This window comes from Desulfitobacterium sp. (assembly GCF_982384815.1).
The window spans coordinates 1-50,522 of sequence record NZ_CEVWNY010000010.1; the positions used below are offsets into that span (position 1 = coordinate 1).

Below are 50,522 nucleotides of genomic sequence, written 5' to 3' on the forward strand. Positions count from 1 at the left end.
TAACCCCCTAAAATTTGAATTGAAACACTAAGATTTCAATTCAATTCTAATTGATTATGTAAAGTTATAATGTAAGAAAAACCTAATCTGAAAGACTTTTAGGGTTGAACTTTACATAACGAAATACTTTGCATAATTGCCTTTATGTAAAGCTTTCCATAAAGGCAAATCCTATCTAGCCTGTGCACTCGGCATGGAAGCCTGCAAACACTATTACACCACGAAGTATATACGGCTTCCCGAGTTACTGGCTGAGCTAGCGATTGCTAAAGGTGAGGGTGTGTTCAAAAAGGTAATTCATCAATATGCAAAATATCGGCTTCTCATCATTGACGAATGGCTACTTGTCAAATTGACCGAAAACGAAGCCAGGGACTTACTGGAGATCATCCATGCCCGTCATAAAAAAGCATCCACAATATTTTGTTCCCAGTTTGCACCGGTGGGATGGTTTAATAAGATTGAAGAAACCACTTTAGCGGACGCTATCCTTGACCGGATTGTTCATGATTCCTATACCATAGAGATTCAGTATGTGGATAAGGAACATGACAAATCCATGCGGGAAGTGTATGGAATCAAAAATGTGGAATAGCACAAACTTCTTTACCATGTGGCTGAAAATTATCCTACCGTACACAGCAAGGATCCTTCGGCAAGCTCCCTCCCTTGGCTGCGCCAAGTACGGGACTTTGCTACCAATTTGTTAGGGTAGGTTTTGGGGGATTTTTCTAGTGGTATTGAATGCTGGCTCAGTAAGCGGAAATAGCGGCTTTTGCAAACCGTAATATTCACAAGTCCTAAGGTTCTGTCCCGGAACCATTGAAACCATCTGTCCGGAATGGTTGGAACCAACCTTCCGGACAGGGTGGAACTTTAAGCCGTAATATTCAGTGTGGGAACTAAACTAGGCATACAGAGCAATAAAACCGGCGGTGTTCCTATTGATAGGCATCTTCATATCCAAGCCGAGTATGGAGAAAATTACTATATAGCACCTGGAGGGGACAGTATCCTTGAGTCTAGTTCTCCTAATTATCCAATGGTTTATCATATCTAATGTTATCAGGGTCTGACAAATCCAGCCCCTTTTTCAACTTATTTTTGACTAAATGGGAGTTAGTAAAAATGAAAAAAATGAGTTTAATTTTATGTATAGCTATTTTGTTCTTGATGTCTGGATGTACAAGTAAAAATTCACCAGAAGTAACTATTGATGAAATACTCAATAACGACGGATATTATATTTCAGAAGTCCAATGGCTGAATAATGAAGAGATACTATTAGGAACCGGAAGAGCCGAAACTAACAATGATGATGAAAACAGTATACCCACACATAAGCTGTATGCATTTGATGTAGCGACTAAGAGCGGAAATCTGTTATATGAGGGCTATGAAAATAATTATTACATGGACGGCAATACTCTGACACTTGTTGATGATAATAAAATGTATGTTTATAACGCCGAATACTGCTTGGAATTTAACGACCGAAAAATGGTAAGGAATTATAACTTAAAAGAAAAGTTTGGTAAAGTCTTCGGCGAAAACATGTATGAAGAGACAAGTCTTAATATAAATAAAGATGGTGTGGGTTCTCTGCTCTATAATGGGGATATTATAACTTTTTCATTAGATGACATAGAAAATTACGAAATTTTTATACCTCAGACTAGCGAGCTGGTTGATGCTGAGAAAGTTACGGAGCTGGTAAATGATGGCTTGCTGGATGATTATAAAGAAATCCCGAAGACTTATTATTACCTACCTTTATGGTCTCCTGACGGGAAATGGATTTTGTATAACGAAAGAGATATTTTGGAAGGGCATGACAGCACGGTTATTATGTATAACACAACTGATAACGAGAAGAAGACATTTGACTTCAAATATATGGATTATTACCTGTGGGCTGATACCTCGGATTATGTAGTTGCTTGCACTTGGCCAACTTATGCACAAAAACCGGAAATTAAAGTATATAATCTTAGCACCGATGAATGCAAATCTTTTGTATTAGACGAACCAATAGATAATATCAGCTTTCAAAGAATAAATGTTTTAGATGTAAAAGGCAGTAAAATCTTATTATCCTGTCTTGAAAAAGGAGAAAGTCCGCTCCTTATATTAGACTTTGTAACTGAAGAGAAAAAGTGGGTAACAGAAGCAGATTATGAAATCTTAAATGCAGTTATTTCTCCTAATAAAGATAAAATATTTTGCTATAGTAGAAATCATGGTGTAGAAATATTTGATATCGAGTAGCTTCCTCCGGAACCTTCCCCGGGGTCTGACCCCCTCATAATTAGGCACAGAATAGCAAGGGGAATGTTTGTGAGAAAGGATACAGGGGTGGAGATTATTGTATCCTTGATGAAATCGAGGTTTCCCTGGATGATGCCAATGTCAGCCGCTTTGCCCAATACATCCACCGCCTGTCAGACTCCACTCAGTTCCTGGTCATTTCTCATCGCAAAGGTACCATGGAAGCAGCCGATGTGCTGTAGTGCAATCAAAGGCTGGAATGTATCCGGGCCTGATGGTGGCTCTTGGGTCGAAACGGAAAAGATTCCGCCTGGTACCCTATATCAGAAATTTTCCATCTATATCAAATATTTGTTGCAAAAAGCGGCCTTGGTTGTCTTTATTTATGAAGAAAAATCGAAGGGGGGATAGGTAATATTTAATCAAAGTAGCACTACTTTAATCAAAATGAAGGAGGTGATTTTGATCAACTTATCCAGGATTTGAAAGACGGCTACGCCAAAATACTAAGCGATAACATCAAGTATGCCAATGACCCTAGAATTCAAGAGAGTGAATTTGAACGAAGTTCTTCTCCGGGAGATTATTACGTATCATACAGTAAAAGCAATGCGGTGTATTATGCCAGATTGTATTCAGATAATAATGGAAACAGTACGAGCAACTATAATAATGCGCAGTTCCTCCCTTATGATGGAAATAATTATCAGAATTTTGTTTCTCAATGCATATGGTAATGGTTTTGGCGAAAGATTTAAATGGAACAATGAATTTTTAAATGGAACAGTGGTGATCGGAATGAAAATTTCACAAAAAACTATCGTCAAGCTCCTTTTGCTGCTCACCATAGGTTTGGGAATCGCCTTGGCAATCCAGATTAGCGAAAAAAATGAACTGGCTTCCCAGCTGAGCCGGACGACCGCCGAATTGGGACAAAGAGATGAAGAGCTAAAAACAGCAAAAGAACAATATCAGGATGCACGGGGAAAGCTGTATCAAACGGCAACCGTATGTGATATCTATGACAGCTTTTTTGTGAACTTTGCCAAAAACTGGGGAATAGAACTCCCGCTGTATGAGTATGACCCAAAGGATCAGGAAATTGTGAACAAAGCCGAGGCTTATATCCAAACCCAGATAAACCCTGAACAGGAGTTGATTTTTAAAATAGGGCCCGTTACTCAGAAGGAAAACGGGGACTATATTGTAAAATTTATCACCTATAAAAAACTCGGATTGGATTTGAATTCAAGCAAAGGTAGTGCTAATCTGGATGAGAACTTAGCGAAGCTTACAGGGGGCGTTCCCCCTACGACGCTAAAAGGTTATAGTCTTAAATATAGTGATGGTCATTTTGAGTACTGGGGGTAGCATAAAAAAGTATCTTATGTGGTCTTAGCTGGTTTATCCTTAGATTAATGCTCTGGAGCTCCTTTCGGAACCTCCCCCGAGGTCTGCCCCCTCATAACACAGAATAGCAAGGGTAATGTTTGTGAAAAAGGATACAGGGGTGGTGATCATTGTCCAGCCCCTTCTGCATCCTTGATGAAATCGGGGCTTTCTTGGATGATGCCAATGTCAGCCGCTTTGCCCAATATATTCACCGCCTGTCTTTAATTGATACTTTTCTGCATATAAATTTTGATCATAGGGGGCTCTCCGTCCGGGACACTTCTCTCTGGGGCAAAGCTGACAATTCTCGTAACTTCCTTCCTTAGAAAAACGGAAACCGGATACTGTTTTAATAGGGTTCATGAGGAAGCTTTCTTTCAGTTCCACCCCGATTAAGCCTTTGGTATCGCCTAAAAGTTGGAATAAAGGTGCTTGTTCTTTGAGCGGCCAATCTTCAAGAGAACCGGGATTCATATTGACGGCATGGCCTAAATTATATTCTTCCGCAATTTTGGCAAAAAATCGCACCCGGGCGGAACGCATAACTGCTTCCATAATCCCATCGGCACAATAGGTTTCAAACATATGGTTAAAGGTTTTTGCCCATTCTTCAAGTTCTTCTCCACAAGTGATAACATAAGGGACTACTTTAAAGGGTTCTTCCAGGTTGACCCGTAATACTCTGCTGGTGAACTTAATTCCGTCCACGATGACAAAATCGTCTCCCTTGGATTCTATATAGGCTAATCGATAGGCAGCCTTGGGTTTGCCGATTGCCAGAGCTTGCTCAATCATGTTTTCTACATCCTCGACATAAGGTTTGTCCGGCTTGATATGTAAATGTGTAAAAAGCCAATCCCGATCGATAGTAAAAGGAATAGCCGTCATTACATTCGTATTCATTTAATGCCCTCCTCAATTTAAAATAATTACTTTGATTATGGCATAACAGGAATTTTCTCACAATGATAACTACTATGCCATTTTTTATGTCCAAAAGGGGAAGTATATACCCCCTGATGGTTTTTGTTCCTTAAATTCATGGTATAATCTGTAATAAGAATGTTCTTGGAATGGCCCACATCGGTTTTATGGGCTGATTTCCAAGTGCGATAATTTTAATGTAAGAAAGGAGGGTATTCATGCCTAATAACAAAAAGATAATAGTTGCTTTTTTAATCCTGATCTTGATGGGACTTGTCCCTTTTTTTATTTGGCAATCCGATCAGGCTCAAGTAGCCGATCCTCGCTTTCCTCAATATAGTAAAGGGGATTTAAGAGATGCAGAAAAGGTTATTCGGGATGCATTTTTTTGTGAAAATGAACATAATCTGGAGAAATTAAGAGAATTGTATTCTTCGAAATATGCTGACTCTGATTTCAGATTGTTTAATTTAGCCGGCATTAAATTATTGGAACTAGAATTATGTGATCAACAAAAAAACTATCCACTTAATCCCACATTAAATATAGAAAGAGAAAATATGATTCTGTATAGGGTTAGATACTATGTTGAATTCAAGGATCAGTCGATAGAACCCAGAGACAGTGGAGAATATGAAATAAACTATTTTTTAATCAGAGAAAATAATGAGGGAAATTGGAGAATAGAGGGTGCCGGAGTATAAAGTCAAAGAAAATACAGATACATTGGTGGCAAAAAAACAGCCACTAGGGCTGCTTAAGGTTGCATTTTAGATTCGTTAATGCCGAGAGCGTCTTTAATTGACGTTTGAAGAAGCTGCGAGAAATTTAGACCTGCTTCTTCCCCAGCATCCCGTAACCATTTAGGTAAAGTGCAATTCTTAGTTACGGATTTATTCTTAGCTTCATTGCGATAAGGAGGTAAATATACCTCTATAAAGACAATGCGATCACCAGCATCATACAAGGTAATATCTTCCGGAGCAGAAGGAATAGGGAGAGGCAGATCTTGTTCTTCTTTTTCTATGGCTAGATTGGCAAGCATTTCTTTAGCTCTTCGGATACCATCGGTTATATCAAGACTTAAGATGGCGGTGCCGGGGAAATCAGGAAAATACATGCCAAGGCCTTCATCGTCAGCTTTTTCGACAACAACGGGATAAATCAAATGATTAGCCAAAGTTATCAACTCCTTAGGAAATTTTATCTTTATTTAGTCGCTTACATCAGAGATTAGAATTTAACTCCTGATGAGCGTTCGATACTATTAAGTGTTCCTTTCGGGATGATCTGACCGCTATGATGGTAGCTTATATCTGCATATTTGGTCGGGTCATCTTTATGTATGTATCGTTGGTGACTTGTACCTTTGCCATGGTTCGGGGATTTGATAAAGCCTTCTTCTTTTAGTTTTTCAAGAACTTTTCTCACAGTAATTTGTTTCCCCAACCGAATGACCTCCTTTCTAACACTAGAATAATACGCGTTATATATGCGTGTCAATAGCAGCGTGAAAAATAATGCTTAGGGGTGTATTTAATGAAAAGCAATTCTATAGGATTGCTACATTTCAGAAATATTTTTGTATTTTACCTTATTGCCTTTCTTTTAGATATATTCCCCGACGTTTCCCCAATGATAATTGTAGCGATGATTTTAGCCCTACTTCAACTCGTTATTTATTTAATATATATGATTTTAACAAAGGGTAGAAAAACAAATATTTATATACCGATCGTTATGGCGGTTTGTTTAGGTGGCCATGGATTACTCGGAAGTGTCAAAGCTAATGAATTAATTACTCTACCCCTATACACCTTCACTTTAATAACGTGTACTATATTTTCAGTAATAATAATACGAGTTTTTGATCGATTATTTTCTAACAAGCAATAATTAACTTTAAGCTTTTTGCTAACCAATTTTATAGCTTAGTCTTAGGGGTCGTGCGAAAAGTCCAATCTTTTTTGATTAAGTAGAGAGGAGTAGAGGGGTAATATTATGGATAGTAATGAGTGCGGAAAGGAAAAGCATGAAAAAATATTTGTGAATGTAAATCGACAAAAGATGAATGTTTTTAGTACAATATTCAGCTTCTTTTTTGTTTGGAAAGTGTATTGGTGGGTGTTTAATTTAATCTCTCCACAGGACACCATTATTGATATATTTGCGATATTTGGTGTCATTATTATTGTAATTCCTGGCACTGTAATCCTGAGAGTAAAGCTGGTAGATTTTTTGAAAAAATAGAAAAAAGGTCATAATGCCAAACCTCCAGGACATATATTATTAGAAAGGTGATGTCCCGGAGGTGAGGAGGGTGCTTTCCCCGAGCCTGGAAGATTATTTGGAGGAAATCTATCGTTTTTCCTTGGAAAATAACGTGGTAAGAGTAACAGATATCAGCAAGAAACTGAGTGTATCTCTACCCTCAGTGTCCAAGGCACTGCAAAAGCTAAACAGCCAAGGCTATATCAATTATCAACGTTATGGCGAAATTGTCCTAACAGACCAGGGGCGCCAAAAAGGAAATTACTTAGTGGAGAGAAACAAGATGCTCCAGGAGTTTCTGGTATTGATTCAGAGTCAATGTGATATTCCTGCTGAGACAGAAGCCATAGAGCACTATATATCAGATTCTACGATACAGTCCTTACACCGGCTGGTTACTTTTTTTAAGCAAAATCCAACCTGTTATGAAGCTTTCGTCCGCTTTGAGTATGATTAATGTCTCCCTACCGTTATTGCCTTCATAGTATGCTTTATTGTAGCCCAAGTCGTATATGGGCTAGGATTAGTATAAAGCAAGACAAAAACCATAACAGCAGCAAGGAAGGTATCATTCCAGATAATATAATGATACCTTCCTTGAATTCGTGGATTCAGTTTGAGAGCCTGACTATATTGTGATACAATAGCGTCAAAGGTGTGCCTACATAAGGAGGAAGTCCAGTTGGCTGGTTTTTTTGCTAAGTTAAAGGAAGGGTTGACTAAAACCCGTGATCAATTTGTTACTAAGGTTGAAGAGATTTTAACGGGAAGACGTAAAATTGACGAAGAGCTATATGAAGAACTTGAGGAGGTTTTGATTCGTTCCGATGTAGGGGTCAATACTTCTCTGGAGTTGGTTGAAGGATTACGCAAAGAAGTTAAGAAAAGAAAACTGCAGGAAGCAGTAGAGCTCAAGGTCGTTCTCAAGGAACTTATCGCAGAATTACTGGGAAACGAAGAACCTATGAACTTTGCCCAACAGGGGCCCAGTATCGTCTTAGTGGTGGGGGTTAACGGTGTAGGAAAAACTACAACCATCGGTAAATTAGCACACTATTACCAGCATGATGGTAAGAAGGTGATTCTGGCGGCCGGGGATACTTTTCGGGCTGCTGCTATCGACCAACTGGAGGTTTGGGGCCGGCGAGCCGGGGTGGAAGTAATTAAGCAAAGAGAAGGTGCAGATCCTGCAGCCGTAGCTTACGATGCCCTCCAGGCTGCTAAATCCCGCAATGCCGATCTGGTCATAATGGATACGGCCGGTCGACTCCACAATAAAGTTAATTTGATGGAAGAGCTGCGTAAGGTCAAACGGGTGATCGAACGTGAAGTCCCCGGTGCTCCGCACGAAGTTCTTCTTGTCTTGGATGCCACAACCGGCCAGAACGCTCTCCAACAAGCTAAGCTTTTTCAAGAAGTGGCGGGCGTTACAGGCATTGTTCTCACGAAACTTGATGGAACTGCCAAGGGAGGAGTGGTTTTAGGAATTCAAGGAGAGATCAAAATTCCGGTAAAATGGATTGGTGTAGGGGAAGGAATGGAGGATTTACGTCCTTTTAACCCTCAAGACTTTGCCGAGGCCCTTTTTGCCCTTTCGGAAGAAGGAGAGGAAAAATCTGAATAGCTATGCCCTGATCGGAGGAACAGGATTAGAAAATATTACCTTGCTGGATGTTCACTCGGAAATCATTGACACACCTTATGGAATCGTTACGGTGGATATTGGCAGTTTTGAAGAGCGGGACCTGTCGGTTGTTTTCATGAGTCGTCATGGCAAAGGGCATACTGTTCCGCCCCATTTAGTTAATTATCGAGCCAATATTTGGGCTCTAAAGGAATTAGGTGTACGTAAAATCATGGCAACCGCAGCCGTAGGATCGCTTTCCTCGCGGTTGAAGCTTGGAGACCTGGTGCTCTTTGATCAATTCTTGGATTTTACCAAAAGTCGTCCCCAGACCTTTTACGAGGGCGGTGGAAGTGGGGTACTCCATGTGGATATGACAGAGCCCTATTGTAAGTCGGTCCGGCGTGTAATCGGCAAAGCCGGAGAATCCCTTGGTGTTGCCTTAAAGGACAGTGCTACATATGTATGTACAGAGGGGCCGCGTTTTGAGACCCCCGCAGAAATTAAAATGTACCAGATTCTCGGTGGAGAATGTGTAGGAATGACCAGTGTTCCCGAGGTTGTTTTAGCTAAGGAATTAGGGATGTGTTACGCTTCCATTGGCATGGTTACCAATGAGGCTGCAGGGATCGCTGATCATCCGTTGACCCATGGAGAGGTTATCGAAAGTATGCAAACTATGGGTAGAACAGTGGCCCGGTTAATTCAAGAAACGTTTAGGATTCTACGCCCCGAACAGGATTGTCGGTGTCAGTTAGGTAATGCTGAGGTCGGTAAGTTTTAGAAAGGCGGTACCAATGTGAAAGCATTAGAATGGATGGGGGATTCCCTAAAAATATTGGATCAAACCCGTTTGCCTGCTGAGGTAAGCTACCGAATCGCTACTAATTACGAGGAAGTGGCTGAAGCTATTGAGAAGATGGAGGTTCGAGGGGCTCCGGCTATCGGTGCGGCGGCGGCCTATGGATACGCTTTAGGGGCGATGCAATACACGGGTGAGCTGGAAGGTTTGCATAGTCACATGGAAAGTGTTAAGAATCGTTTGGCTGGGACCAGACCGACAGCTGTTAACCTTTTTTGGGCATTGCGCCGCATGGAAGACCGTTTGCGGGACCAACACGAAGTGCAAGACCTGTCGGAAGTCCGTCAAGCACTGGTAAAAGAGGCTGAAAGCATTGCGGAAGATGATCGGCGTGTGAATCGTTTAATCGGTGAACAGGGTAACGCTGTGGTTCCTGAACAGGCTAATATCCTCACTCATTGCAATGCGGGTGCTTTGGCTACTGTAGAGTATGGAACAGCTCTCGGGGTGGTTAGAGCTGCGCATCAAATCGGGAAGAAGGTTCATGTTTACGCAGGGGAGACTCGTCCTTTTTTACAAGGTGCACGTTTAACTGCCTTTGAATTAATGAATGATAAAATACCTGTAACTTTAATTGCCGATAATATGGCCGGTTTTTTGATGCAGCAGGGGAAGATCGATTTAGTTATCGTGGGAGCGGACCGCATCGCCGCCAATGGAGATACGGCCAATAAAATTGGCACTTATTCCTTGGCGGTACTGGCCCAAGCTCATGGGATTCCCTTTTATGTCGCTGCCCCGACTTCCACTATTGATTTGAAAGTGCCCGGTGGACAAGATATCCCCATTGAGGAAAGGAATCCTAAAGAAGTGAGAGAGGTTTTTGGGGTTCAAATCGCTCCTGCGGCAGTACCTGTCTATAATCCGGCCTTTGACGTGACCCCGTCCAAACTAATTACTGGGATTATTACGGAAAAAGGCATCGTAACCTCTCCTTACTCCGTGAATCTTTTGAAAATGATGGTGCGTTCCTGATGCTCAAAAAGGAGATCCTTGAAGTTGGCAGGAGAATTGCTCAGAGCGGGATGGTGGCCGGCACTTGGGGCAACATCTCCGCTTGGGATGCAACTCGCAATGGTTATTGGATTACACCCAGTGGAATGGACTATTTTTCTTTACAAGAAGAGGATTTAGTTTTGCTGGGCATAGATAACAATGCTTTAGAAGGAAGGCGTAAACCTTCTTCGGAGTTGCTCTTGCACGCCGAGATCTATAAACAGCGGCCGGATGTTAAAGGAATTGTTCATACCCATTCGGTTTTTGCTACGGCTCATGCCGTATCCCGAGTTCCCTTGCCGGGAATTGTTGAGGATTTAGTGATGATCGTGGGCGGGCAAGTAGATGTTGCCGAGTATCGTTTGCCAGGCACTCTTGAGCTGGCTTTGGAAGCGGCGGCGACCTTGCAAACCAAAAATGCCGTACTGCTTGCCAACCATGGTTTGGTCGGGGTAGGAGTTTCGCTCGCCGAGGCGTTTAAAGTGTGCCAAGTAGTAGAAAAAAGTGCACAGATTCATATTATGTCCCGTCTTTTGGGCTCTCCTGTCTTATTAAGCCAAGAAGACGTGGCGATGATGCGTGATACCTATCTCCATAGTTATGGGCAAAAAAGTAAAAGCTAAGACCTCCAATATTTGGGGGTCTATATGCTTTAAAAAGACAAAGGAGTTGATGACGGTGGCTAAAAAAACACTTATTCGTGCTATGGTTTTACCTATGACCGGACCGGAGGATTTTTACCCGGAAGGGGAAATCGCTATTGAGAATGATCGCCTTCTTTTCGTTGGGGAGAAGGGCGCGGCACCGGAAAGTTTTGTTCCGGACCGGATTATCGACTTGCCTGAAGATGTGGTTATGCCGGGATTAATTAATACCCATACTCATGCCGCAATGACCATGCTGAGAGGCTATGCCGATGATCTACCCTTAATGCCTTGGCTCCAGACGAAGGTTTGGCCTTTTGAGGATAAGATGACTGATGAGGATATTTACTGGGCGACTTTACTGGCTTTAGGGGAAATGATTAAGTCCGGGACTACTACTATGCTGGATATGTATGCTTCAATGAACTATGTAGCGGAAGCAGTTTTAGCGGCCGGAACTCGCGGAGTACTGGCTCGCGGCTTGATCGGTAATGCTCCCAATGGTGAGAAGGCTTTGGCGGAGAATATCGAGCTGATCAATAAATACCACGGAGCCGGTAATGGACGGCTGCAGGTGATGTTTGGCCCCCACGCTCCTTTTACCTGTTCAGGCGAGTATCTCCAACGGGTCAAGAGGGAAGCGGACCGTCTTGGGGTGGGTATTCACATCCATGTGGCGGAAACGGAAGATGAGATAAAGATAATTCACGAGCAATATGGCAAGACCCCGGTGGAATGGTTGGATGAATTAGGGCTATTCGGCGGGCAGGTAGTGGCTGCTCATTGTGTTCATCTCACGGAAAATGACCGGAAGATACTTGCGGAAAGAAAAGTCTCCGTAGCTCATAATCCCGAGAGTAATATGAAATTAAACAGTGGCACGGCTCCTATTCCGGAGCTCCGCGCTCTAGGGGTAACTGTCGGATTGGGTACCGATGGGGCTTCCAGCAATAATAACCTGGATATGTTCGGAGAAATGCGCTCGGCGGCTTTCCAGCAAAAGTTGGTAAAAGGCTCCACAGCCTTACCGGCTTATGAAGTTCTGCAGATGGCCACCGTTGATGGCGCGAAAGTCTTAGGACTTCAGGATGTAGGAATGCTTGTTCCTGGTTATAAAGCGGATCTAATTACGATTGATTTTGATCAGCCTCATTTTTACCCTAGATTCTCCGTTCCTGCACACTTGGTTTACGTTGCCCATGCCGGTGATGTGCGAACAGTCATGGTGGATGGGGAAATATTGATGGAAGAGCGCCAATTAAAAACTATCGACATCAAAAAGGTCTGCCAAGAGGTGGAAAAACGGGCAAAGAGAATCGCTGCAGAGTCCTAGGTTTGTTCCAATTACTAAAAATTAATTTCCTACATTAATATATATTTGTAATATTCTTGAAAACGGAAACATCAGGTCAAAAAAACTTACAAATCCTAGATCAAGGTGAATTTTTACTTCATGATTAATCGAAGCAAACACTAAAAATAAAAGCAATTTGCGGATGGAAAGCAAAATTACTTGACAAATAGGATGGTTTAAACTAAAATAGCCGAGTAAAGTAAAAATCCTTTACGGGAGGGTTTTTGCCTTGGAACGATTTGCAAGAATGGCTTTATTGGCGGATTTTTATGGGCCTCTGTTAACTCCAAAGCAAGGGAGAATCTGGGATTTTCATTATGAACAGGATTTATCGTTAGTGGAAATTGCTGAATTAGAGAACACCAGCCGCCAAGCAGTTTATGATTTATTAAAAAGAACGGAAAAGATCTTAAAAGGTTACGAGGCTAAGTTAGGGCTGGTGGAGCGTTTTATTCATGAACACCACAAATTAGCCGAGGTTAATCAGCTTATACGGGAATTTTCGCAAAAAGATTTTTCTAATAGCCAAGCCTGGGAACGACATCAATCCATTAGACAAAAGGTTGATGAGATATGTCGGGATATTGAAAATTCCTAGTCTTGGATCGAGCCGGGAAAGTGAGGGCTGGTATGTTTCAAGGTCTAAGTGAGAAATTACAAGAAACCTTTAAACGGTTAAAAGGTAAGGGCAAACTCACAGAAGCGGATGTCAATGAAGCGATGCGTGAAGTGCGTATGGCTCTTCTCGAAGCCGATGTGAACTTCAAAGTTGTAAAAGAGTTTGTCGCTAAAGTCAAGGAACGGTCGATCGGCCAAGAGGTCCTGGAATCCCTTTCTCCCGGTCAACAGGTAATCAAAATCGTTAATGAGGAAATGATCGCCTTAATGGGCGGCGTTTCCAGCAAGATAAATATTTCCTCAAAGCCGCCTACTGTAATTATGCTGGCAGGTTTACAGGGTGCCGGTAAAACAACCCATGGTGCGAAGTTGGCTAATATGTTGAAGAAGCAAGGGAAGCATCCCTTGCTGGTAGCCTGTGATATTTATCGTCCGGCCGCCATCAAACAGCTTCAGGTTCTAGGGGAGCAAATTAATGTTCCTGTGTTTTCCATGGGACAGGAGAATCCCGTCGAGATCGCTGCCACCAGTATTCGGCAGGCTAACAGTCAGGGTTTGGATGTAGTTATCATTGATACGGCGGGACGTCTCCATATCAACGAAGAGCTCATGGGGGAACTTCGGGAGATTAAGTCTGCGGTCAAACCCCACGAAATTCTGCTCGTGGTAGATGCCATGACCGGACAAGACGCAGTGAATGTAGCCGAGAGCTTCCATAACGAACTCGGGGTGGATGGGATTATCCTCACCAAACTTGATGGCGATACCCGGGGGGGCGCTGCCCTCTCTGTAAAAGCGGTAACCGGTTGCCCGATTAAGTTTGCCGGTATCGGTGAGAAAATGGATGCCATTGAGCCCTTCTATCCTGAGCGCATGGCTTCGCGGATTTTGGGAATGGGGGATGTCCTTACCCTCATTGAAAAAGCCCAGGAAGCCTTCGATGAAAAGCAAGCCCGGGAGATGGAGCAAAAACTGCGCAAACAAGAGTTCACCCTTGAGGACTTCTTGGATCAAATGCAGCAACTAAAAAAAATGGGGCCTTTAAATTCCCTTCTGGAAATGATTCCGGGTGTCGGGAAGCAAATGAAGGATATCCAGATTAATGATAAAGATATGGCTCATGTGGAAGCGATTATTCACTCCATGACCCCGGAAGAGCGTCGAAAGCCTGCTCTGATTAAAGATTCTCGCAAGCGCCGCATCGCTAAGGGAAGCGGTACCAGTGTACAGGAAGTCGGCCGTCTTCTAAAGCAGTTTGAACAAATGCAAAAAATGATGAAGCAGTTTGCCGGTGCCCCGGGAATGGGCATGATGGGTAAAGGTAAAAAGGGCAAAAAAGGAAAGAAGTTAGGCTTACCTTTTCCTTTTAAATAAGCTATTAGATACTTAATCCGATGGATATAAGTATCCTAATGAGGAGGTGAAAAACATGGCAACAAAAATTCGTCTACGCCGCATGGGTGCCAAGAAGAATCCCTTCTATCGTTTGATCGTTGCGGATTCTGATTCCCCAAGGGATGGTCGTTTCATCGAAGAAATCGGTATTTATGATCCGACCAAACAACCGGAAGTTCTGAATATCGACGAAGAAAAAGTAATGAAATGGTTAGCAAGCGGTGCTCAACCTTCAGATACAGCGAAGTCTTTGCTTCGTAAAGCTGGGGTTCTGGCTAAGTACCATGAGTCCAAGAAGTAATTGGATTATTGGGGGTGTTCCTGTGAAGGAACTCGTTGAAATCCTTGCGAAGGCTTTAGTTGACAATCCTAATGAAGTGATTGTTGCCCAATCTGAGACGGAGAAATCCGTCCACCTGCAGCTTACCGTTGCTCCGGAGGATATGGGTAAAGTCATTGGCAAACAGGGCAGGATCGCTAATGCCATTCGCACAATAGTAAAAGCTGCCGCCGTCAAAGATGGCCGCAGAGTTCATGTTGACATTGATCAATGATGTTGAGAAGGGCCTTGAGCCCTTTTTGGCTATTCTGAAAAAGATCCTTCGCTTATGCTCAGGATGACACCCGCACTTATCATAACGACAGCCGCACTTGTCATAACGACAGCCGCACTTGTCGGGATGACAGCCGCACTTGTCAGTATGACACCTGCACTTGTCATACTGAACGCAGTGAAGTATCTTGATCCAGCAGCACCTTTTTATTTTTTGGGGTTTTATCAGGAAGTTTAGATGAAGGTGAAAATTCATGGAGCAGGTTTTAATCGGTGAAGTCATAAAAGCTCATGGAGTCCAAGGGGAAATCAAGGTAAAGCCCATAACGGCTAATCCAAAGCGCTTTAAGAAGCTTAAGGAGATCATTCTTGAAAATGATCGGGAGCAACGCACGTTGAAGGTATTGAATGCCAAGGTTCAACAATCAGAGGTTTACTTGGCTTTAGAAGGGGTAAATACTAGAGACGAGGCGGAAAAATTGAGGGGATGGGCTATCAAAATTGATCGTTCCGAGGTCCCTCCCCTTAAAGAAGGCTGGTATTACTTCGAACTTGAGGGTATGCAAGTATATGAAGGGGATGACTTACTGGGAACCCTAACCCAAGTACTTCAGACCGGGGCCAACGATGTCTATCTGGTCAAGGGAGCTAAAGGGGAAATTTGCGTACCGGCTTTAAAAAGCGTAGTTAAACAGGTAGATGTTCACGGCAATCGAATGGTTGTGGAGCTGCCGCCCGGACTTATTGATGGTGATGAATAGATGATGAGATTTACCGTTTTAACTCTTTTTCCGGAGATGTTTGCACCGGTTCGTGAGAGCATTTTGAGACGTGCTCAGGCGGCCAAACTAATTGAAGTCCAATTAGTTAATTTTCGTGACTATGCTTTAAGCAAACATAAGAATGTAGATGACGTTCCTTATGGAGGTGGGGCGGGAATGGTTTTAAAACCGGAGCCGATCTACGCCGCTGTAAGGGATTTGCCTATTCCCCAGGGAGAAAGGCGCATTGTTTTACTCTCCCCTCAGGGGAAAGTCTTTAGCCAGCAGAAGGCCGAACAATGGAGCAAATTAGATGAATTGGTCTTTATCTGTGGCCATTATGAGGGATTTGATGAACGCATTCGCAACCTAGCCCATGAAGAAGCTTCCTTGGGGGATTTTGTGCTTACGGGTGGGGAGTTGGCAGCGATGGTGATGATGGATGCCGTAGCCCGGCTATTGCCCGGGGTACTCGGAGAACAGGCATCCTATGAAGAAGATTCTCATAGCAAGGGGCTTTTAGAATATCCCCATTATACGCGCCCTCCTGTTTTTGAAGGGATGGAGGTACCGGATATCCTTTTCTCCGGTCATCATCGTAATATTGAAATCTGGCGGCGCAAGGAGTCCTTAAGACGTACTTTCTTAAAGCGTCCGGACCTGTTCAAGGAGGTAGAATTTCAAGCCGGTGATTATCCCTTGTTGGAAGAACTAAGTCAGGAATATCCGGAGCTTGCCGCGGAGCGTTCGCGTTGGGAACACCTTAAACCTCTGCCGAAAAGGCGTAAGAAAAAGCCACAAGTCGGTAAAGCTTACGAAAATAAATAAGGAAATGGAGAACCATACATGGGCGACCTGTATATCGCGTTAATCCATGCCCCTGTCTATAATAAAAACATGGAGGTTATCGCTACTTCCATTACAAACTTAGATATTCACGATATTGCCCGCAGCGCGACAACCTATGGGGTTAAGCGTTATTATATAGTTCATCCTGCTCAGGCTCAAAGGGACCTGGCTCAGAGGATCATGGGCTACTGGCAGGAAGGTTTTGGTGCCGAATATAATCCTAATCGCCAGGAAGCCTTTGCCCGCGTCAGATTAGCCCAAGAGCTTGCTGAAGTAGAAGAGGAGATATTCCGGGAACAGGGTAAAAGGCCTCTCAAGATTGCCACTGATGCCCGCAGATATCCGAATACGATGGATTATGCATCTGTTCGGGCTAAAATCGAGAATCAGGAAGATCCCATGCTGCTTTTATTTGGTACGGGCTGGGGGTTGCTCAAGGATGTGATGGAAAGTTGTGACATCATTCTGGAGCCGATTTATGGCCCCGGTGAATGGAACCACCTTTCTGTACGTTCGGCTGCGGCGATTATCTTAGATCGTTTACGAGGACATTGATTTAACTAATGTTACTTGCATAATTCTGGTTTTCAGAAAAATTGTTAGTCTTAGGCCGTATAAATTTTTAAAGAATTTAAAGTTGCACAGAGATTTTTATTATGATACAATACTACGGTAAAACGGATGGTCCGCTCACTGTAAAAGGCTCATCGCAGCGGTGTCGGCTCAGTGTATGAACATCTAAGCAAGGAAGGGGGGAATCAATAATGGATTTTATTCGCATGATTGAAGAAGAGCAAATGAAAAAAGATCTTCCTGCCTTCCGTCCTGGAGATACTGTACGCGTTCATGTACGGGTTGTCGAGGGTTCTCGGGAACGTATTCAGGCCTTTGAAGGAGTCGTTATCAAAATGAAAGGCGGCGGTCTTCGCCGGACTTTCACAGTGCGTCGGGTAACCTATGGTGTAGGAGTTGAGCGGACATTCCCGCTGCATTCTCCACGTGTTGACCGTATTGAGGTTGTACGCCGTGGTGCTGTACGTCGTGCTAAATTATATTACCTACGTGAACTTTCAGGAAAAGCAGCGCGGATTCGCGACCGCCGCTAGCAATAAGATGGGCCGGAGCAATCCGGCCCTTTTATTTTGTGTCTTAAGTGCACCGGATGCAAAAACACTGTATGCTCCTAAAAAATTCTGCTCATACTAGAGAAGAGTTTGAAACGGGAGGAAAATTCAGTGAAACATAAGACACGATTTGGTTGGGTAATCTGGATTCTTGGCGCAGTTATAGTTTGTGGGGCTCTTTTGCGTTTATTTGTTATTCAGCCTTATGCAATTTCTTCGAATTCAATGGAGCCCACCTTGGTCCCCGGTGACAGGATTCTGGTGAATCGCTATGCTTATCAATCAGGTAGTCCAGCGCGTGGAGATGTTGTAGTCTTTGCCTATCCTAAAGATACCAGCCGTACTTTCATCAAAAGAGTAATAGCTGTCGAAGGAGAGACGGTTGAGCTTAAAGGCAATCAGGTGTATGTCAATGGGTCTCTCGTCCGGGAGCCTTACCTGAAGCAAGGTGATTATTCACCTTTCGAGCCGGAAACGGTGCCCGCTGAGAATATTTTTGTTTTAGGGGATAATCGGAGAGAGAGCGGTGACTCCCGGGAATGGGGGGTTTTACCGAAAAGTTATATCATCGGTAAAGCATGGTTGGTTTATAGTCCGCTCCAAAGAATCAAAACACTTCGGTAGTGGATAGAGATGGTTTAAGAAGGTGTTTCCTTGAGTATTCAATGGTTTCCTGGCCACATGGCCAAAGCAAAACGACTTTTATTGGAGCAGCTGCGTTGGGTAGATGTGGTCATCGAATTAGGCGACGCCCGTTTACCTGAAAGCAGTAGAAACCCTCTGCTGCAAGAAATGTTGGAGAATAAACCGAAAATTGTGATCTTAAATAAGGCTGATTTGGCCGACCCGTATTGGACGGAACAATGGCTGAAAGAACTTCATAAATCCAGCCCGGTATTAGCTGTGAGTGCAGCCAGTGGTGCCGGAGTCGGTAAAATCGTCCCTGAAGTGGAACGCTTGATGGCGGATAAGATAAAAAAATGGACGGACAAAGGTCTCAGGGCTCGCAGCATTCGCGTTATGATTGTGGGAATACCCAATAGTGGGAAGTCTTCTCTGGTGAATAATTTGATTGGAAGTACAAAAGCTAAGACAGGGAATAAACCCGGGGTAACCAGAGGAAATCAATGGATTCGCATCCACGATAAGGTGGAACTATTAGATACACCGGGTTTATTATGGCCCAAATTCGAAGACCCGGAAGTAGGGAAGAAGTTAGGAGCAGTAGGTGCCATCCGGGATGAAGTCCTTAATCTGGAAGAGTTGTCCCTTTGGGTGCTGGAATGGTTAAAGGAATACTACCCTGAGTCGCTAAAGCGTTATACAGAGGATATTCAAGCTTTGGACTTGGAAGGAATAGGACGTAAAAGAGGTTGCTTAGTCAAAGGCGGTGCAATCGACACCTTAAAGGCAGCTCAGATCTTTTTAAGGGAATTCCGCTCCGGCTCATTGGGGAAATTCACCATTGACCGCTTACATACGCGATTTTAACCGGAAGTCATAGGGATAGCCGACGACTTTGCTTACTGCGATACTTGGACAAGTAGGCAGCAAGTGTGCAGCCTTGGCTTTCATGGGGAAGCCGGGCTTTTAAAACTTAAGAGAAGAGCGAGAAAGAAGAGGTTATATTTTGAAGATATCGCAGATGAGCATTCGAGAAGTAAGCGAGGTTATCAATTCAGAACCATCGGCTGAATTTCTTGAAGCCTGTACCAAGGATACCCGGCAAGGTATACAACAACTGGTCAGCCGTTACTATAGGGACTTTGCTGCACGTAAAGCGGAGGAGCAGAGAATCGGTAATCTGTTGGCGGAAGAAAGGCAATTATGGGGGAAAGGTTATTTGCATATCGCCGGCATAGATGAAGCGGGGAGAGGACCATTAGCCGGTCCGGTGGTAGCAGCGGCCTGTATTTTACCGGCGAAATTTAATTTGCCCGGACTCGATGATTCCAAAAAATTAACTGAAAGTAAGCGGGAAAGACTCTACCAAGAGATTAAGGAACAAGCTATTGGCTATGCCGTAAGCAGTGCCGAACCGGCCGAGATCGATGCCCTAAATATTCTAGGGGCTACCAAGTTGGCTATGAAAAGAGCTGTTGAAAATTTAAAAATTCAACCCCACTTTTTGCTAATCGATGCCTTAGAATTACCCGGCCTTAGGCTCCCCCAAAAGGGAATTATTGATGGTGACGCCTTGAGTGCAAGTATTGCCGCAGCTTCTATTTTAGCCAAAGTTTCTAGGGATCATTTAATGAGTGAACTTAGCAAGCTTTACCCGGAGTATGGATTTGCAAGGAATAAGGGATATGGTACCAGAGAGCATATTTCGGCTCTCCACCGCCATGGTCCATGTCCGATTCATCGCCGGAGTTTCGCCCCGGTTCTCAAGCAGGTAGATATAGTTTGAAAATATTTATAATTTTCCATTCGAGATATTAGACATACATAATTGTTGACTATTGATGAACAAATATGGCACAATGAGTTTGGCTTATGGGAAATATTTTTTTAATGAAGGGGGGGTAAGGAGATGTCAGATAACTTTGCTGCTGTAGGGATTGCGCTTGTGGTAGCAATTGCCATCAACTTAATTATGATGTTGATGCCCAAACTCTTAGCTCCGAAAAAACCAGTTCCAGAGAAGTTAGTAACTTATGAAAGCGGTAACGTAACAATTGGACGGACATGGTTAGGTTTCAAAAGCAATTATTTTCTTTATGCCCTTGTATTTACGGCCTTTGACGTAGAAACAGTATTCTTGTTCCCTTGGGCGTTGTCGTTCCGCCAACTCGGAACCTTCGCTTTTGTTGAAATGTTTGTCTTCATAATCATTCTTTTAGTTGGTTTCTGGTATGCTTGGAAGGAAGGTGCATTAGAGTGGATGTAGCAAAAGAGAAAGAACTCCGGGAATCCGAAGCGCTCATGGAAAAAAATGTGCTGCTGACCAGTATTGATAAGGTCTTGAACTGGGGACGCGGACATTCTTTTTGGCCTGTCACCTTCGGTTTGGCATGCTGTGCGATCGAAATGATGGCTGCAGGTGGTCCGCGTGTGGACATTTCTCGTTTCGGGTACGAGGTCTTCCGGGCGTCACCCCGCCATGCCGATGTCATGATTGTCGCTGGAACATGTACTCGCAAAATGGCCCCTCTTCTGCGGATGATTTATGACCAGATGCCTGAACCCAAATGGGTTATTGCTATGGGCAGCTGTGCCAGCGCAGGCGGTCCCTTTGCGGATTCTTATGCCATGTTGACAGGAGTGGATAAAGTAGTCCCCGTTGATGTTTATATTCCTGGCTGCCCTCCACGGCCGGAATCCTTAGTATATGGGTTGCTTCAACTTCAACATAAAGTAAACAACCCAGACAAGGTGAGGTTATTGAAACATGGGAAATAAAGAAGTGTTAAGAAAACGCGTGGATGATTTAGCATCCCGGGTTAGTGGAACAGTGGAAGAGCTGATCGATACTTTAGTGCTGACTGTTAAGTCGCCATATATAACAGAAACCTTGACGGCAGCGAAAAACTTCGAGGAAGTACCTTGTGACTTTCTCCACGACATTGCGGGAGTAGATAAGGTAAGTCATTTTGAAGTAGTTTATCAATTAACGAGCTTGCGGGGACCACAAAAGCTTAGAGTAAAAGCGATTGTCGACCGTGAGAACCCGGTGATTGATTCCGTAACCCGGATCTGGGCGGGTGCTAATTTTATGGAGCGGGAAGCCTATGATATGTTTGGGATTCAATTCAAAGGACACCCGAACTTGAAACGGATTTATCTGTGGGATGATTTTGAAGGATTCCCACTTCGCAAAGATTATGTGACAGAACCTGCGGAAGTTCGAAATGTAACGCGCGTGCGCAGGAAAGATGAGTAAGGGGGTAGAACCATGTCCGATTTTTTAACTGAAGGAACAGAAGAACTCCTTTTAAACATGGGCCCCCAACATCCGAGTATGCACGGTGTCTTTCGGATGATCGTCCATTTACAAGGAGAGACGGTAACGGCAATCGAACCGAAAATCGGCTATTTACATCGGGGATTAGAAAAAATCGCCGAGAGCCGTACCTACACCCAGTTTATTCCCTATACGGACCGTTTGGATTATCTTGCTTCACCACATAATAATCTGGCCTATGTCCAAACCGTTGAAAAGCTGATGGGGCTTGAGATTCCTGAGAGGGCGGAGTATTTAAGGATCATTTATGCCGAATTAGCGCGTATTGCCAGCCATCAAGTGTTTATTGCCAGCGGTGCCCTGGATATTGCGGGATGGACAGCCTGGGGATATCCTTTCCGGGATCGGGAAAGAATCCTTGATCTCTTTGAGATGACTGCAGGTAGTCGCTTAACAGTAAACTGCATGCGGATTGGGGGAGTTAGCGCAGAACCCCCTGCTGAGTTCTGGCCGGCCTTAGAATCCTTCCTTGACGATATGCCCGAAAAACTTGAAGAGTACTTCAATATCTATTTAGGCAATGAAATCACTCAAGGGCGTCTTAAAAATATCGGTATTCTTTCGAAGGAAGTAGCAGAAAATCTATGCATCACCGGGCCTGCTCTTCGTGCCTCGGGAGTACAATATGATGTTCGCAAAGCGGAACCCTATGGAATTTATGATCGCTTTGATTTCGAAGTTCCGGTACTTTATGGCTGCGACTCCTTCGACCGAAATCTCATTCGTTTCATGGAGATTAATGAGAGCTTGAAGATTATTCGTCAAGCAATCCGGGATATTCCCGAAGGACCGATTATGGCCAAGGTGCCCAAGGTTCTTAAACCACCTGTCGGTGAAGTTTATCATCGTGTAGAGAATCCCAAAGGTGAACTTGGTTTCTATATCGTAAGCAATGGAACCACGAAACCTGAGCGGGTTAAGATTCGGGCAGGTGCCTTTGTCAATATGCAATGCTTGAATGAAATCGGTGTTGGCACCTATATTCAAGACCTTATTGTTAGTTTTGCGTCCTTGGATGCAGTGCTTGGTGAAGTGGATAAGTAATACTCTCAGCGAGGGGAGAATAGGATGAAAGCTTTAAATGATTTGCCACAGAATATTGCGGCTGCCATCCGTGGTTTGTTTACGGATCCTAATTCGATTTGGGCCGACTTAACCATGACCTTGATCGGGTTGATACTTGTTATCGTGGTCATTGTAATTTCAGCACTTTTACTAATTGTTCTTGAACGTAAAGTTGCTGGTTGGGGCTCCCAGCGCCCCGGTCCGAACCGCTTGGGTCCGCGCGGATGGTTTCAGACAATCGCCGATGCTCTAAAGTTACTGGGTAAAGAGGATCTTACACCCGCTAACGCAGACAAAGTAATGTTTAAAATTGCTCCGATGTTTATCTTTGGTATTCCCATTTTAACCTTGGCTATCATTCCCTTTGGGTATGCAATGACAGTAATTGACTTGGAACTGGGGATCTTCTTTTACTTAGGGATTACCTCAGTAGCCACTCTTGCCTTTATTATGGCAGGGTGGAGTTCCAATAATAAGTTCTCCTTACTTGGGGGAATGCGTGCCGTTGCTCAAATGATCAGTTATGAGATTCCTTTGATTTTCTCGCTTCTGGGTGTTGTCATGCTGACCCAGACCTTTAATTTAACAAAAATCGTCGAGGCTCAAGCTACGCTTCCTTTCATATTTTTACAACCATTGGCCTTCGTTATCTTTTTGATATGTGGGCAAGCGGAAGTCAACAGGGCGCCATTTGACCTTTTGGAAGCTGACCAGGAAATTATTGCCGGACCCTTTACAGAGTACACAGGCCTACGGTGGGGATTATTCTATCTGGGTGAATATGCGAACCTGGTTGCGATGTGTGCTTTGGCTACCACCGTATTCTTGGGTGGTTGGCAAGGACCGGCCTTATTACCGGGCTGGGCTTGGTTCTGGTTAAAAGTAGGTCTTTTGATCTTCATATCCATGTGGGTTCGTTGGACATTCCCACGGATTCGGATTGACCACTTGATGCATTTTGCCTGGAAGGTCTTGTTACCGCTCGCGCTTCTCAACATCTTGTTGACGGGTTTGGGGATTTATATCTATCAACTCGTGATTGGAGGGTGACAGAGTGTTAGGTAAAGGGTTATTTAAAGGGATGGGCATCACACTGAAAAAGATGCTCGGACCAAACATCACAGAGTTCTATCCGGACGTAATGCCGAATCTTCCCAAGACCGTGCGTAGTTCAATGGGTCTGGAACCGGACAAATGTATTTCTTGCTCACTTTGCGCTATGGCCTGCCCCAACCAGGTTATTACCTTAACCAGTGAAAAGAACGAGAGCAATAAAAAGGTTCTTAAAACTTATCATATGGATGTAGGTCGCTGCCTGTTTTGCGGGCTTTGCACAGAAGCATGTCCTACGAATGCTTTAACGGTAACTCAGGAGTTTGAGAACTCGGTATTCTACCCTGAGGATTTGTACTGGGATATGATTGAGCGTTCCAAGGGTCATCGGAAGGAGGGCAACGAATGAGTACTATGGCGACAATAGTGTTCTTCATTTTCGCCATAATCGCCGTGGCTTCGGCTTGGGGAGTTGTCACTTCAAAAAATATTGTGCACAGTGCCTTTTTCTTGGCACTTTCCTTTGCCGGGGTTGCCGTCCTGTATGTACTGTTAAATGCTGAGTATCTTGCAGCTGTTCAGCTTCTTGTCTATGCAGGAGCAATTTCGATTATGGTTATCTTTGCGGTCATGTTGACCTTGCGGGGCGATGTAGCGGAAAGCAGCCCTGTAACTAAGAAATGGACAGCAGGTGCCTTGGTAGGTGCACTTGTGTTTATCGTTTTGGCTTTAGTAATTTTGACAAATAATGATTGGCGGATTCTTGCCATGCCCGCTCTTTCGGGAGGGACTACCGCTGAGCTCTCCAAGCTGATGTTGTCATGGTATATGGTGCCCTTTGAGGTGGCTGCTATTTTGATTACTGTTGCTTTGATCGGGGCAGTGATCATCGCGAAAGGAGGGCATGAAAGCAAATGAGTATAAGCGTTGGACTTGGATCTTATCTGTTGGTTGGAGCGATGCTTTTTTGCTTGGGACTTTACGGAGTTTTCGTGAAGAGAAATATCATTGCTATTCTCATGTCCATGGAATTAATGCTTAATGCTGTGAATATTAACTTTGTTGCTTTCAGCCGATTTGCGCCCTGGGCTGATCCTGGGACAAATCCACTCATTGGACAGGTGGCTGCAATCTTCGTCATTGTGGTTGCTGCCGCTGAGATTGCCGTGGGTCTGGCTCTGGTTATCGCTATATATCGCAATCGCCGCTCCACAAGTGTGGATGATTTCAACTGGTTGAAGTGGTAGAGAGTCTATGGAGAGGTAGGTGTTCAAGGAAATGAATGATCTTTTTCAATGGGCATGGTTAATCCCGTTTTTGCCCTTTCTGTCGTTTCTCCTCATCGCCTTAGTCACGAAGCGATCCAAAAGACTGTCCTCCACCATTTCCATCTTGGCGATTCTTACTTCGTTTGGATTGTCCATAGCTATCGGTCTTGGTGTAATTCAGTCTGGTTCGCAAATTGTTGATAACCCCGTGATGAGAACTGTAAATTGGCTCAGCATTGGCGGACTAAATATTGACTTTGGGACAATTATTGACCCAATGAGTGCGATGATGCTGTTTGTGGTTACCTTGGTTGCCTCCATGGTTCAGATTTATTCCATCGGGTATATGCATGGAGACCCTGGGTTTTCTCGCTATTATGCATTCCAATCCTTATTTGCTGCGTCCATGTTGGGCATGGTCTTAGCGACAAACCTTCTGCAGCTGTTTGTTTTCTGGGAACTGGTGGGGCTTTGTTCATATCTGCTCATCGGGTTCTGGTTCTTTAAGGTATCCGCTCGGGAGGCTGCCAAAAAAGCCTTTATCACCACCCGGGTCGGAGATTTTGGTTTGCTCTTAGGAATTTTGTTCCTTTATAATCAGTTTGGTACTTTGAATTTTTATGGTCCTGGTTCCTTATCCGTCCAGATGGCTACGAGCTTCCAGGATTTCGCCCTCATCGGTGGCGTAAGCTATCTTACTGTAATGGCCTTTCTCGTCTTCATCGGACCGATTGGCAAATCAGGTCAGTTCCCCTTGCACGTATGGCTGCCTGATGCGATGGAAGGTCCTACACCTGTCAGTGCCTTGATCCATGCCGCTACCATGGTTGTGGCCGGGGTATACTTGGTTGCCCGGATGTTCTTCCTCTTTGATAATGCATCACCCGCAGCACTTCAGTTGGTTGCCGGCTTGGGAGCCTTTACAGCGATTTTTGCGGCGACCATTGCTATTGCTCAGGACGACATCAAACGTATCTTGGCTTATTCCACTTTAAGCCAATTGGGTTATATGATGTTCGCTTTAGGTGTTGGATCCTTAACGGCTTCCATGTTCCACCTCATGACCCATGCTTTCTTTAAAGCCTTGATGTTCTTAGGAGCCGGTTCGGTTATTCATGCTCTCCATGAGAAACAAAACATTTGGGATATGGGCGGCCTTTGGAAGAAGATGCCGATTACCGGTACAACCTTCTTTATCGGTGTCTTGGCAATCGCCGGAATCCCTCCTTTTGCCGGATTCTTCTCTAAAGATGAAATTCTAGCGGCAGCATTCCATGGTCATCCGGTGATCTTTGCTGTGGGCTTATTCACCGCCTTCTTAACTGCCTTCTATATGAGCCGCCTCTTCTTCGTGGCTTTCATGGGCAAGGAAAAACCGGAAAATCATCCTCACGAATCTCCATGGGTAATGACAGTACCCCTTATTATCTTGGCTTTCTTCAGTATTGTTGGCGGATGGGTAGCATTACCTGAGCATGGCTTTGGGTACTTCGTGCATTATGGTGAGTTTCATCCCCATGCCATTAACTGGACAGTTGCTACTGTTTCCGTTATTGCCGGAGTATTGGGTATGGGCTTGGCCTATATTACCTATGTGACCAGAACTATTAAAGCTGAAAATGTGGTAGCCCGTTTCCCCGGAGTATATAAACTCCTGAAAAACAAGTACTATATTGATGAAATCTATCTTTGGTTTATCCATAAGGTTATGGATGGCATCGTTGCAAAAGCTCTTTACTGGTTTGATCTCTATATTATCGATGGCATTGTTAATGGGTTGGCAGCGATCACCCGGGGTTCAGGTCGTGTACTTCGCCGGACCACAACCGGTCAATTGCAAACCTATGCTTTAGTATTCTTCTTTGCTGTAGTCGTAATCTATCTCTTCTTCGCCTTGGGAGAAGGACAGCTATCGGCACTTAATCCCGCAGCTATGCTAGGAGGTGTTAAGTAATGTCGACATTGGCACTTCAGCCCGAAGTAGGCTCTCTAATACTGCCATTCGCACTGTTAGCACCGATTCTAGCAGCACTGGTGATCGTATTCCTTCCTAAAGAAGAAGGAAAAACGATTAAGTTAGTGGCAGCCATTGGTACTCTTACTTCCTTGGTGCTTTCTCTCTTTGTTTTCTTTGCTTACGATCGCTCCTTAGCCGGTATGCAATTTAACCTTACGATTCCCCTTATTCCGGATATCGGGGTTAACCTGGCTTTCGGGGTTGACGGTATCAGTATTCCCATGCTTTTACTGACTAACCTAATCGGTTTCACGGCGGTGTATTCTTCTTGGAATATTGAGAATCGGGTAAAAGAGTTCTTCGTGCTGCTCTTAATCCTGATTGCCGGGGTTATGGGAACCTTCATCGCTCGCGACCTGTTTATCTTCTTCCTTTTCTACGAAATCGTGGTTATTCCTATTTATATCATGGTTATCATTTGGGGAAGTACCAAACGGGTTTCCAAAGAGTATGCAGGTATGAAATTGACCATCTACCTGTTGATCGGATCGGCTTTATTGCTGGTGGCTATGGTTTCTCTATGGGTCAACGCTACCAACCAGTTGGCCGCTATGGGTCAAGGACCGACCTTTATGTTCGATGAACTGGCCAAACTCCAGTTTGACCAGAACTTCCAGGTCATTGCTTTTGGTCTGTTAGCCCTTGGCTTTGGTTCCTTGATTTCGATGTTCCCCTTCCACTCATGGTCTCCAGACGGTTATGCCGGTGCGCCTACCGCGGTCAGTATGATTCACGCCGGGGTCTTGAAAAAGATCGGGGGTTACGGTTTAATTCGACTAGGGCTCATGGTGTTCCCACTGGGAGCAAAATTCTGGGCGCCGGTGATTGCGGTTTTAGCTATTATTAACGTCCTTTATGCTGCTTTCATCGCTTTAGCTCAAAAAGACCTCAAGTATGTTGTCGGATATTCTTCCGTCAGCCATATGGGTTATGTCCTGATCGCTGTGGTAGCCTTGAATGTCACCAGTCTTAATGGTGCGGTGGCTATGATGTTTGCTCACGGCGTTATGTCGGCTCTCTTCTTCTCCATGATCGGATTTATCTATGAGAAGACCCATACTCGGAATATTGCTGAACTAGGCGGGCTTGCTCATCAGATGCCTCGTCTGGCCGTTGGTTTCTTGCTTGCCGGTATGGCGGGTTTAGGGCTTCCCGGTACGGTGAACTTCATCGGTGAATTTACCATTTTCATTGGCACTGTTCGCACCTTCCCGATTCATGCGATTATCGGTATTGCCGGGATTATCTTCACAGCGGTTTATTCCCTCCGACTGATTGCTAATGTCCTGTTTGGACCTCGTCGGAAAGAATGGGATCACCTTAAAGACCTACACGGTCCGGAACTGGTTCCGCTGTTTGTGCTGGTCTTTGTCATTATCGTTACAGGTGTATTCCCGAATATGGTATTACAGCTGATCGACACCGGGGTCCATTCCTCAGGATTAGCCAAGGTGCTTGAAGCCGTGACTCAGGCGAAGATTGGAGGGTTGTTCTAATGGTGACTTTCGATTTATCTTTACTCTCTACGGAAATCATTATGGCAGTCCTTAGCCTTGGCTTATTTGCAATAGGTCTAATCCTCCCCCGCGGGTCAAGAAAAGGTATGTTCCCCCTCACTCTCTTCGCCATTATGGGAACCCTTGTCTATGCCATCTATGATTTCTTCTTTGGCGGAAATGCGGCATTCTTGCAAGGAATGTATATGCATGATCAATTTGCCGGCTTCTTTAAGATACTGTTCCTTGTGGCCGCGTTTTTGGTGGTGCTCTCAACTAAGGATTATGTAGACAAATTCCAAGCTCATCGTGGCGAGTTCTACCCCTTATTGTTGGTAGCCACATTAGGTATGATGATCATGTCCGGTGCCGGGGATCTCATTACCATGTATGTGGGCTTAGAGCTCATGACCATCACTTTCTATATTCTTGTTGCTTATCATCCCAATGACCCCAAATCTTCTGAGGCAGGTATTAAGTATTTAGTCTTAGGAGCTACCTCTTCAGCGATACTTCTTTATGGTATCAGTCTTATCTACGGGGTTACCGGTTCTACCCAAATGTTCGCAGTAGCTATGGCATTGGGATCTGAGTCAAATGCAACCACAATTCTTGCTACTGTATTTATGCTGGCCGGTTTTGGCTTTAAGATCAGTTTGGTGCCCTTTCATATGTGGGCTCCTGATATCTATGAAGGAGCACCTTCTCCGGTTACCGCCTTCCTGGCTACGGCTTCTAAGGCAGCAGGTTTTGCAGCATTGGTGAGATTCTACCTCTTAATGATGTACAGTCAATCCTTTGCCGAAACGGGGCTCATCATACTTCTCGTACTCTCGGCCATGACCATGATAATTGGTAACTTAATGGCTTTCCCGCAAAAGAACATCCAACGCTTGATGGCTTATTCGGGAATTGCTCAGGCCGGTTATGTCATTGTTGGTGTCATCGCCGTATCTGTCCCCACTATCTCTGCCTTTGTCGGTGGGATCAAAGCGGTACTTTTCTACCTGATGATTTATATCGTTGCTAACCTCGGTGCTTTTGCCGTGATTACTCATGTTGCTCAAAGCCAGGGCAGCACTGAAATTAAAGATTACGCTGGATTGGCGAGACGCTCACCGTTGGCAGCGGCAGTGCTTACCGCCTCAGTTCTTTCCTTGGCCGGTATTCCGCCTCTTGCAGGCTTTGTGGGTAAATTCTACCTCTTCTCAGCGGTAATCAATCAAGGTTATGTATGGATTGCAGTAGTTGGCTTTGTCATGAGTATGATCTCCGTCTATTACTACTTGTCCATCGTTAAGGTCATGTATTTAGGTGAAGGAGAAGGATTGCCGGAAGTACCTGTTCGCGGAGCAGCAAAGTTCGGCATGGTATTTTCTCTGATCGTCACTTTAGTCTTAGGGATTTACCCGACTCCACTTGCTCAAATGGCAATTACAGCAGCTTCCAGCTTAGTAAAATAGAATAGCATTAAGAAGATTTTAGTTGAGTCCTGGTTTTTACCGGGGCTCTTTTCTTTTATCCTTTTGCTATTCTGTGCTAAAATATGTAAAAGGGAAGGGTAGGAGATCTTGTTTGAGGAATAAAAAACAGGTTATTGGTCAATTAGGGGAAAACCAAGCTGTACAACATTTAAGACAAGCGGGACTTGCGGTTCTCGAGCGTAATTACCGATGTTCCTTGGGGGAGATGGATATTATCGCTAGGGACCAGGATACCCTCGTTTTTATCGAGGTCCGGACACGCTCTTCCGGGAAGCTTGGGTGGGGTGAGGAAAGCATTACTCCACAGAAAAGAGCACGTCTTTATCGGATTGCCACTCACTATCTAAAATATAAGAACTATAAGCAGTGGCCCCCTTTGCGATTTGACCTGATTGCGATTCGGTCTAGTGATTTAATGGATAAGGAGCCTGATCTTAACTGGATTCGTGGAATCTAAGTGTATTTTTATGAAGTTCAGCTGAGACAAGTTTGTAGAATTAATCCGGTATGATAAAATGCTAATAAGGGACTAATCTGGAGGAGGAACGTTATGAATCCGATTTTAGTGATTGATGACGAAGAACGTATTCGCCATTTAGTAAGAATGTATCTGGAAAGGGAAGGCTTTGCCGTAGATGAAGCGGGTAATGGGCGTGAAGCCCTAGATAAAATTCAAAAACGTGAATATGCCTTGTTGATTGTTGACTTGATGATGCCGGAGGTCGATGGTTGGCGCGTATGCCGTGATGTTCGTGAAAAGTCCGATGTGCCGATCATTATGCTTACTGCTCGGGGCGAGGAGTTTGACAGGGTATTAGGCTTTGAATTAGGGGCAGATGATTATCTGGTTAAACCTTTCAGTACCAAGGAGTTGGTGGCTCGGGTTAAGGCTTTATTGCGGCGTTCGGGGGGGAGTTTAACCGTCAATTCTTCGGATTTAATTTATGGTCCGCTTAAAATCGAAAAGGACAAGCATCGGGTGTCTATCGATGATGAGCAGATTCCCTTTACTCCCCGGGAATTTGAACTTCTTTATTTCTTGGCGAAAAACCCCAGTCGGGTATTTTCCAGGGAACAACTCATGGAAACCGTTTGGGGGTATGATTTTTACGGGGATGCGCGAACAGTGGATACCCACGTTAAAAAGATCCGTGAAAAGCTTTTCGACCCTAAAGTAAGAAGTATGCTTGCCACAGTATGGGGAGTGGGCTATAAATTCGATCCGGAAGCAGCTAGCGATTAATTTTGAGAATAACTTGGAAAGAGGAAAAAACGTGAAGTTCGACTTTCGTCCTCGTAGTATCAGTATGAAATTATGGGCTGCCATAACCGCCTTGATTTTAGTAGTATTAGGTGGCTTAGGGGTAACCATTACCTTGCTTTTTAGTGATTTCTATTTCCAACAAACTCTCGATAGCCTGGGAAATGAGGTCAAGGAAATATCTCGTTACCTAAGCGAACAGCCGAATTGGTCGCAGCGTTTGTTTGCCATTGATGAAATTCGCTTGTCTTCGGATACACAAATGGTGGTTATTGATCGTTATAGCGAGATCATCGCCATCAAGGGAGGAAACGTTGCTGCCAGTTTTGGCACCAACGATCGTATCGGCTGGGGTGATGCTTCAGGGGAGATGAGTTGGCTAATTCGTTCCCTATATCCCTCGGATTTCTTAACCCGCTCCGATATTGCCGAAGTCCTGGCGGGAAAGGTAATTACGATTAAAGCCATACCCCGGAATCAAACAGGACAAGCTATGCTGATTGCGGCTGCTCCTATCGGCGACTTAAGTGAAGCTATTGTTGTCTTAGGAACCTCACCGGCTCCGGTTCAGGACAGCATTAATGCCTTTAGGCGGATGACTCTTTACGTTTCCTTGGTAGCGGTTGTTCTGGCTACCCTTGTTAGTTTAATCTTTTCCCGCCAAGTCACCAGACCATTAGCCCTTATGCAAAAAGGGGCTACCCGGATGGCTACCGGCGACTTCCAGCCAATTACCGGGGTTAGAAGCCGGGATGAATTGGGTGAACTGGCAGATGTTCTGAACTCAATGGGTGAAAGCCTGAAGAATCATACCACTTGGTTATCTGAAGAAAGAAACCTCCTCTTGGGAATTGTCGAAGGGATCAGCGACGGAGTTATTATGCTGGATGCGAACGGGGAGATTCTCTACTCCAATGAACCGGCAAAAGCCCTCTGGCAAGGCACTGGTGCGGAAGAAGAGTCTTTAGAACGTAAAGCTAAGCTTATGACATTTCTTCGGGAGTTTATGGAGAATTTCGAGGTAGACAAAAGAATGCATTTTAACTTAGATACCCAAGTTTTGCAAGTTGCCATGGAAACTACCCAGTCCGAGGATGGGATGCAGGGTTATGTAGCTGTATTACGGGATATTACTGCATCTTTAAGATCTGAGAAAGAGCGGCGTGACTTTATGGCTAGTGTCACCCACGAATTGCGTACCCCACTTCATCTCATCCAAGGCTATTTGGAGGCCATTCAGGATGAAGTCATTCCCAAAGAGGAGCAGGCTGAGCATATAGATCTGGTGCTGGAAGAGGCTAAACGCTTGGCTAAGCTGGTTATGGAGCTTCAGGAGCTGGATCGCTTTGATAACTGGAAGAACTTCGAGAAGAAAGAGATTGACCTGGCTAGTTTTCTTCAAGAGCTGCGCTACCGTTTCCAAGGGCGTGCCGATGATTTAGGAATAAACCTGGAATTTGAAAATGGAGCAGGGGTGATTTACGCTAACCGTGATCGCTTGCTGCAAGTTTTTATCAACCTTATTGAAAATGCTTTTCGCCATACAACCGTAGGAAAACATGTCCGGATCAGAATTTTTGATTGTGGAGAAAAGATTCAGTTTAATGTAGAGGATGAAGGAGAGGGAATTCCGCCCCAAGCTCTCCCCCATATATTTGAGCGATTCTACAGGGTCGATAAATCCCGCACCCGCAAAGAAGGGGGGATGGGCCTGGGCTTATCCATCGTTAGATTGATTGTTGAAGCCCATGACGGCGAAATCAAAGTCGAAAGCGTAGTCGGCAAGGGAACCACCTTTAAAGTAATCATCCCCAAAGTTGAAACAGAGGGACAGGTTCTCTGTTTCAACCAAGCTCATTCTCATCCTGAGTGATAGCGATGTGAAACAGTCTGACAGATCTCTTGTTTCAACCAAGTTTATAGTATTCTGGGAGATAGAGAGGGAGCTTAATAAAAGAAAAAACGGTAAGACATTAGCATTTTTTGCTTAATATCTACCGTTTTTTCTTGCTATTTTAAAAAATATTTTATTTTAAGGTTTTAAAGCTACTAGACTTTCGTCCAACTATTCTATCTTCATGTTATTATTGTCCGATCAAGGGCGCGAAACTGCAAAGCCTCGGCAAGATGGCGTGGAAGGATTCTGTCTTCACTATCTAAATCGGCGATGGTACGAGCAACCCGCAGAATACGGTCATGGCTGCGGGCACTTAAGTTTTGCCGATCAAATACTCGCCGGAGAAGTTGCTCGCTCACTTGATCAAGAGCGCAGTAATCTACAGTCTCCGCTGCACTCATTTCGGCATTGGTCTTGCTTTCACCTAAACGGACCCATTGACGCTGACGGGCTTTAAGAACCCGAGCCTGCACATCAAGCGAAGACTCTCCTTTTGGGACTGAGTGAAGCTCGTCAAACTCGACTCGGGGAACTTCAATATGCAGGTCAAATCGATCAAGTAAGGGGCCGGATATACGTCCCCGATAGTTATCGATTTGCCTTGGAGTACAGGTGCATGGCCTTTTGGTATCACCTAACCAACCACACGGACAAGGATTCATTGATGCGACGATGCTTAGACGAGCCGGATATTTGACACTGCCACGCTGGCGGGTTAACGTAAGCTCGCGGTCCTCTAAGGGTTGACGTAGGGATTCCAGCACCTCTCGTGAGAACTCCGGCAATTCGTCTAAGAATAGCACCCCATGGTTAGCTAAAATAAGCTCGCCTGGCTTCAAATCCCGACCACCACCGAGAATTCCTGCCGCTGTCGCTGAATGGTGAGGTTGGCGAAATGGTCTTGTATGAATCAGCTGCCCGTTATGTCCCAGCAAGCCGGCGATACTATAGATCTTTGTAACCTCCAGGCTTTCCGCTCTGGTTAAAGGGGGCAGAATACCCGCATAGGCCTTGGCCAGCATGGTCTTCCCCGAGCCGGGTGAGCCAAGCAGAAGGAGGTTATGTCCACCGGCGGCTGCAATTTCCAGGGCTCTTTTGGCTTGCTGTTGCCCCCGAATAGTGCTAAGATCGATAGTATTATCCGGAGGAATCTCTAGAGTGGATTGGGGGGATTTTGTTTGAGGATAGGTGAACAGTTGATCATTCTCTAAAGAATTGACTAACTGTGCAAGATTTTCGGCAGATCCGCTCGTAATCTCTTCTATAAGGTTGGCCTCAAGAACATTCTCAGGAGGAACGATTAGGGCATATTCAGAGTGCTGGGCTAAAGACACGGCCATAGCGAGAATTCCCGGCACCGGTCGCAGCTGCCCCTCTAGAGATAATTCGCCGACAAAGACGGTATTCGTAAGTCTCTTTGCCGAGCATTGCCCCGTGGCCGCTAATATGCCGATGGCAATGGGCAGATCTAACCCAGACCCATCTTTTTTGAGGTCTGCCGGAGCTAAATTTACCGTAATACGCTGTAAGGGGAAGTCGAATCCGGAGTTCTTGATAGCCGAGCGGACCCTTTCACGTGATTCCCGGACTGCCGTGTTGGGAAGCCCAACGATGTCAAACCCGGGCAGTCCGTTGGAGACATCTACCTCTACCCGAATTAAATGGGCCTGAATTCCGGAAACAGCCATACCATGCACAGAAGCAAACAATCTAATCCCTCCCATAGGAGGAAAGATTCGACAGCAATCTGTATTTTCCTTCCAGAATAACTTGGGGGTTCTTGTCGAATAATGAAGGAGTCAGTGGCTAAGGCTAAAAGTAGTATGAGCAAATATTAAGTACTTTTGGGATAAGCTATTAAAGCAGGAAAATGGCGAAGCAATATGTAATATGTACATTAACTAACGGTAAGATTCAAAAATAATTTAAAAGAGGGATTAAAATAATGTCACGACAAAAAGATGAACTTGAAACGGTAACCTTGCTTGGCAGTCATGTTAAGGTTAGTTTTAATTACAATCCGGATATTCTCGAGTACTTTACAAACAAACACCAAGAAAATGATTATTGGGTAAAATTTAACTGTCCGGAATTTACCTCCCTTTGTCCTATGACCGGGCAACCTGACTTTGCAACGATCTATATTAGCTATGTTCCCGATGTCAAAATGGTTGAGAGCAAGTCTTTGAAGCTTTATCTATTGAGCTTTAGAAATAATGGAGATTTTCATGAGGATGTCGTTAATATTATTATGAAGGATTTAATAAAACTGCTTGAGCCTCGTTACATTGAGGTCTGGGGCAAGTTTCTCCCTAGAGGGGGAATCAGCATTGATCCCTATTGTAATTATGGCAAAGGCGAAAAGTGGGAGAAGTTTGCTGCTCAGCGACTCCTTTATCATGATGTTCAGCTGGAACACATCGACAATCGCTAGAAAGGCGTATCATAAAAGCTCTGCTTAAAAGGCTGAGCTTTTATGACATATTTTTCGAAATATTCTCTTCTTACTTGTCCTCTCACACGCTATACTAACAATATACGACAAAAGACCTATAGCGATAAAGCGAGGGATTTGAATTGTACTTACGGCAAATAGAAGAGTTAAGTAATAGTGTCTCCAAAATCGTAATTGGCAAGGAAAAAGTCCTGGAACTTATTTTAGTTGGTTTATTGGCAGATGGACATATATTAATCGATGATGTTCCAGGTGTTGGCAAGACTTTATTAGCGAAAACATTAGCAGCTACTTTAGGCTGTGATTTTCGGCGTATCCAGTTTACCCCTGACCTGACACCTACCGATGTTACAGGTTTTTTTGTCTATAACCGTAGCACTAATGATTTCACATTCCGACCTGGTCCGGTGATGACCAATATTTTGCTTGCAGATGAAATTAACCGCACCGTACCTCGTACACAATCAAGTTTACTTGAAGCGATGGAAGAAAAACAGATTACTGTGGAAGGACAGACCTTTCCTTTACCCAAACCATTTTTGGTCTTGGCGACTCAGAATCCTTTTGAGCAAGAAGGCACCTTCCCCTTACCGGAAGCCCAATTAGACCGTTTTATACTGAAGGTTAGTATGGGTTACCCCAGTGCTAAAGAAGAAGAGGAGATTCTCACAGCACAAACAAAGCAAAACACCGCTTCATCTTTACCGATGGTTGCGGAAGCTACTGATGTCCTTGCCTGGCAGGAGGCAACAGAACAAATTACGGTCCGCCGGCCTTTATGTAATTATCTGGTTTCCCTTGTCAGAGCAACCCGTGAACATCCCTCCATTGCCTTGGGGGCCAGTCCGCGGGCAACAGTGGCCTTATTTCGGGCGGTTAAAGCCTTGGCTTTTTTGCGTAAACGTAGTTATGTTATCCCCGACGATATTAAATATCTTGCCCAACCTGTCTTGGCCCATCGACTTATTCTGCGCCGTGAAGACCGTCTGCGTGGACTAAATGCGCGGACTGTTCTTAATGAAGTTTTGCAAAACATTCCGGTGCCAATTGAGAAGGAGGGTGACGCCGGTGGGGGAGATTGAAGTAACTTCACCAACGGAAATATCCCTTTTTAGTATTGGAATCATAAGAATAATCATTGCAATTACTATGCTCATCTCATTACGTAGTCAATTTTATCTGCCGGCGCTTGTGTGTCTTCTGCTCCTGGTTACGATCGAGGGTGCACGTTATTGGAGCCGCCGGGGATTACGCCGGCTGACTTTAACCCAAGAGCTTACACCAGCTCGCCTTTTTCCCGGCGAAGAAGCAAGTTTAAACCTGCGTATAAACAATGCAAAGCTACTGCCGGTCTTTTTGGAATGGCAGCTTCAACTGCCTAGCGGGCTTTTCTTAGTTACGGCTGATTCAGAAAGAATTGCTTCTCATTTTTCCGAGCAAACAATTATTAAATGGTTTGCTTCCAGCGAACATATCTATACCTTCAAGGCAGCTAAGCGCGGCGTCTACCGACTTCCTGCACCTGTATTAATCTCTAGAGACGGTCTAGGCCTTTTTAGCACTGAAAATTCCCGACAAGGTACGGAGCGGGAAATAATAGTATATCCACGTCTTGCGGCTTTACCTGAACTAAAGTTAAATCCCGCTGACCTGATCGGTTCAAGAGCGGACCGTAGACCGATTCTCCCGGATCCGCTCAATATTGCCGGGCTTCGTGAATATACTCCCGATATGCCCGCTCGCTCAATTGCCTGGAAAGCCAGCGTTAATAAAGATAACCTCCTGGCAAGGGTACAAGAAGCCTCTTCAGATCTTCGCTTATGTATTGCCGTAGATGTCACGGCCCATAGTGAATCTATCTCCCAGTTCGAATATGCTCTTTCTTTAGCTGGGGCCTTGGCCTGTTGGGCCGATGAACGTAGGATACCTTTTGGCTTTCTAGCTAACGCCGGACAAACAAATCTGACAAGTCCAGCCCTAATTCCGCTTGCCGCCGGTCCAAATCAGGCTACCTATGTTTTAGAATGTCTAGCTAGGCTAGAATCAGAACCCTCAGCTCCCTTTGAGGAATTGCTGCGCTCCAGCCATTTCCCTTGGGGGACTACTTTAATTATCTTAGGAAACAATACCCTCTACGACCGCCCGCCTGGAGTAAACCATTTAGTAAACTTTCCGGTCTCGGAAAATTGTACTGTCCTGACTCAAAAGGAGGACTAAATATGCCCACCGATCAAGCAACCGGATATAGAATACATATAGGCTTCCTCACACTTTTTGCTGAGGTAATTAGCATCTCTATGTTTATCGCCCTCGTCTTCGCGGCAGTCTCCAGAGCTTTGGAAAGCTCAATCTTAACGGGCCAACCTCTTAGTGTTTCTTTTTGGCCGCTCTTCTTCTTCGCCGGAGTAGCTTTTCTCATTAATTACCGGCTCGCCGGTCGAACCCACCGAATTATAACCTTTTTGCTTGTCAATCTTTTAATTGGTGGATTTGCCATACGGCTTCTAATGATAACTACTTTTACTTCCGCAAATTTCTTTCCTGCTTGGTCTACTTTAAGTAAGACTGAATGGTTTTTGCTCATGAGCAGCTGGGTTGCTTTTCTCCTTTGCAGTCTTAGGCTTTGGTACAGTGGGCTTATGCTTGCGAGAAAAACACCGGCAAATCGCTCTGCCATTACTCGGTTCGAGGTAACCGTAATTCTAAATTTTGTTATTGTTCTGATCGCGGCTTTAAATTCAATTAGTCTTCCCAAGGCGGCTTTCTGGCTGGTGGTTAATATTCTGACCAACTGCACAATTCTAGCCTTGACACGTCCGAGTACTGCGCCCGTTAAATTACGATTGCTTGGCCCCGGGGTTCTGGCGATAGTTCTTTTTCCCATTTCTTTCACTGCTTCCTATTTGTTGCCTGGTCTTTCTGACCCTGCGGGTATGCTGTTACAAGCTTCGCAGCCAATTGTTAATACATTCACCGCAATTTTAGTCTTTATTATCTCCAGGCTATATAATTACAAAAAGTTTAGTCCTGAACCCGCTTCTTCAAGCCCTAATACTGTAAATGAACTAAACGGGGAAGCAGTGGCATCTACTTCACCCGGCTGGCTTACCACAATCACCCAAATTCTATTCTGGGGCTTAATAATCTTGCTTGTCCTTGTAGTAGTTGCTCTATTAGGATATCTAATGTATCGCATTTTCGTTCGCCTATTGCGAATCCAAACAGCTTCCGCACCCAAAAACTCCTCGCAAAGATGGCTTCCGAATTTAATTACATTCCTCAAGAGCTGTTTCACTTGGCTTATTGCTAAGCTCGTCCCAAGACTTCGATTAGTACCAAGAAAATTAAATGTCCTGCTTGCTTATCAAGCCCTCGAACAATGGGGTGCAAAGAAAAGACTTCCTCGTCAGCTTCACGAGACTCCTTACGAGTATCTGGAACGTCTAAAAGATAAATTTCCCGAACAAACCAATAATCTCAAATATATTACGGAAAGCTACGTGGATTACACTTATGGCACCGGGGGACTAGGTGATCTCTCACTGGATAGACTTAAAATTGCTGTCGGAGGTCTTAAAAGACGAAGTCCATTATCATGATATCTTATAAAAAATATTACCCAATAAATGCCTCTATTCAATGCATATTTAATTGCGGATAGGGGCTCGTAACGATACTAGAGAACCTTATCACAACCTAGAAGGTAGATGCCTTTTTGTAACATACAACGGGCTATTTTGCGGTTAGGAATTCCAAAAGCATTGGGCGTAAGACCCTGGGAGAATAGCAAAGGGAGCAGTTCGGGGATTTCCAAGAATGCCTGATAGGGAGCGCTTGCTATAGAGATCTGAGCCTTTTTGATCCGCTCTAGAATGGCATCTTCCGGTAAGAGCAATTTCCCTAGAACAATATTGGAGTCTAGTTGACGTAAATACTCCAATTGCCGGATATCAAAGGAAATGGGTATTGCCCATTTTTCCATCTGACATAAATAGATTTCTCTCAGGACTTGCTCCAAACCCTCTTTTCCAACAGTTTTCTTCAATTCAATAGAAACTTTTCCCTTACCTTTGATTGTCCAAAGTGCTTCCCTGAGGGAAGGGATTTTTTCTCCGCGATAAGCGTAAGCAAATTTGACACCGGCATCATATTTTCGCAATTCCTGAAAAGTCATATCGGAAACTAGCCCATGTCCATTTGTAGTTCTATCGATTGTTTCATCGTGGATAACAACCGGTACTCCGTCACTGCTCATTTGCACATCCAGTTCAATTCCGTTGGCACCTAGACTCAATGCCTTGCGAAACGCCACCAAGGTGTTTTCCGGAAATTGAAGCATGAAGCCACGATGGGCAATAATCTCCACGCATTTACCACGGCTACTAATAAAAGTGTTCATTACACTCTCCTACAAATATTGCTTACTGGTTTATGATATGTAAGTTATTAAGTAAGTGAGAAGGTAAAGGGGAAAGTCCTTGTGAAAAAGATAACCAAGATCAATAATAAAATTAATTCATTACCCTCGAATAATATAAAAACTAAAATATTTAACAGCAACCTTGTAGCGTATATACCTGTAAATAATGAGGTAACTTCAATTATGTTAATAAAGCAAAAGGAAGCAAAAACTCTCGATCATCCATTAAACAAGTATAAATATCATATATCATATTTCAGATATGTTCGTCTCTCTCCACAATAATGAGGACTCTATATCTTTTGTGTTCCCTTCTTATTTACTAAATTCAGAACCAATGTACTTGGATAAAAAATACAAAACAGATTTTAATATTGCCGAATTTGAAAAATTTTATGATGAGTTTGTTGCATGTTATGGTATTCAATCTAAGTCGTTATACATTTTAGAAAATAAAATTATACTTAACGGTAATCTCATTGGGTCCGCGAATTTAAACAACATTAAGCAAGTTGAATTGGTGTTTTCTCAGGAACAGAATAAGAATTATGTATCTATAACTGTTATCAAGTCATAACCAGCCCGTTCAAGATACTGTTTATTTATTATGATCCTATTGTGAAACAGGGATGGGCAAAGGAATTAGTGGGGTGAAGATGTGTTTGATTTGGAGCGAATGGCACATCAAATGACTATGAATTTGTTGAAAGATTCACCGATGGATGCAGTAGTAAAGCTTTGCCTTTAATTCGCCTGAATGTTTTTGCCGAAAATTTGCCATACTAAGATTTGAACTAAAACAAAATCTTAAAGAGGTGAAGGTTATGGCATTAATACCCTACGACCCTTTCCAAATGTTAAACCGGTATTGGGATGACATGGAGCGAGACTTCATTAAGGGAAGAGGCAAAGAGGATCTTTCTCAGTTCCTTTACCGTGTGGATGTGGAAGAAACACCTAGTCAAGTCTTTGTTACAGCTGAAATTCCTGGGTTAGAGAAAAAGGAAGATCTTCATATCGGGATAGACGAAAATCACTTAACTATCAGCGGCGAGATTAAACGAAGTTCCTCAATAGAAGAGCGTTCTTCTCACCGAGCGGAACGGTATTATGGAAAGTTCAGTCGTACCCTTACCCTCCCCGCAGTAGTTAAGGCCGATGGAGCCCATGCCGGCTATAAAAACGGGGTCTTGGAACTGTCTTTCCTTAAGGACCGTCACCCTGCTGCTCGTACAATTGAAGTGGATTTTCATTAGAAATTAAAAAGGGATTAACTCTTAAAAGAATGAGTTAATCCCTTTACTTTACTTTTTATTAGGACATACGACCTGCCATATTGCGCTCGGCAATCTCAATCGCTTTTTTAACCATGTTCCCACAGTTACGGGAGGATACGCCACTGAACCCTTCTTGCTTTAAGGTATCCGAAAATCCAAGCTCTTGGGCAATCTGCTGTTTAAGATCTTCCGACATGGTGCTGCGACGACGTCTGGACATCTGGATTCCTCCTTTCATCTCGGGGCAATAAAAACTCCTTGCGATTAATGCAAGTAACAATAGTTTGCAACGTTTCTCCCCACTTTATGTGTAGTTAAGTTTTTTATTATGAATAATACCGGAGAAAAACTTTGGAGATATTCACTAAAGCTGGTATATTAAATGCAATTAATGTTAAATGAAAAAAGGGGAGATCGATTTGTCTTTACTGTTTGGAACAGCAGGTGTGCCTATCTCGGCGAAGGAACGCTCAACGGAAGCCGGAGTCAAAAGAGTTAGGGAGCTTCAACTGGATGCCATGGAGATAGAATTCGTTCAAGGGGTCCGCATGGGTGAAGAAAAGGCCCATAAGGTTGCCAAGGTGGCTGTAGAAGAAAATGTTGCGTTAAGCTGTCATGGTCCTTATTGGATTAATTTTAATTCCCAGGAGCCGGAAAAGGTTGCAGCCAGTGGTGATCGGCTTCTCCACAGTGCTCGTATAAGCAAAATCCTGGGTGTGCGGAGTGTAGTATTCCATCCTGCTTTTTACCATAATGATGATCCTCAGGTGGTTTTGGAGAGGACGGCTAAAGAACTTATGAAGGTTCGGGAAATTCTGGATGCGGAAGGTAATGATGTAGTACTACGACCGGAAACAACTGGTAAGCCCTCACAGTTAGGTACTCTTCAAGAGGTACTGACCCTAGCCCAAGTAGTACCGGGTGTACTACCCTGTATTGATATAAGCCATCTTCATGCCCGCAGTAATGGCCGCATTAATACCTATGATGAGTTCTGTGAGGTTCTTGAGGTTTCCGCAGAGGCTCTGGGGGACCGCTGGGTACGGAATGTTCATTTTCATGTTTCAGGGATCGAGTATGGGCTAAAAGGCGAAAAAAAGCATCTGATATTAAAAGAGTCGGATTTTCACTATCCCGAATTATTAAAAGCAATGCACAGTTTTGGGGTAGAGGGATTGGTTATCTGTGAAAGTCCCAACCTTGAAGAGGATGCGCTATTGCTGCAAGAGACCTATCGAAGTATCTAGGTCCTTATAATATTGGGATATATAATTTCAGAGAGGAATTCCTATATTTTTTGTTGCAATAGGAGGGAAATAAAGTTCCTAAGTAAAAAGTCAGAAGGAAAAAGAAAACTAAACAAGAATTGTTTAAAGAGTAATAGGGGATGGAAAAGGGATAAAGAGGAGGAAATAGGATGAACTATACTGCGGCTTATGAGATAGCATTGGAAAAGTTCAGGCAGGGGAATTTGGAAGAGATGTCGGAGTATTCCGGTTATCCGGTAGAGGGTAATAAAATTAAGGTCGAGTTTCTGGGGCAAAAGTTTGATGTGGAATACCCCTCCGGGCAGTTTTATCCGGAGATTGCAACCGCCGATGGGGTGCCATTGCCAACACAAATACTCATACTTCATTATCTAGTAAACCATTCCCCGGCTATTCAAACCGACCGGTTAATATCCTATAAAGAGTTGCCGGGTGGAAGTATTTATATCCAACCCTTTACGAACCGTGCCATTAATCCCTTAGTCAAGACCTTTGGTCAGAATCCCCAAGCTTTAATTAATGTGGCAAATTCTTTGGGAGGCGAACCCATAGCCTTGGGGGATGCTGCGGTAAAGATCAAGGCTTTCCCTAAGATTCCAATGACTTTGGTAGTCTGGGGTGCGGATGATGAGTTTCCGGCATCGGGAAATATTTTGTTTGATTCCTCGGCTGGATCGATTCTTCATACAGAGGATTATGCTGTTTTGGCGAGCTTAGTTGTATTTACTTTAGCTCTACTCTAGCAGATACTGCAGGATATGTTCAAGCCGTTGTTGATGCTGCTAAAGCTGCAAAGTAATCAAGCTTATAGATTTTAAATATCAAAAGTGCCGCAACTACTTTTAAGGTAGCTTGCGGCACTTTTTTTAGCTAAATTAACAAAAAACGGTTAAGCAGCCAATAAGAAATAAAATTTTTAAGAATGAACACTAAGCTTTTGCTTAAGAATAAACTTGAGGAGGTGTTATAAAAATGCATACTGTATGGAAAGGTTCCATTAGCTTTGGCCTGGTCAATGTCCCGGTTAAGATGCATGCCGCTACCGAAACCCAGGAATTCCATTTTAACTATTTACATAAAGACTGCCATAACCGCATTCGTTATACCAAGAAATGCCCCCATTGTGATGTAGAAGTAGTAGCGGAGAATATTGTTAAAGGGTATGAATACGAAAAGGATAATTATGTAATCATGGAGGAAGAAGACTTAGCAAGCTTGGAAGCACCCATAAGCCGCTCTATCGATATTCTCGACTTTATTGACCTTAGTGATATTGATCCTATTTATTATCAAAAGTCCTATTATTTAAGTCCGGAAGAGACTGCTCAGAAGGCCTATCGCCTCCTCTGTCTAGCCATGGCAGATACTAACAAAGTAGCTATTGCCAAACTAACCATGCGGTCCAAACAGCATTTAGCCTGTCTTCGGGTTATAGATAAGAACACTTTGGCGCTGGAAACAATGTATTATCCGGCGGAGATCAGACATCTTGAAACTAGCTGGGATAATGTTTCTCCTACGGATACGGAAATAGCCATGGCAAAACAGTTGATCGAAAATCTGGCTGCTCCTTTTGAACCGCAAAAATATCGGGACGAATTAAGAGAGCAAGTTAAAGAGCTGATCGAGAAGAAAGTTGCCGGGGAAAGCTTCCGGGTCACTGCAGCTCCGGAGCCGGGTAAGGTTACTGATCTTATGGAGGCCTTAAAAGCCAGCATTGCCATGACCGATCAGAAAAAAGGAACGCCGATAGAAGAGGAAGAGACGGCGGAGGTCGCAAAAACTAAAAAGAGCAAAGCGAAGGGTAGGAAGAAGGCCGAATCCGATAATCCATCCGGCGAAGATGCTCAGAATCAAGAGCTTATTACTCCGGAAGGAGAAGACAAGCCACCTAAATCTACCTTAACAATGCGTGGTCGCCGCAAAGCAAAGGGAGCCTAGGAAAGATTAGAAGAAGGCAGGGATTTGAGCGAAGTCGGGGAGGAAAAAAGCAGGAAAATATCCCCAGAGTCACGAAATGATGGACGGGGAGGGGTATTTTTTGACTAAAAGCAGTTTGATAGTGGATTTATCACTGGAAAAGCGTATTCGAGCCGTTTTGCATTCATTAAAGGGCGTAGGAAGCGGCAGACTACGCCAGTTGATCGCCCGTTTTGGTAGCGCTGTAAACGCATGGGAACGGATTAGCGAGGTGCCGGAATATTTGGATGAGCCTTGGGCCCGGCAGATTATCCTTAAACATCGGTCCAATCCCCAAGAGTTAGAAGAACAGCTTGATGCTAAAGGGATAAAGATAATCATTCCCGAAGAAGAGGGCTATCCGGATTTGTTAAGGCAGCTGGCCGATGCGCCGCCCTTGCTTTATTATAAGGGTTACCTGTCTCCGGGTAAGGAATCCCTGGGCATTGTGGGAGCCCGTAAGGCTACTGCTTATGGAAGGGCTGCTGCCGAGGCCTTGGCCAAAGAAGTTTCCGAACAAGATATTATTGTCATCAGTGGCCTAGCCAGAGGAATTGACACAGCAGCTCATCGCGGTGCTCTGGCCGGAGGGGGAATAACTTGGGCGATAATGGGCTGTGGGTTAGACTATATGTACCCGCCGGAAAACCGGAAACTAGCGGATGATATAATTGCCAACCAGGGAGCTATTTGGAGTGAATTCAATCCGGCTATGCCTCCGGAACCAAGACTCTTTCCGATGCGCCACCGCTTGATTAGCGGTATGTCCCGAGGGGCTGCGGTGGTTGAGGCCGCCCTCAAAAGTGGGGCATTGATCACCGTAGACTTTGCTTTGGAACAGGGGCGTGAGGTATTTGCAATTCCTGGGCCAATTTTTAGCCAAACAAGTAAGGGAACTAATAATCTGATTCGGCAGGGTGCAAAACTTGTTGAGGGATATGAGGATATATTAGCGGAAATTCCTGCCTTTGCCGGGTTAAAGATTTCTGCGAAAACTACCGAACCACAAAATTCCGGTTGCCATCGTCAGCAAGCTAAGACAGAGCCACTTATCACCCCGGATCAAGTTAAAATTCTCGAAATGCTTAGTGATCAGCCTACTCATATTGATCAGATTACCCTAAATTCTGAGGTAGCACCGGAGCAGATACCGCTGGTACTATTAGAATTGCAACTAGCCGGACAAATCGAACAACTTTCCGGTCAATATTATGTATTAGCTTACAAGTGCTAGACATACTATGGAAAAGAGGATAATATTAGGCTAGTTTGGATAGCATAAAGCCAAAAGTGCGTTCGGTAAAAGTTTATAGAAAATTTGGCATAATATTTATACGTAGATATTTTCTCGAGGTGAATTATGGCTAAAACACTTGTCATCGTGGAATCTCCTGCAAAGGCAAAATCCATAGGTAAATTTTTAAGCAAAAATTATACGGTAAAAGCATCTATGGGACATTTGCGCGATCTTCCTAAAAGTCAAATGGGAGTAGATGTTGAAAACGACTTTGAGCCCAAGTATATTGCCATTCGCGGACGCGGTGACTTAATCAAAGAACTTCGTACGGCGGCTAAGTCCGTGGATCGTATTCTCTTGGCTTCCGACCCTGATCGTGAGGGTGAGGCAATTGCTTGGCATTTAGGACATCTCCTGGGGTTGGATTTGACTGAGAATTGCCGTATTGAATTTCACGAAATCACTAAACCGGCGATAACAGCCGCAATTAAGCAACCACGGAAGATTGATTCCAGCAAGGTTGATGCTCAGCAGGCACGCCGCGTCCTCGATCGCTTAGTGGGATATCAATTAAGTCCCCTTCTTTGGCGAAAAGTGAAAAAGGGGTTAAGTGCCGGAAGAGTTCAATCGGTCGCTGTTCGGCTGATCTGTGATCGGGAGGAGGAAATTCGCAACTTTATCCCGGTAGAATATTGGACCCTGACCGCCTCCTTACAGAGTGCCGGAGGTGTATTTTCGGCTAAGCTGGTGAAGAAAGATGATCAGAAGATCAGTATTTCTTCGGAAGATGAAATGAACCAAGTGCTTGAGGCGCTGAAAAATAAGTCTTTCAAAGTTAAGGATATCCGCACCAAGGAAAAGAAAAAACAACCTGCTCCACCCTTTACCACGAGCAGTCTGCAGCAGGAAGCCCATCGTAAGCTGAATATGTCTCCGAAACGAACTATGATGCTGGCCCAACAGCTCTATGAGGGCATAGAACTGGGTAAAGCCGGCAGCATTGGTTTAATAACCTATATGCGAACGGACTCGGTGAGAATTTCCGAGGTTGCTCAAGCAGAGGCTAAGGATTTCATTATCGCCCAATATGGTGGGGATTATTATCCTCCGGAACCTCGGCAGTTTAAGAGTAAGGGCCGGGCTCAAGAAGCCCATGAGGCTATCCGTCCCACTTCCCTATTAAGGACTCCGGAGTCTTTAAAGGAGTATTTGTCCCGGGATCAACTTCGTCTTTATCGCCTAATTTGGGAGCGATTTTTAGCCAGTCAAATGAGTGCGGCGCTACTTGATACCTTAACCGTTGAAGTGGAGGCTGGAGAATATCTATTTCGCGCTAATGCTTCTACAGTTCGTTTTCCCGGCTATCTTGCCGTATATGAAGAGGGCCAGGACGAAAATGACGAACAAGAGGAAGGAAATCTTTCGGCTAATATCCTACCCCAGGAAGGCTTAAGTCTGGTAGACCTTCAAGAGAAGCAGCATTTTACCGAACCTCCGCCAAGATATACGGAGGCTTCCTTGGTGCGCAAAATGGAGGAAGAAGGTATCGGGCGACCAAGTACCTATGCTCCGACCATTGAAACTATCCAAAGCCGAGGCTATGTGGCTAAGGAAGGCAAACAGCTTTCTCCCACTGAATTAGGGGAAATTGTCGTCACTATTTTAAAGGAGTATTTCCCGGAAGTTGTGGATCTGGAATTTACAGCCAACTTGGAGAAAAAGCTTGATGATATTGAAGAGGGAGCCCTGCCTTGGAAGCAAGTTATTCGGGATTTCTATGGACCTTTTGCGGTCACCTTGGCAGAGGCAGACCAAAGGATGGGTAAAGTCCAGATCGAGGATAAAGTGTCTGATGAGATCTGTGAAAACTGCGGCCGCAATATGGTCATTAAAATGGGCCGCTACGGTAAGTTCCTGGCCTGTCCCGGGTTCCCGGAATGTCGAAACACTAAGCCATTATTAGAAGAAGTCGGAACCAATTGTCCTAATTGCGGAAATCCTTTAGTAATCAGACGGAGCAAAAAAGGTAGGAAATTTTACGGTTGCAGCACTTATCCTGAGTGTGAGTTTGTCTCTTGGGAACTGCCGGCTCCGGAACCTTGCCCAAATTGCGGCGGGTTAATGGTGGTTAAGACTTCTAAACAAGGGAAAAAATATGTCTGTACCAATTCAGAATGCCGTTTTGACAAGGAAGTAGAGGAGCAAGCAGAATAATATGCCGTCAATAAAAGTCATTGGAGCGGGTCTAGCCGGCGCAGAAGCCGCTTGGCAGATCGCCCGCCTTGGAATAGAGGTTGAACTATATGAGATGAGGCCGGTAATGATGACGCCGGCCCATCATACTGATCGTTTTGCAGAACTGGTTTGCAGTAACTCCCTTAAGGGTGCCGGTTTGGACAATGCTGCCGGACTGCTTAAAGAAGAGATGCGTCAATTAGACTCGCTGCTTATAAAGGAAGCTGATCGGTATTCGGTACCCGCCGGTGGTGCTTTAGCGGTAGATCGGGAAAAATTCTCCCAAGCCATAACCAAATGCTTGAAAGACCATCCCCTTATCCATATCCATAGGGAAGAAGTTACAACCATTCCCCAAGCGGGCGTTGTTGTGATTGCTACCGGTCCCTTGACTTCCGAGCCGTTAGCCCAGGAGATTCAAAAGATGACAGGGGAGGATGCCCTTTCTTTTTATGATGCGGCGGCTCCTATTGTCACCTTGGAATCAATCGATATGAGTAAGGCCTTCTGGGCCTCCCGCTATGATAAAGGAGACCCGGATTATTTGAACTGCCCAATGTCCGAAGAAGAATACAGGCTTTTTTATCAGGAACTAATTAAAGCAGAGGCAGCAGAAGTCAAAGGCTTCGAAAAAGGCAAGGTTTTTGAAGGTTGTATGCCTATCGAGGTAATGGCAGCACGCGGTGAGCAAACTTTAACTTTCGGTCCTCTTAAGCCGGTGGGCTTGGTCGATTCCCGGACCGGTAAACGTTCTTATGCTGTTGTTCAGCTCCGTAAGGAAAATCGGGAAGGGACCCTCTTTAATTTGGTAGGATTTCAGACCCATCTCAAATGGGGGGAACAAAAAAGGGTATTTCGCCTGATTCCCGGCTTAGAAAATGCCGAATTTGTCCGCTATGGGGTTATGCACCGCAACACCTTTTTAAATGCCCCGAAGGTCTTAAAAGCCGACTACAGCCTCAAAAGGTCACCAAACATCTTTTTTGCCGGTCAAATTACCGGCGTTGAGGGCTATGTGGAATCGATCGCCAGCGGCCTGGTGGCGGGAATCAACGCTGTTCGGCACTTAAACAACCGGCCAACCATACTTTTCCCGGAAGAAACTGCCCTGGGAGCCCTTGCCCGTCACTTAGAGGGCTCCCCCAGCGTAGATTTCCAACCAATGAGTATCAATTTCGGCCTGCTGCCACCCCTCGGTATGCGGATTAAAGCCAAGCGGGAGAAGAATAAGTTGATTTCGGAACGGGCCTTGGCGAAGCTTGAAGAGTTTAAAACAGCGATGGGATTAGGGATATAGCGTCAAGATACTTCACTGCGTTCAGTATGACAAAGCACTGCGTTCAGTATGACAAAGCACTGCGTTTAGTATGACAAAGCACTGTGTCATCCTGAGCGGGAGCGAAGGATCTTTTTCTAGGACTAAATGTATACTAAAGAAACCTAGGGGAGTGGTAACAAGTGCAAGCTGATCAGGCAATTAGCCTTTTTGACGGTCATCTTAAAGCCCAAAACCGCTCGGAAAATACCCTTATTGCTTACCATAACGACCTTGTCCAATTTTTTGATTTTTCTGCCCGGGAGCTGGGGATAGACCCTGGGGAACTCACAGTGGATCAAGTAGACATCTATCTAGTACGCAGCTTCCTTGGAGAAATGACTGATCGAGGCCTTGAGCGAAAAAGCATGGCCCGTAAACTCTCGGCGCTACGGGCTTTCTTTAAGTTTCTATGCCGGGAAGGGATTATTTCGAAAAACCCTGTTCAAAGGATTGCAACGCCCAAATTAGGCAGAAAACTGCCCCAGTTTTTATCCGCGGAACAATTAGTCAATCTTACTCAAGTACCGGATAGTACTACCATTCTGGGGGCCCGTGATCAAGTGATTATCGAACTGCTTTATGGTTCAGGTCTGCGGGTTAGCGAGCTTGCCGGCTTGAATCGCCAAGATATCAAGGCGGAGGAATCTCTAGTTCGCGTGCGGGGTAAGGGGAGTAAGGAGAGAATTGTTCCACTGACTCGATTTGCCGTAGAAGCTGTCCAAGCGTATCTACGGATGAGGAAGGATGACCAAGAAGCCCTTTTGCTCAATTACAAAGGGTCACGGCTCTCCGTTCGCTCTATTCGCCGCATCTTGGATCGACTGGCCTTGGAAGCGGGATTAACTCAACATCTTCACCCGCATATGCTTCGTCATTCCTTTGCTACTCATTTACTTGATGGTGGTGCAGATTTACGGAGCGTCCAAGAGCTTTTAGGACATTCCAAGCTTTCCTCCACTCAGATCTATACCCATTTGACCAAGGAACGTTTACGAGAAATATATAAGCAAACTCATCCGCGTGCCCAAAAAAAATAGTCTTTAAATTTTCACAAATTGACAACAATTGTACACAATTCTTCCTTGACACTTTGAATAATTTTCTGTAAACTGCCGATATAAGGAGGTTATCCCATGTTCCATGCAACGACAATAGTAGCAGTAAAAAAGGGTGAACAAGTGGCAATGGCCGGTGATGGCCAGGTTACCATGGG

52 protein-coding genes and 4 pseudogenes are annotated in these 50,522 nt (G+C 44.4%); 51 read left to right on the top strand and 5 right to left on the bottom strand.

Features of this window, described 5'->3' with window-relative positions:
* Positions 1–163 precede the first annotated feature (163 nt).
* From AC1U9U_RS03135 to AC1U9U_RS03160, 6 genes and pseudogenes are all read left to right on the top strand, one after another.
* Positions 164–595 (top strand): annotated as a pseudogene (locus AC1U9U_RS03135) (ATP-binding protein); the annotation flags it as partial.
* 533 nt (positions 596–1,128) lie between these two features.
* A complete protein-coding gene (locus AC1U9U_RS03140; protein ID WP_479959094.1) occupies positions 1,129–2,268 on the top strand; it encodes a hypothetical protein in 1,140 nt (379 codons plus the stop codon).
* Positions 2,269–2,363: 95 nt separating this feature from the next.
* Positions 2,364–2,507 (top strand): annotated as a pseudogene (locus tag AC1U9U_RS03145) (chromosome segregation protein SMC); the annotation flags it as partial.
* 433 nt (positions 2,508–2,940) lie between these two features.
* Positions 2,941–3,639 carry a hypothetical protein gene (locus AC1U9U_RS03150; RefSeq protein ID WP_479959095.1) on the top strand — a complete coding sequence of 233 codons (699 nt, stop codon included), beginning with the start codon at positions 2,941–2,943 and terminating at the stop codon, positions 3,637–3,639.
* Positions 3,640–3,794: 155 nt separating this feature from the next.
* A pseudogene (locus AC1U9U_RS03155) lies at positions 3,795–3,908 on the top strand (chromosome segregation protein SMC); the annotation flags it as partial.
* A gap of 894 nt (positions 3,909–4,802) precedes the next feature.
* A complete protein-coding gene (locus AC1U9U_RS03160; protein WP_479959096.1) occupies positions 4,803–5,288 on the top strand; it encodes a DUF4829 domain-containing protein in 486 nt (161 codons plus the stop codon).
* Between the two features lie 53 nt (positions 5,289–5,341).
* On the opposite strand, the gene AC1U9U_RS03165 is transcribed toward AC1U9U_RS03160, so the two are convergent.
* Both AC1U9U_RS03165 and AC1U9U_RS03170 read right to left on the bottom strand, forming a co-directional pair.
* Positions 5,342–5,764, bottom strand: coding sequence for a type II toxin-antitoxin system HicB family antitoxin (locus tag AC1U9U_RS03165; RefSeq protein ID WP_479959097.1), 423 nt, complete (start codon positions 5,762–5,764; stop codon positions 5,342–5,344).
* 53 nt (positions 5,765–5,817) lie between these two features.
* Positions 5,818–6,033: a type II toxin-antitoxin system HicA family toxin gene (locus AC1U9U_RS03170; RefSeq protein WP_479959098.1), complete on the bottom strand. Its 216-nt coding sequence runs from the start codon at positions 6,031–6,033 to the stop codon at positions 5,818–5,820.
* Positions 6,034–6,585: 552 nt separating this feature from the next.
* Here AC1U9U_RS03170 and AC1U9U_RS03175 point away from each other — a divergent pair.
* The 32 genes from AC1U9U_RS03175 (at position 6,586) to AC1U9U_RS03330 (ending at position 33,116) form a co-directional block, all read left to right on the top strand.
* On the top strand, positions 6,586–6,834 hold the full coding sequence (locus tag AC1U9U_RS03175; protein ID WP_479959099.1) for a hypothetical protein: 249 nt from the start codon (positions 6,586–6,588) through the stop codon (positions 6,832–6,834).
* A gap of 70 nt (positions 6,835–6,904) precedes the next feature.
* Positions 6,905–7,312 (top strand): metal-dependent transcriptional regulator, encoded by a 408-nt coding sequence (locus AC1U9U_RS03180; RefSeq protein WP_479959100.1) that lies wholly within the window; start codon positions 6,905–6,907, stop codon positions 7,310–7,312.
* A gap of 225 nt (positions 7,313–7,537) precedes the next feature.
* Positions 7,538–8,479: a signal recognition particle-docking protein FtsY gene (gene ftsY / locus AC1U9U_RS03185; protein WP_479959101.1), complete on the top strand. Its 942-nt coding sequence runs from the start codon at positions 7,538–7,540 to the stop codon at positions 8,477–8,479.
* A 7-nt stretch (positions 8,480–8,486) separates the two neighbouring features.
* The gene (locus AC1U9U_RS03190) at positions 8,487–9,263 is read left to right on the top strand and encodes an S-methyl-5'-thioinosine phosphorylase (protein ID WP_479959143.1); all 777 of its coding nucleotides are present in this window, start codon (positions 8,487–8,489) and stop codon (positions 9,261–9,263) included.
* Between the two features lie 15 nt (positions 9,264–9,278).
* Entirely contained in the window at positions 9,279–10,316 is a 1,038-nt protein-coding gene (gene mtnA / locus AC1U9U_RS03195) for an S-methyl-5-thioribose-1-phosphate isomerase (protein WP_479959102.1), read from the top strand.
* Positions 10,316–10,960: a class II aldolase/adducin family protein gene (locus tag AC1U9U_RS03200; protein ID WP_479959103.1), complete on the top strand. Its 645-nt coding sequence runs from the start codon at positions 10,316–10,318 to the stop codon at positions 10,958–10,960. The genes mtnA and AC1U9U_RS03200 overlap by 1 nt, the downstream gene beginning before the upstream one ends.
* 82 nt (positions 10,961–11,042) lie before the next feature.
* Positions 11,043–12,314, top strand: a complete 1,272-nt coding sequence (locus AC1U9U_RS03205) for an amidohydrolase (RefSeq protein ID WP_479959144.1) — start codon at positions 11,043–11,045, stop codon at positions 12,312–12,314.
* Between the two features lie 250 nt (positions 12,315–12,564).
* Positions 12,565–12,933 (top strand): YlxM family DNA-binding protein, encoded by a 369-nt coding sequence (gene ylxM, locus AC1U9U_RS03210; RefSeq protein WP_479959104.1) that lies wholly within the window; start codon positions 12,565–12,567, stop codon positions 12,931–12,933.
* 32 nt (positions 12,934–12,965) lie between these two features.
* Positions 12,966–14,327: a signal recognition particle protein gene (gene ffh, locus AC1U9U_RS03215; RefSeq protein WP_479959105.1), complete on the top strand. Its 1,362-nt coding sequence runs from the start codon at positions 12,966–12,968 to the stop codon at positions 14,325–14,327.
* 55 nt (positions 14,328–14,382) lie between these two features.
* A complete protein-coding gene (gene rpsP / locus AC1U9U_RS03220) occupies positions 14,383–14,649 on the top strand; it encodes a 30S ribosomal protein S16 (RefSeq protein WP_479959106.1) in 267 nt (88 codons plus the stop codon).
* Between the two features lie 22 nt (positions 14,650–14,671).
* Positions 14,672–14,902, top strand: a complete 231-nt coding sequence (locus AC1U9U_RS03225) for a KH domain-containing protein (RefSeq protein ID WP_479959107.1) — start codon at positions 14,672–14,674, stop codon at positions 14,900–14,902.
* A gap of 253 nt (positions 14,903–15,155) precedes the next feature.
* Positions 15,156–15,662 carry a ribosome maturation factor RimM gene (rimM, locus tag AC1U9U_RS03230; RefSeq protein ID WP_479959108.1) on the top strand — a complete coding sequence of 169 codons (507 nt, stop codon included), beginning with the start codon at positions 15,156–15,158 and terminating at the stop codon, positions 15,660–15,662.
* Positions 15,663–16,490, top strand: coding sequence for a tRNA (guanosine(37)-N1)-methyltransferase TrmD (gene trmD / locus AC1U9U_RS03235; RefSeq protein WP_479959109.1), 828 nt, complete (start codon positions 15,663–15,665; stop codon positions 16,488–16,490).
* Positions 16,491–16,508: 18 nt separating this feature from the next.
* Entirely contained in the window at positions 16,509–17,066 is a 558-nt protein-coding gene (locus AC1U9U_RS03240; RefSeq protein WP_479959110.1) for an RNA methyltransferase, read from the top strand.
* Between the two features lie 209 nt (positions 17,067–17,275).
* Entirely contained in the window at positions 17,276–17,617 is a 342-nt protein-coding gene (gene rplS, locus AC1U9U_RS03245; protein ID WP_479959111.1) for a 50S ribosomal protein L19, read from the top strand.
* Between the two features lie 129 nt (positions 17,618–17,746).
* Positions 17,747–18,259, top strand: coding sequence for a signal peptidase I (gene lepB, locus AC1U9U_RS03250; RefSeq protein WP_479959112.1), 513 nt, complete (start codon positions 17,747–17,749; stop codon positions 18,257–18,259).
* A gap of 30 nt (positions 18,260–18,289) precedes the next feature.
* Positions 18,290–19,126, top strand: a complete 837-nt coding sequence (gene ylqF, locus AC1U9U_RS03255) for a ribosome biogenesis GTPase YlqF (protein ID WP_479959113.1) — start codon at positions 18,290–18,292, stop codon at positions 19,124–19,126.
* 136 nt (positions 19,127–19,262) lie between these two features.
* Entirely contained in the window at positions 19,263–20,045 is a 783-nt protein-coding gene (locus AC1U9U_RS03260) for a ribonuclease HII (protein WP_479959145.1), read from the top strand.
* Between the two features lie 123 nt (positions 20,046–20,168).
* Positions 20,169–20,525 (top strand): NADH-quinone oxidoreductase subunit A, encoded by a 357-nt coding sequence (locus AC1U9U_RS03265; RefSeq protein ID WP_479959114.1) that lies wholly within the window; start codon positions 20,169–20,171, stop codon positions 20,523–20,525.
* The gene (locus tag AC1U9U_RS03270) at positions 20,516–21,037 is read left to right on the top strand and encodes an NADH-quinone oxidoreductase subunit B (protein ID WP_479959115.1); all 522 of its coding nucleotides are present in this window, start codon (positions 20,516–20,518) and stop codon (positions 21,035–21,037) included. The genes AC1U9U_RS03265 and AC1U9U_RS03270 overlap by 10 nt, the downstream gene beginning before the upstream one ends.
* Positions 21,027–21,518 (top strand): NADH-quinone oxidoreductase subunit C, encoded by a 492-nt coding sequence (locus AC1U9U_RS03275; protein ID WP_479959116.1) that lies wholly within the window; start codon positions 21,027–21,029, stop codon positions 21,516–21,518. The genes AC1U9U_RS03270 and AC1U9U_RS03275 overlap by 11 nt, the downstream gene beginning before the upstream one ends.
* A 12-nt stretch (positions 21,519–21,530) precedes the next feature.
* Positions 21,531–22,643: an NADH-quinone oxidoreductase subunit D gene (locus tag AC1U9U_RS03280; protein ID WP_479959117.1), complete on the top strand. Its 1,113-nt coding sequence runs from the start codon at positions 21,531–21,533 to the stop codon at positions 22,641–22,643.
* 24 nt (positions 22,644–22,667) lie between these two features.
* Positions 22,668–23,714, top strand: a complete 1,047-nt coding sequence (gene nuoH / locus AC1U9U_RS03285) for an NADH-quinone oxidoreductase subunit NuoH (RefSeq protein ID WP_479959118.1) — start codon at positions 22,668–22,670, stop codon at positions 23,712–23,714.
* 4 nt (positions 23,715–23,718) lie between these two features.
* Positions 23,719–24,126, top strand: a complete 408-nt coding sequence (locus tag AC1U9U_RS03290; protein ID WP_479959119.1) for a NuoI/complex I 23 kDa subunit family protein — start codon at positions 23,719–23,721, stop codon at positions 24,124–24,126.
* Positions 24,123–24,635 (top strand): NADH-quinone oxidoreductase subunit J family protein, encoded by a 513-nt coding sequence (locus AC1U9U_RS03295; RefSeq protein WP_479959120.1) that lies wholly within the window; start codon positions 24,123–24,125, stop codon positions 24,633–24,635. The genes AC1U9U_RS03290 and AC1U9U_RS03295 overlap by 4 nt, the downstream gene beginning before the upstream one ends.
* Complete coding sequence (nuoK, locus tag AC1U9U_RS03300) at positions 24,632–24,964, top strand: NADH-quinone oxidoreductase subunit NuoK (RefSeq protein WP_479959121.1); 333 nt, start codon at positions 24,632–24,634, stop codon at positions 24,962–24,964. The genes AC1U9U_RS03295 and nuoK overlap by 4 nt, the downstream gene beginning before the upstream one ends.
* A 19-nt stretch (positions 24,965–24,983) precedes the next feature.
* On the top strand, positions 24,984–26,939 hold the full coding sequence (gene nuoL, locus AC1U9U_RS03305) for an NADH-quinone oxidoreductase subunit L (protein ID WP_479959122.1): 1,956 nt from the start codon (positions 24,984–24,986) through the stop codon (positions 26,937–26,939).
* Positions 26,939–28,498 carry a complex I subunit 4 family protein gene (locus AC1U9U_RS03310; RefSeq protein WP_479959123.1) on the top strand — a complete coding sequence of 520 codons (1,560 nt, stop codon included), beginning with the start codon at positions 26,939–26,941 and terminating at the stop codon, positions 28,496–28,498. The genes nuoL and AC1U9U_RS03310 overlap by 1 nt, the downstream gene beginning before the upstream one ends.
* Positions 28,498–29,961 (top strand): NADH-quinone oxidoreductase subunit N, encoded by a 1,464-nt coding sequence (locus AC1U9U_RS03315; RefSeq protein WP_479959124.1) that lies wholly within the window; start codon positions 28,498–28,500, stop codon positions 29,959–29,961. The genes AC1U9U_RS03310 and AC1U9U_RS03315 overlap by 1 nt, the downstream gene beginning before the upstream one ends.
* Positions 29,962–30,073: 112 nt before the next feature.
* Positions 30,074–30,439: a YraN family protein gene (locus AC1U9U_RS03320; RefSeq protein ID WP_479959125.1), complete on the top strand. Its 366-nt coding sequence runs from the start codon at positions 30,074–30,076 to the stop codon at positions 30,437–30,439.
* 93 nt (positions 30,440–30,532) lie between these two features.
* A complete protein-coding gene (locus tag AC1U9U_RS03325; RefSeq protein ID WP_479959126.1) occupies positions 30,533–31,225 on the top strand; it encodes a response regulator transcription factor in 693 nt (230 codons plus the stop codon).
* Positions 31,226–31,256: 31 nt separating this feature from the next.
* On the top strand, positions 31,257–33,116 hold the full coding sequence (locus tag AC1U9U_RS03330) for an ATP-binding protein (protein WP_479959127.1): 1,860 nt from the start codon (positions 31,257–31,259) through the stop codon (positions 33,114–33,116).
* A gap of 203 nt (positions 33,117–33,319) precedes the next feature.
* Here the strand turns inward: AC1U9U_RS03330 and AC1U9U_RS03335 are convergent, their stop codons facing one another.
* Positions 33,320–34,849 carry a YifB family Mg chelatase-like AAA ATPase gene (locus AC1U9U_RS03335; protein WP_479959128.1) on the bottom strand — a complete coding sequence of 510 codons (1,530 nt, stop codon included), beginning with the start codon at positions 34,847–34,849 and terminating at the stop codon, positions 33,320–33,322.
* A 236-nt stretch (positions 34,850–35,085) separates the two neighbouring features.
* Between AC1U9U_RS03335 and queF the strand changes: the two genes are divergently transcribed.
* From queF to AC1U9U_RS03355, 4 genes are all read left to right on the top strand, one after another.
* Positions 35,086–35,574 carry a preQ(1) synthase gene (queF, locus tag AC1U9U_RS03340; protein WP_479959129.1) on the top strand — a complete coding sequence of 163 codons (489 nt, stop codon included), beginning with the start codon at positions 35,086–35,088 and terminating at the stop codon, positions 35,572–35,574.
* A 143-nt stretch (positions 35,575–35,717) separates the two neighbouring features.
* Positions 35,718–36,677, top strand: a complete 960-nt coding sequence (locus tag AC1U9U_RS03345; RefSeq protein ID WP_479959130.1) for an AAA family ATPase — start codon at positions 35,718–35,720, stop codon at positions 36,675–36,677.
* Entirely contained in the window at positions 36,664–37,812 is a 1,149-nt protein-coding gene (locus AC1U9U_RS03350; RefSeq protein ID WP_479959131.1) for a DUF58 domain-containing protein, read from the top strand. The genes AC1U9U_RS03345 and AC1U9U_RS03350 overlap by 14 nt, the downstream gene beginning before the upstream one ends.
* A 2-nt stretch (positions 37,813–37,814) precedes the next feature.
* On the top strand, positions 37,815–39,194 hold the full coding sequence (locus AC1U9U_RS03355; protein ID WP_479959132.1) for a DUF4129 domain-containing protein: 1,380 nt from the start codon (positions 37,815–37,817) through the stop codon (positions 39,192–39,194).
* 77 nt (positions 39,195–39,271) lie between these two features.
* Here the strand turns inward: AC1U9U_RS03355 and AC1U9U_RS03360 are convergent, their stop codons facing one another.
* Positions 39,272–39,994 (bottom strand): glycerophosphodiester phosphodiesterase, encoded by a 723-nt coding sequence (locus AC1U9U_RS03360; protein ID WP_479959133.1) that lies wholly within the window; start codon positions 39,992–39,994, stop codon positions 39,272–39,274.
* Between the two features lie 845 nt (positions 39,995–40,839).
* On the opposite strand from AC1U9U_RS03360, the gene AC1U9U_RS03365 reads away from it, so the two are divergent.
* The gene (locus tag AC1U9U_RS03365; protein ID WP_479959134.1) at positions 40,840–41,271 is read left to right on the top strand and encodes an Hsp20/alpha crystallin family protein; all 432 of its coding nucleotides are present in this window, start codon (positions 40,840–40,842) and stop codon (positions 41,269–41,271) included.
* Between the two features lie 58 nt (positions 41,272–41,329).
* On the opposite strand, the gene AC1U9U_RS03370 is transcribed toward AC1U9U_RS03365, so the two are convergent.
* The gene (locus AC1U9U_RS03370; protein ID WP_479959135.1) at positions 41,330–41,512 is read right to left on the bottom strand and encodes a small, acid-soluble spore protein, alpha/beta type; all 183 of its coding nucleotides are present in this window, start codon (positions 41,510–41,512) and stop codon (positions 41,330–41,332) included.
* 199 nt (positions 41,513–41,711) lie between these two features.
* Here AC1U9U_RS03370 and AC1U9U_RS03375 point away from each other — a divergent pair, with 199 nt between their 5' ends.
* The 8 genes and pseudogenes from AC1U9U_RS03375 to AC1U9U_RS03410 form a co-directional block, all read left to right on the top strand.
* Entirely contained in the window at positions 41,712–42,539 is an 828-nt protein-coding gene (locus tag AC1U9U_RS03375; RefSeq protein ID WP_479959136.1) for a TIM barrel protein, read from the top strand.
* Positions 42,540–42,709: 170 nt separating this feature from the next.
* Complete coding sequence (locus tag AC1U9U_RS03380; protein ID WP_479959137.1) at positions 42,710–43,303, top strand: DUF3786 domain-containing protein; 594 nt, start codon at positions 42,710–42,712, stop codon at positions 43,301–43,303.
* Positions 43,304–43,532: 229 nt separating this feature from the next.
* Positions 43,533–44,501: a non-homologous end joining protein Ku gene (gene ku / locus AC1U9U_RS03385; protein WP_479959138.1), complete on the top strand. Its 969-nt coding sequence runs from the start codon at positions 43,533–43,535 to the stop codon at positions 44,499–44,501.
* Between the two features lie 100 nt (positions 44,502–44,601).
* On the top strand, positions 44,602–45,753 hold the full coding sequence (gene dprA, locus AC1U9U_RS03390; protein WP_479959139.1) for a DNA-processing protein DprA: 1,152 nt from the start codon (positions 44,602–44,604) through the stop codon (positions 45,751–45,753).
* A 126-nt stretch (positions 45,754–45,879) separates the two neighbouring features.
* The gene (gene topA, locus AC1U9U_RS03395) at positions 45,880–47,970 is read left to right on the top strand and encodes a type I DNA topoisomerase (protein ID WP_479959140.1); all 2,091 of its coding nucleotides are present in this window, start codon (positions 45,880–45,882) and stop codon (positions 47,968–47,970) included.
* Between the two features lies 1 nt (position 47,971).
* A complete protein-coding gene (gene trmFO, locus AC1U9U_RS03400) occupies positions 47,972–49,288 on the top strand; it encodes a methylenetetrahydrofolate--tRNA-(uracil(54)-C(5))-methyltransferase (FADH(2)-oxidizing) TrmFO (protein ID WP_479959141.1) in 1,317 nt (438 codons plus the stop codon).
* Between the two features lie 161 nt (positions 49,289–49,449).
* On the top strand, positions 49,450–50,346 hold the full coding sequence (xerC, locus tag AC1U9U_RS03405) for a tyrosine recombinase XerC (RefSeq protein WP_479959142.1): 897 nt from the start codon (positions 49,450–49,452) through the stop codon (positions 50,344–50,346).
* Between the two features lie 96 nt (positions 50,347–50,442).
* Positions 50,443–50,522: pseudogene (locus tag AC1U9U_RS03410) on the top strand (HslU--HslV peptidase proteolytic subunit); the annotation flags it as partial.

Coding starts and splice junctions, on each gene's coding strand:
- AC1U9U_RS03140 (WP_479959094.1), top strand. CDS start 1,129: ATGAAAAAAATGAGTTTAATTTTATGTATAGCTATTTTGTTCTTGATG.
- AC1U9U_RS03150 (WP_479959095.1), top strand. CDS start 2,941: ATGCGCAGTTCCTCCCTTATGATGGAAATAATTATCAGAATTTTGTTT.
- AC1U9U_RS03160 (WP_479959096.1), top strand. CDS start 4,803: ATGCCTAATAACAAAAAGATAATAGTTGCTTTTTTAATCCTGATCTTG.
- AC1U9U_RS03175 (WP_479959099.1), top strand. CDS start 6,586: ATGGATAGTAATGAGTGCGGAAAGGAAAAGCATGAAAAAATATTTGTG.
- AC1U9U_RS03200 (WP_479959103.1), top strand. CDS start 10,316: ATGCTCAAAAAGGAGATCCTTGAAGTTGGCAGGAGAATTGCTCAGAGC.
- AC1U9U_RS03205 (WP_479959144.1), top strand. CDS start 11,043: ATGGTTTTACCTATGACCGGACCGGAGGATTTTTACCCGGAAGGGGAA.
- ffh (WP_479959105.1), top strand. CDS start 12,966: ATGTTTCAAGGTCTAAGTGAGAAATTACAAGAAACCTTTAAACGGTTA.
- rpsP (WP_479959106.1), top strand. CDS start 14,383: ATGGCAACAAAAATTCGTCTACGCCGCATGGGTGCCAAGAAGAATCCC.
- rimM (WP_479959108.1), top strand. CDS start 15,156: ATGGAGCAGGTTTTAATCGGTGAAGTCATAAAAGCTCATGGAGTCCAA.
- trmD (WP_479959109.1), top strand. CDS start 15,663: ATGATGAGATTTACCGTTTTAACTCTTTTTCCGGAGATGTTTGCACCG.
- AC1U9U_RS03240 (WP_479959110.1), top strand. CDS start 16,509: ATGGGCGACCTGTATATCGCGTTAATCCATGCCCCTGTCTATAATAAA.
- rplS (WP_479959111.1), top strand. CDS start 17,276: ATGGATTTTATTCGCATGATTGAAGAAGAGCAAATGAAAAAAGATCTT.
- AC1U9U_RS03265 (WP_479959114.1), top strand. CDS start 20,169: ATGTCAGATAACTTTGCTGCTGTAGGGATTGCGCTTGTGGTAGCAATT.
- AC1U9U_RS03275 (WP_479959116.1), top strand. CDS start 21,027: ATGGGAAATAAAGAAGTGTTAAGAAAACGCGTGGATGATTTAGCATCC.
- AC1U9U_RS03280 (WP_479959117.1), top strand. CDS start 21,531: ATGTCCGATTTTTTAACTGAAGGAACAGAAGAACTCCTTTTAAACATG.
- nuoH (WP_479959118.1), top strand. CDS start 22,668: ATGAAAGCTTTAAATGATTTGCCACAGAATATTGCGGCTGCCATCCGT.
- AC1U9U_RS03295 (WP_479959120.1), top strand. CDS start 24,123: ATGAGTACTATGGCGACAATAGTGTTCTTCATTTTCGCCATAATCGCC.
- nuoK (WP_479959121.1), top strand. CDS start 24,632: ATGAGTATAAGCGTTGGACTTGGATCTTATCTGTTGGTTGGAGCGATG.
- AC1U9U_RS03310 (WP_479959123.1), top strand. CDS start 26,939: ATGTCGACATTGGCACTTCAGCCCGAAGTAGGCTCTCTAATACTGCCA.
- AC1U9U_RS03315 (WP_479959124.1), top strand. CDS start 28,498: ATGGTGACTTTCGATTTATCTTTACTCTCTACGGAAATCATTATGGCA.
- AC1U9U_RS03325 (WP_479959126.1), top strand. CDS start 30,533: ATGAATCCGATTTTAGTGATTGATGACGAAGAACGTATTCGCCATTTA.
- queF (WP_479959129.1), top strand. CDS start 35,086: ATGTCACGACAAAAAGATGAACTTGAAACGGTAACCTTGCTTGGCAGT.
- AC1U9U_RS03355 (WP_479959132.1), top strand. CDS start 37,815: ATGCCCACCGATCAAGCAACCGGATATAGAATACATATAGGCTTCCTC.
- AC1U9U_RS03360 (WP_479959133.1), bottom strand. CDS start 39,994: ATGAACACTTTTATTAGTAGCCGTGGTAAATGCGTGGAGATTATTGCC.
- AC1U9U_RS03365 (WP_479959134.1), top strand. CDS start 40,840: ATGGCATTAATACCCTACGACCCTTTCCAAATGTTAAACCGGTATTGG.
- AC1U9U_RS03370 (WP_479959135.1), bottom strand. CDS start 41,512: ATGTCCAGACGTCGTCGCAGCACCATGTCGGAAGATCTTAAACAGCAG.
- AC1U9U_RS03380 (WP_479959137.1), top strand. CDS start 42,710: ATGAACTATACTGCGGCTTATGAGATAGCATTGGAAAAGTTCAGGCAG.
- ku (WP_479959138.1), top strand. CDS start 43,533: ATGCATACTGTATGGAAAGGTTCCATTAGCTTTGGCCTGGTCAATGTC.
- topA (WP_479959140.1), top strand. CDS start 45,880: ATGGCTAAAACACTTGTCATCGTGGAATCTCCTGCAAAGGCAAAATCC.
- trmFO (WP_479959141.1), top strand. CDS start 47,972: ATGCCGTCAATAAAAGTCATTGGAGCGGGTCTAGCCGGCGCAGAAGCC.